Source organism: Arcicella sp. LKC2W (assembly GCF_034931005.1).
Taxonomy (GTDB): Bacteria; Bacteroidota; Bacteroidia; order Cytophagales; family Spirosomataceae; genus Arcicella.
The window spans coordinates 115,343-173,013 of record NZ_JAYGIN010000018.1; the positions used below are offsets into that span (position 1 = coordinate 115,343).

Annotated in this window: 46 protein-coding genes and 1 pseudogene (2 of these 47 running past the window's edge); 29 read left to right on the forward strand and 18 right to left on the reverse strand. The window is 34.9% G+C overall.

Features of this window, described 5'->3' with window-relative positions; translation table 11 throughout:
• From VB796_RS15420 to VB796_RS15430, 3 genes and pseudogenes are all read right to left on the reverse strand, one after another.
• Positions 1–838, reverse strand: partial view of an endo-1,4-beta-xylanase gene (locus VB796_RS15420; RefSeq protein ID WP_323347459.1) — the 5' portion only. It extends 275 nt beyond the left edge of the window; 838 of the gene's 1,113 nt are visible here — the first part of the coding sequence; the start codon lies at positions 836–838; its stop codon lies beyond the left edge, outside the window.
• A 306-nt stretch (positions 839–1,144) separates the two neighbouring features.
• A pseudogene (locus VB796_RS15425) lies at positions 1,145–2,164 on the reverse strand (aldo/keto reductase).
• Between the two features lie 129 nt (positions 2,165–2,293).
• Positions 2,294–3,190: an AraC family transcriptional regulator gene (locus VB796_RS15430; RefSeq protein ID WP_323347460.1), complete on the reverse strand. Its 897-nt coding sequence runs from the start codon at positions 3,188–3,190 to the stop codon at positions 2,294–2,296.
• Positions 3,191–3,411: 221 nt separating this feature from the next.
• Between VB796_RS15430 and VB796_RS15435 the strand changes: the two genes are divergently transcribed.
• From VB796_RS15435 to VB796_RS15490, 12 genes are all read left to right on the forward strand, one after another.
• Positions 3,412–4,230 carry an SDR family NAD(P)-dependent oxidoreductase gene (locus VB796_RS15435; protein ID WP_323347461.1) on the forward strand — a complete coding sequence of 273 codons (819 nt, stop codon included), beginning with the start codon at positions 3,412–3,414 and terminating at the stop codon, positions 4,228–4,230.
• A gap of 129 nt (positions 4,231–4,359) precedes the next feature.
• Entirely contained in the window at positions 4,360–5,250 is an 891-nt protein-coding gene (locus tag VB796_RS15440) for a helix-turn-helix transcriptional regulator (RefSeq protein ID WP_323347462.1), read from the forward strand.
• Positions 5,251–5,417: 167 nt separating this feature from the next.
• Positions 5,418–6,041 (forward strand): TetR/AcrR family transcriptional regulator, encoded by a 624-nt coding sequence (locus tag VB796_RS15445; protein WP_323347463.1) that lies wholly within the window; start codon positions 5,418–5,420, stop codon positions 6,039–6,041.
• A 348-nt stretch (positions 6,042–6,389) separates the two neighbouring features.
• A complete protein-coding gene (locus tag VB796_RS15450) occupies positions 6,390–7,724 on the forward strand; it encodes an inositol-3-phosphate synthase (RefSeq protein WP_323347464.1) in 1,335 nt (444 codons plus the stop codon).
• Between the two features lie 57 nt (positions 7,725–7,781).
• The gene (locus VB796_RS15455) at positions 7,782–8,240 is read left to right on the forward strand and encodes a phosphatidylglycerophosphatase A (RefSeq protein ID WP_323347465.1); all 459 of its coding nucleotides are present in this window, start codon (positions 7,782–7,784) and stop codon (positions 8,238–8,240) included.
• 4 nt (positions 8,241–8,244) lie between these two features.
• Positions 8,245–8,670, forward strand: coding sequence for a GtrA family protein (locus VB796_RS15460; protein WP_323347466.1), 426 nt, complete (start codon positions 8,245–8,247; stop codon positions 8,668–8,670).
• Between the two features lie 25 nt (positions 8,671–8,695).
• Entirely contained in the window at positions 8,696–11,239 is a 2,544-nt protein-coding gene (locus VB796_RS15465) for a DUF5686 and carboxypeptidase-like regulatory domain-containing protein (RefSeq protein WP_323347467.1), read from the forward strand.
• Positions 11,240–11,258: 19 nt separating this feature from the next.
• Complete coding sequence (locus VB796_RS15470) at positions 11,259–11,963, forward strand: CDP-alcohol phosphatidyltransferase family protein (RefSeq protein ID WP_323347468.1); 705 nt, start codon at positions 11,259–11,261, stop codon at positions 11,961–11,963.
• A complete protein-coding gene (locus VB796_RS15475) occupies positions 11,953–12,486 on the forward strand; it encodes a DUF4833 domain-containing protein (protein ID WP_323347469.1) in 534 nt (177 codons plus the stop codon). The genes VB796_RS15470 and VB796_RS15475 overlap by 11 nt, the downstream gene beginning before the upstream one ends.
• Complete coding sequence (locus VB796_RS15480; RefSeq protein WP_323347470.1) at positions 12,458–13,414, forward strand: phosphatase PAP2 family protein; 957 nt, start codon at positions 12,458–12,460, stop codon at positions 13,412–13,414. The genes VB796_RS15475 and VB796_RS15480 overlap by 29 nt, the downstream gene beginning before the upstream one ends.
• Before the next feature lie 181 nt (positions 13,415–13,595).
• On the forward strand, positions 13,596–15,935 hold the full coding sequence (locus VB796_RS15485; protein WP_323347471.1) for a TonB-dependent receptor: 2,340 nt from the start codon (positions 13,596–13,598) through the stop codon (positions 15,933–15,935).
• A 6-nt stretch (positions 15,936–15,941) separates the two neighbouring features.
• On the forward strand, positions 15,942–17,069 hold the full coding sequence (locus VB796_RS15490; protein WP_323347472.1) for a PepSY-associated TM helix domain-containing protein: 1,128 nt from the start codon (positions 15,942–15,944) through the stop codon (positions 17,067–17,069).
• 278 nt (positions 17,070–17,347) lie between these two features.
• Here VB796_RS15490 and nhaA read toward each other — a convergent pair whose 3' ends face one another.
• The gene (nhaA, locus tag VB796_RS15495) at positions 17,348–18,496 is read right to left on the reverse strand and encodes a Na+/H+ antiporter NhaA (RefSeq protein ID WP_323347473.1); all 1,149 of its coding nucleotides are present in this window, start codon (positions 18,494–18,496) and stop codon (positions 17,348–17,350) included.
• A 296-nt stretch (positions 18,497–18,792) separates the two neighbouring features.
• On the opposite strand from nhaA, the gene VB796_RS15500 reads away from it, so the two are divergent.
• A complete protein-coding gene (locus VB796_RS15500) occupies positions 18,793–19,638 on the forward strand; it encodes a DUF1080 domain-containing protein (RefSeq protein ID WP_323347474.1) in 846 nt (281 codons plus the stop codon).
• A gap of 76 nt (positions 19,639–19,714) precedes the next feature.
• Here the strand turns inward: VB796_RS15500 and VB796_RS15505 are convergent, their stop codons facing one another.
• Positions 19,715–20,092, reverse strand: a complete 378-nt coding sequence (locus VB796_RS15505; protein ID WP_323347475.1) for a helix-turn-helix domain-containing protein — start codon at positions 20,090–20,092, stop codon at positions 19,715–19,717.
• Between the two features lie 157 nt (positions 20,093–20,249).
• On the opposite strand from VB796_RS15505, the gene VB796_RS15510 reads away from it, so the two are divergent.
• From VB796_RS15510 to VB796_RS15570, 13 genes are all read left to right on the forward strand, one after another.
• Positions 20,250–21,128 carry an SDR family oxidoreductase gene (locus VB796_RS15510; protein WP_323347476.1) on the forward strand — a complete coding sequence of 293 codons (879 nt, stop codon included), beginning with the start codon at positions 20,250–20,252 and terminating at the stop codon, positions 21,126–21,128.
• A 125-nt stretch (positions 21,129–21,253) separates the two neighbouring features.
• Positions 21,254–21,499, forward strand: a complete 246-nt coding sequence (locus VB796_RS15515; RefSeq protein WP_323347477.1) for a hypothetical protein — start codon at positions 21,254–21,256, stop codon at positions 21,497–21,499.
• A 919-nt stretch (positions 21,500–22,418) separates the two neighbouring features.
• On the forward strand, positions 22,419–23,816 hold the full coding sequence (locus VB796_RS15520) for a replication initiation protein (RefSeq protein ID WP_323347478.1): 1,398 nt from the start codon (positions 22,419–22,421) through the stop codon (positions 23,814–23,816).
• 356 nt (positions 23,817–24,172) lie between these two features.
• Positions 24,173–25,150, forward strand: a complete 978-nt coding sequence (locus VB796_RS15525; RefSeq protein WP_323347479.1) for a ParA family protein — start codon at positions 24,173–24,175, stop codon at positions 25,148–25,150.
• Between the two features lie 4 nt (positions 25,151–25,154).
• On the forward strand, positions 25,155–26,129 hold the full coding sequence (locus VB796_RS15530; RefSeq protein ID WP_323347480.1) for a hypothetical protein: 975 nt from the start codon (positions 25,155–25,157) through the stop codon (positions 26,127–26,129).
• Positions 26,130–26,320: 191 nt separating this feature from the next.
• On the forward strand, positions 26,321–26,752 hold the full coding sequence (locus tag VB796_RS15535) for a MarR family transcriptional regulator (protein WP_323347481.1): 432 nt from the start codon (positions 26,321–26,323) through the stop codon (positions 26,750–26,752).
• 71 nt (positions 26,753–26,823) lie between these two features.
• Positions 26,824–28,155, forward strand: a complete 1,332-nt coding sequence (locus VB796_RS15540) for a TolC family protein (protein ID WP_323347482.1) — start codon at positions 26,824–26,826, stop codon at positions 28,153–28,155.
• Positions 28,156–28,167: 12 nt separating this feature from the next.
• Positions 28,168–29,217: an efflux RND transporter periplasmic adaptor subunit gene (locus VB796_RS15545; RefSeq protein WP_323347483.1), complete on the forward strand. Its 1,050-nt coding sequence runs from the start codon at positions 28,168–28,170 to the stop codon at positions 29,215–29,217.
• 118 nt (positions 29,218–29,335) lie between these two features.
• Complete coding sequence (locus tag VB796_RS15550; RefSeq protein WP_323347484.1) at positions 29,336–32,434, forward strand: efflux RND transporter permease subunit; 3,099 nt, start codon at positions 29,336–29,338, stop codon at positions 32,432–32,434.
• Between the two features lie 194 nt (positions 32,435–32,628).
• Positions 32,629–33,393, forward strand: coding sequence for a hypothetical protein (locus VB796_RS15555; protein ID WP_323347485.1), 765 nt, complete (start codon positions 32,629–32,631; stop codon positions 33,391–33,393).
• Positions 33,394–33,611: 218 nt separating this feature from the next.
• The gene (locus tag VB796_RS15560; RefSeq protein WP_323347486.1) at positions 33,612–34,511 is read left to right on the forward strand and encodes a helix-turn-helix transcriptional regulator; all 900 of its coding nucleotides are present in this window, start codon (positions 33,612–33,614) and stop codon (positions 34,509–34,511) included.
• A gap of 170 nt (positions 34,512–34,681) precedes the next feature.
• On the forward strand, positions 34,682–35,668 hold the full coding sequence (locus VB796_RS15565) for an aldo/keto reductase (RefSeq protein ID WP_323347487.1): 987 nt from the start codon (positions 34,682–34,684) through the stop codon (positions 35,666–35,668).
• A gap of 90 nt (positions 35,669–35,758) precedes the next feature.
• Positions 35,759–36,958 (forward strand): multidrug effflux MFS transporter, encoded by a 1,200-nt coding sequence (locus VB796_RS15570; RefSeq protein WP_323347488.1) that lies wholly within the window; start codon positions 35,759–35,761, stop codon positions 36,956–36,958.
• Positions 36,959–37,563: 605 nt separating this feature from the next.
• Here the strand turns inward: VB796_RS15570 and VB796_RS15575 are convergent.
• From VB796_RS15575 to VB796_RS15585, 3 genes are all read right to left on the reverse strand, one after another.
• Complete coding sequence (locus VB796_RS15575) at positions 37,564–40,131, reverse strand: TonB-dependent receptor (protein WP_323347489.1); 2,568 nt, start codon at positions 40,129–40,131, stop codon at positions 37,564–37,566.
• Positions 40,132–40,459: 328 nt separating this feature from the next.
• Positions 40,460–40,990 (reverse strand): DinB family protein, encoded by a 531-nt coding sequence (locus VB796_RS15580; protein WP_323347490.1) that lies wholly within the window; start codon positions 40,988–40,990, stop codon positions 40,460–40,462.
• A gap of 131 nt (positions 40,991–41,121) precedes the next feature.
• Positions 41,122–41,706 (reverse strand): Crp/Fnr family transcriptional regulator, encoded by a 585-nt coding sequence (locus VB796_RS15585; protein ID WP_323347491.1) that lies wholly within the window; start codon positions 41,704–41,706, stop codon positions 41,122–41,124.
• Positions 41,707–41,846: 140 nt separating this feature from the next.
• On the opposite strand from VB796_RS15585, the gene VB796_RS15590 reads away from it, so the two are divergent.
• Positions 41,847–42,164, forward strand: a complete 318-nt coding sequence (locus VB796_RS15590; protein WP_323347492.1) for a cupin domain-containing protein — start codon at positions 41,847–41,849, stop codon at positions 42,162–42,164.
• 60 nt (positions 42,165–42,224) lie between these two features.
• Here VB796_RS15590 and VB796_RS15595 read toward each other — a convergent pair whose 3' ends face one another.
• On the reverse strand, positions 42,225–42,611 hold the full coding sequence (locus tag VB796_RS15595) for a hypothetical protein (RefSeq protein WP_323347493.1): 387 nt from the start codon (positions 42,609–42,611) through the stop codon (positions 42,225–42,227).
• Between the two features lie 27 nt (positions 42,612–42,638).
• On the reverse strand, positions 42,639–46,436 hold the full coding sequence (locus VB796_RS15600; RefSeq protein ID WP_416233527.1) for a ThuA domain-containing protein: 3,798 nt from the start codon (positions 46,434–46,436) through the stop codon (positions 42,639–42,641).
• A gap of 61 nt (positions 46,437–46,497) precedes the next feature.
• Here VB796_RS15600 and VB796_RS15605 point away from each other — a divergent pair, with 61 nt between their 5' ends.
• Positions 46,498–46,629, forward strand: a complete 132-nt coding sequence (locus VB796_RS15605; protein WP_323347494.1) for a hypothetical protein — start codon at positions 46,498–46,500, stop codon at positions 46,627–46,629.
• Positions 46,630–46,671: 42 nt separating this feature from the next.
• Here the strand turns inward: VB796_RS15605 and VB796_RS15610 are convergent, their stop codons facing one another.
• Positions 46,672–47,877, reverse strand: a complete 1,206-nt coding sequence (locus VB796_RS15610; RefSeq protein WP_323347495.1) for an MFS transporter — start codon at positions 47,875–47,877, stop codon at positions 46,672–46,674.
• Positions 47,878–47,913: 36 nt separating this feature from the next.
• Complete coding sequence (locus tag VB796_RS15615) at positions 47,914–48,684, reverse strand: SDR family oxidoreductase (RefSeq protein ID WP_323347496.1); 771 nt, start codon at positions 48,682–48,684, stop codon at positions 47,914–47,916.
• Between the two features lie 159 nt (positions 48,685–48,843).
• On the opposite strand from VB796_RS15615, the gene VB796_RS15620 reads away from it, so the two are divergent.
• Positions 48,844–49,584 (forward strand): NUDIX hydrolase, encoded by a 741-nt coding sequence (locus VB796_RS15620; protein ID WP_323347497.1) that lies wholly within the window; start codon positions 48,844–48,846, stop codon positions 49,582–49,584.
• Between the two features lie 193 nt (positions 49,585–49,777).
• On the opposite strand, the gene VB796_RS15625 is transcribed toward VB796_RS15620, so the two are convergent.
• From VB796_RS15625 to VB796_RS15650, 6 genes are all read right to left on the reverse strand, one after another.
• Complete coding sequence (locus VB796_RS15625; protein WP_323347498.1) at positions 49,778–52,066, reverse strand: family 20 glycosylhydrolase; 2,289 nt, start codon at positions 52,064–52,066, stop codon at positions 49,778–49,780.
• 90 nt (positions 52,067–52,156) lie between these two features.
• Positions 52,157–53,227 carry a dipeptidase gene (locus VB796_RS15630; protein WP_323347499.1) on the reverse strand — a complete coding sequence of 357 codons (1,071 nt, stop codon included), beginning with the start codon at positions 53,225–53,227 and terminating at the stop codon, positions 52,157–52,159.
• 180 nt (positions 53,228–53,407) lie between these two features.
• Entirely contained in the window at positions 53,408–54,526 is a 1,119-nt protein-coding gene (locus tag VB796_RS15635) for a D-TA family PLP-dependent enzyme (RefSeq protein WP_323347500.1), read from the reverse strand.
• Positions 54,527–54,531: 5 nt separating this feature from the next.
• The gene (locus tag VB796_RS15640; RefSeq protein WP_323347501.1) at positions 54,532–55,017 is read right to left on the reverse strand and encodes a RidA family protein; all 486 of its coding nucleotides are present in this window, start codon (positions 55,015–55,017) and stop codon (positions 54,532–54,534) included.
• 138 nt (positions 55,018–55,155) lie between these two features.
• A complete protein-coding gene (locus VB796_RS15645; protein WP_323347502.1) occupies positions 55,156–56,517 on the reverse strand; it encodes an alpha-L-fucosidase in 1,362 nt (453 codons plus the stop codon).
• Positions 56,518–56,769: 252 nt separating this feature from the next.
• On the reverse strand, positions 56,770–57,671 hold the 3' portion of the coding sequence (locus VB796_RS15650) for a SusD/RagB family nutrient-binding outer membrane lipoprotein (protein ID WP_323347503.1). It continues 640 nt past the right edge of the window; the window shows 902 of its 1,542 coding nt (coding positions 641–1,542); its start codon lies beyond the right edge, outside the window — the gene reads right to left on this strand; it ends in the stop codon at positions 56,770–56,772.

Sequence of the window (57,671 nt, forward strand, 5' to 3'; positions counted from 1 at the left end):
CAAAACGTTGATTTACGTCAGCTCCTTTCAAGTCCCAAGGATTGGGTAAAACTGTATAATCCAATTCGGTAAAAGCGACTTTTATGCCTAATTGAGAAAACTCAACGATGGCATCTTCTATATCTTTTAGGTTTTCACTATTGATACTCCAATGTCCTTGTATGCCCACGCCATTAATTTTAGTGCCACTCGCTTGGAGTTTTTTAATGAGTTCAATGGCTCCTTTTCGTTTCGCAGGTTGTTCAATATTATAATCATTGTAGTACAGTTCGGCTTTGGGGTCGGCTTTAGCGGCTAAATCGAATGCTTCTTTGATGTAACCTTCGCCTAATTTATTAAGAAAAACCGACTTACGAAGCGTTCCGTCCTCTTCAAGTGCCTCATTTACAACATCCCAACTATTAATTTTACCCGCATATCTACCTGCAACCGCTTTGATATGTTCAGTCATAAATAACCGCAATGAATCAGCACTATTGATTTTACTCACAAAAGCAGGTAATTGAGAATGCCAAACCAAGGTATGACCAACGATAAACATCTTATTTTTCTGCCCAAATTCAACAAATTTATCAGAAGCTTCAAAACTGTAATGGTTAAATTCTGGGTGAATAATTTGAGATTTCATGATATTCTCAGGCGTAATGGCGTTGAACTCTCGTTTAATTAATTGATTGGCTTTGGCATCTTTTTCATAAATATGCTCGATTCCTAAGGCAGTACCAATCAGAAAATCTTTTTCGTAAGTGGTTTTAAGAGACGTTTCATCTTTTTGACTGTAAGAAGTGTTAGAAAATAAAAATCCTACACTTAAACAGAGATAGATTGTTTTTTTCAAGTTTTGATTATTCATAGTACGCAACTGTTTTTTCAAAAATTTACGATTGAGTGTTTAAGAAAATATTCATCGAATAGAATCTTCATACCTATAAGTCTAAAAAAAAGACTACAACCGCAAAGGTGGAAGAAAAAATTTATTAAAATATTCAAATTATAAATAAAAATACTTCTATTATGTAATATTTCCCACATCTCAGGCATTGAGAAATTAAAACGATAAAAATAACCCTCCTTCAAATCAAAAAACGCCCAAAAATATTTTTGGGCGTTTTTTGATTTGAAATTATTGGCGTACTCTTCTTTCCTAATTTCTATACACACTTTGTCTTGCTACCATCCAACCTGGATATTGAAGTGGCAACTGACTTACTTCGTCAATTTTCTTTAAGTCTTCGGGCGATAATTCAATTTTTATGGAGGCTAAATTATCATTTAATTGTGTAATCGTTTTTGCTCCAATAATGGTACTGGTAACACCCGATTGATGTCTGACCCATGCCAAAGCCACTTAGGCAACTGTTGCCTGATGAGTTGTTGCTATTTCACTCATAACTTCAACTAAATCATACCCTTTTTCTTTGTTGATTGGCGGAAAATCAAAATTATCTCTTCGTGAACCTGATGCCGATTGTTCACGAGTGTATTTACCACTTAAAAAACCACCTGCAAGTGGACTCCATGGGAAAATTGACAATTTATGATGAGCAGCCATTGGCACAAGTTCATGCTCAATATCACGGCTCACGGCTGAATAATAATATTGCAAACCGATAAATTTATGCCAACCGTTGTATTTTGCGATGTTTTGGGCTTCCACAACCATCCATGCAGGCCAATTACAAATAGCTACATAACGCACTTTTCCAGTATTGACAATATCATTTAATGAACGAACAATTTGCTCAACCGACGTTCTTGGGTCAACACCATGAACATACAAAATATCTACATAATCCATTTGCAGACGCTTTAAACTTGCGTCCACTGAATTGAAAATATGATAACGAGAAAGCCCTGTACTGTTTGGATTTTCATCCATTCTACCCAAAACCTTTGTAGCAATCACGACTTCATCTCTTGGAATTTGTAAATCTTTTAATGATTGTCCAAGTAATTGTTCTGATTGACCGTAAGAATAAACATTGGCAGTATCAATAAAGTTGATTCCTGCATCAACGGCAGCTTTGATAAGTTCGTTTACTTCTTGTTGTTGTAAATTTCCAATATTACTCCACATTCCAGCATCTTGACCGCCAAAAGTCATTGTTCCTAAACAAAGTTCTGAAACTAAAAGTCCTGTTTCACCTACATAATTATATTTCATTGTATGACTATTATTTAAAATGTTGTTTGAATGATGTTTAAAATCTGATGCAAAATTCGACAAATAAATAAAATAATAAGTAGCTCTGAAGAAACAGAAACTATAAAAAATCAAACAATTCAAATTTACTTATCCTCTAAATACTTTTGGGGTCATTTGTACTGAACGTCTAAAAAATGACGTAAAATGAGAAGGGTCTTCAAAACCTAAACTGTATCCAATTTCGGCAATATTCCAATCAGTATGCTTTAGTAAAGTTTTGGCTTCTTGTAAAATACGTTCTGCAATTAATTGACTGGTTGTTTTGCCCGTTACATTTTTCAAAGCTCGGTTCAAATGATTGATATGAATGGAAAGATGCGTGGCAAAATCCATCGGAATTCTGAGTTTCATCTGTTGAAGAGAGGACTCAATCGGAAACTGCCTTTCAAGCAATTCTACAAATAAAGAGGTTATTCTGTTATTGGCAGAATGACTTTTTTCTTGAACCGATTCATTAGGAATTAGCCGCATTGTTTTGTGAACAATTTGTTGAACCAAAGCCCTCAATAAGTCATATTTGTAGGCATAATCAACATTTAACTCATTGAGCATTTGATTGAAAATATGCTGAAATTCCAATAAACTATCAGCATCTAATTCATAAATGGGGAATGTCCCAGGTTTAAAAATTAGATACTCTTTAATATTAGGAATTTGATTCAGAAAATCCTCCGTAAATACACAAAAGAAGCCCGCCTGATGTTCTCCAATTCTTTCTAATTTATAAGGAATCATTGGGTTTGCAAATGAAATACCTGCTTGTTTTACTTCAATGGTTTTATCGGCATAATGATAACGATTGGTACCAATAACTAAGGAAATTTTGTAATAATCCTTCCGACTATACGGGATTGGTTTACCTGTTGTACCAATAAAGTCTTCAATTTTAAATACATTGAAATGACCAACATCTTTTTTGATATAATCGGGAACGAACTCTAATTTGTGTCGGTAAAGGTCTTCTAATGTATGTATTTTTTCCATTTCAAAATTATAAAATTCAAACAAAGATATGAATTAAACAAAGGTAATTACTGATAAAAGCGACAAATTGAAAATATGCTCTTTTAAATAAGAGCCTTTATCATTTAGCCAATACTTAAAAGTCCTTTTCGTAAAAATGTATCACAACTTCCGAATTTTGTATAAGACTTGAGTGAATAACTGTCGGTAATTTTGCAACATCAAATTAAACAAAAAATAAGATGTCAAAGACAATTTTAATTACAGGAGCTTCTCGTGGATTCGGGAAAATTTGGGCAAAAGCATTATTACAACGTGGCGATAAAGTAGCTGCAACTGCCCGCAATTTAGCAGATTTAGATGACTTAGTTAGTGAATTCGGCAATCAGGTTTTACCCCTTCAATTAGATGTAACCAATCGTCAGCAATCTTTTGAGGTAGTGGCAAAAGCTCACGCACATTTCGGAAAACTTGATATTCTCATCAATAATGCGGGTTATGGTTTATTTGGAGCAGTTGAAGAAGCAAGCGAAGAAGAAGCACGTAAGCAAATGGAAGTAAATTTCTTTGGTTTATTGTGGGTAACGCAAGCAGTTCTTCCTTTTATGCGTGAACAAAAAAGCGGTCATATCATTCAAGTTTCGAGTGTTTTGGGACATATTACTTTCCCAACCTTAGGGCTTTATAATGCTTCAAAATTTGCGGTGGAAGGCTTAACCGAAACTTTAGCAAGTGAAGTAAAAGAGTTTGGCATCAAGGTTTCATTAATCGAACCAAATGGTTACGAAACAGATTGGGCAGGAGCGTCAGCAGCACAATCGCAATCAATTGGAGCCTATGATAATTTAAAAACGGCATTCAAAAACGCTTATAATCCAGACCATTATGGAATTCCAGATGCAACGACTGAAGCCATTTTAACGTTCATTGACGCTCCAGAACCTCCATTTAGATTACTTTTGGGTAAAATAGGTTATCCAGCCATTAAAGCAACCTATCTACAAAGGTTAGCAACTTGGGAAGCATGGAAAGAAGTGAGTGTAAAAGCACATGGAAAATAAGTGAACAAAGAATTTTAAATTGATGTTCTCAAAAAGCGTTATGAAGATTTTAAAAATCATAACGCTTTACTAAAATTGACAAAAGCTGAACCATTGGGAAATTAGCCATCCAATTTTAAATACAATGCCATGAATCATTATAAAACCATCACTGCATTACATCAAGCCAGCGGATATGCTTTACCAGAACATCCAATGCTTAGTTTATTGACGTGTCATGAATTAACCACTTGTTCTTGGGGAGGGCAAAAATTCACGACGGATTTCTACATGATTTCGCTAAAAAAGGTAAAATCAGGGACATTTATGTATGGTAAAACACGGTACGACCACGATAATGGTTCTATGTCTTTTATAAAACCTCGACAAGTTATCGAAATAAGTAATGTAGAATTAGCCGAAAAAGCTTTTGTCATTTATATTCATGAAGATTACCTTTTAGGGCATCCGCAACACGAGGAAATTAAAAAATATGGTTATTTTGAATATGAAACCAATGAAGCCCTGCACTTATCGCCTGCCGAAGAACAAATTATTTGGGAATTATATGACAAAATTGGACTTGAATATCGACAAAATCAAGACGAATTTACCAAAGATATTATTCTGACTCATATAGATTCTATACTAAAATATGCTCAAAGATTCTACAAACGCCAATTTTTGAACAGAAATACACTTTCGGGAACAACCGTTTCAAAATTTCATAAAACAATCTCTGATTATTTTGAAACAGGCAAAATAAAACATCATGGCTTACCAAGTGTCAATGCGATTGCTGGAGAATTGAACTTGTCTGCTCGATATTTAAGTGATTTATTAAAGCAAGAAACTGGCAAAACGGCATTAGAACATATCCATATTTATTTGATTGACGAAGCCAAAAATCTATTACTCAGCAGTGATAACACCATTGCCGAAACAGCCTATCAATTAGGTTTTGAAAATCCACCATATTTCAGCCGTTTATTCAAAAAAGAAGTAGGAATTACCCCAAACGAATATAGATTGGGTAATTAAGCATGAGGTAAATAGATTTTATAAGGTTATTGATTCCTTGAAATAAGCATAAGTGGGGATATAGCCATGAATATTCCATCCTACAATTTTAAACAAATGATTAAAATACTTGTTTAAAATTTGTTTTGTAATTTTGTATTCCTAATTTTGTGAAACCATTAATGAATATGAATTGCTCAAATAAATCTGCTGAAGAAAAAATTAAAATAGCCGCAATCAAAGTTTTTTTAGAAAAAGGCTTTGATGGAACGACTATTCGTGATATTGCCAAAGAAGCAGATTTAAACTGTGCTTTAATGAATTACTATTTCAGGAGTAAAGAAAAATTGTTTCGTAGCGTGTTTGAGGATATGATTCAACTATTTTTTAAAGGAATTTTAGAAATTTTTAATCAACCGATTTCTTTACGCAATAAACTGAATAAACTGATTGACCATGATTTTGAAATGTTTAAGAACAATCCAAAATTGGCAAATTTTGTTTTGAATGAACTAACTCGAAACCCTGAACGTTTCTTAGAAACACTATCAATCAAAAAAGTTTTGAATCAAAGTTTTTTTGAAAAGCAGGTTTTGGATGCCATCAAGTCTGGAGAAATTAGAGATATTAGTGCCGTACATATCATGCTGTTACTAAAGTCTAATATTCAATTTATTTTTCAAAGTAGAATTATGACTACTCAAATTTGGGGAATGACTGATGAAGATTTCGATATTTTTGCGGCAAACCACAAAGAAATTATCAAAGAAATGATTGGAAACTATCTTTTTGGACCTGCCGATACCGAGTAAATATTTTTTTGACCCATATTTAATCAATTGATTAAATCAGATGATTATAAGTTTTCACACTCATTCCAAGTGTGTTTTTTTAATTACACAATTTAATCACTTGTTTAAATCATTCGTTTTATATTTTTGTTTAGACATCATCAACAAGACATTTTAGTAGTCCAATTTATAACCAATTTCAAATGAAAATTATTTACAAACAAAATGAATCCAGAAAATAATTGAGTGTTCTGTAAATAATTTTCTACTGAATATTTTATTTTATCACAATCTACAGAGGTAAAATTTTAGAGACATTTAGGCCAATATGATTTTTAAGATTATCGCTGTAATTAACTCAAACTTAGAATGAAGGAGATTTTTGTTCAACCAGCAAAAGGTAAATTAGGTATTTTAATGCCAGGAATGGGAGCTGTGGCGACAACATTTGTTGCAGGAGTTTTGGCAAGTCGCAAGGGACTTTCTCAGCCAACGGGTTCACTAACACAAACTGCCAATATTCGTATTGGGAAACGTACTGAAAATAGAAATCCCAAAATTAAAGATTTTGTGCCATTAGCTAATTTAAACGATTTAGTTTTTGGAGGTTGGGACGTGTACGGAGATAATATGTACTTTGCCGCAATGAATGCAGGGGTTTTGGAAAAGGGATTAATCGACCAAGTTCGTGATGAACTTGAACAAATTAAACCAATGAAAGCCGTTTTTGACAAAAGATATGTAAGAAACTTAGACGGTGACCACGTGAAAACGGGTGCAACAAAACAAGATTTGGTAAATGCTTTGTTGGAAGATATTGATAATTTCAAAATTGAAAACGACTGCGACCGTTTAGTAATGATTTGGTGTGGTTCTACCGAAATTTACCACGAAGCCAAAGAAGTTCATGCTTCTTTAGCCAATTTTGAGGCAGGTTTATTGAATAACGACCCAGACATTGCTCCGTCAATGATGTATGCTTATGCTGCCTTGAAAGCAAATGTTCCGTTTGCGATGGGTGCACCAAATTTATGTTTAGATATTCCTGCTTTGGAAGAATTAGCAAAATTGACAGGTACACCAATGGCAGGAAAGGATTTCAAAACTGGACAAACCTTGATGAAAACGATTGTTGCTCCAGGACTCAGAGCCAGAGCATTAGGTGTAAGAGGCTGGTTTTCAACAAATATCTTAGGAAATAGAGATGGTTTAGTGTTAGATGCTCCTGAGAATTTCAAAACGAAAGAGGTTTCAAAAGGGAATGTTTTAGATGGGATTTTAGATGCAGAAATCAATCCAGAATTATATGGTGATATTCACCACAAAGTAAGAATTGAATATTATCCACCACTTGGCGACAACAAAGAAGGTTGGGATAACATTGATATTTTTGGATGGATGGGTTATCAAATGCAGATTAAGATAAACTTCCTGTGTCGTGATTCTATTTTGGCAGCTCCTATCGTTTTAGATTTAGCATTATTCCTTGACCTTGCCAAAAGAGCAAACATGACAGGTATCCAAGAATGGCTATCATTCTATTGGAAAGCTCCACAAACATTACCAGAATTAGAACCTATCCACGATTTATTTAAGCAATTGGAGAAATTGGAAAATACGCTTCGTTATTTGATGGGTGAAGAACTTATCACAAATCTTGGTCTTGATTATTACCAAGATGAAGAAGTGGAAGTAACAATTTAAGCAATTGGTTAGCAAGAAGGCTCTCGACCCAAATTGAAGAGCCTTCTTTTATAAAATATGCTGTATTTACATAAAGCTATCGCTTCCGTTTTGGGAATAGGTTTTATTCCAAAAGGCTCAGGAACATTTGGTGCATTGTTGGCTTGTGGAATCATTGCTATCATCGCAAAATTTACACAAGATGTTCATTATCAATGGGTTTTGGTTTTATTAACCCTAATTTCAACATTTGTTGGCAGGTGGTCGTCGGGCGTTATGGAACATCATTGGGGTGAAGATGCTTCCAAAATTGTTATTGACGAAGTGGCTGGAATGTTTTTGACGGTATGTTTTGTGGCATTTTCTTGGCAAAATTTAGCCATAGGATTTCTTCTTTTTCGAGTATTTGACATCTTTAAACCTTTCAATATCAGATACTTTGAAAAATATCCGAATGGTTGGGGTGTAATGTTGGACGATATAGCCGCTGGAGTTTGGGCAAACGGATGTTTACAAATTATCATCTTTTTCCCTTAAAATCATGTCCGATTTCCTCCGACCTTTTTTGCGATTTGTACCAGTTTCTGGACTGGCAACATTGATTGATTTTGGCACTTCCTATTGGGTATTACAATCATTAGGATTTTCTTATGCTTTGGCAACGGTAACAGGTAATATCATCGGAGGAGTTGCGGGATTTATATTATCCAGAAATTGGGTTTTCAAAGAATCAAAATCTCAAAATCAGTCCTACCAATTCATCAAATATGGGCTTGTTTCGGTGGGAAATTCGCTGATGAATACTTCGGGAGTTTGGATACTGAGTAAAATGATAACGCTGGATTACCTAATTATCAGGACATTGGTGGGAACATTTGTTTTCGTCGTATACAGCTATGGGTTAAACCGATGGTTTGTATTCAATACAAAAAATCATGAAAAAATATCTATACAAAATAATAACTAACTGCTTCCCCAAAAACAATATTTTAATGATAATGCTATTAACTTTTAGTAGCATAGTATCTGTTGTGGGACAAACAAAAATTAAAGGAAAAATCATTGATAGCAAAACCAATGAAGCCATTCCGTTTGTCAATATCGTAGTTTTAGGCACAAAACAAGGTGTGCAAACCGATATTAACGGAAATTACACATTTGAAATTCAAGATAAATCAGCGAGCAAAATACAGTTTTCGTCGGTTGGATACCAAACTGAAATCAAAAATTTCAAAAAAGAATTAAGCCAAACTATTTCCTTCAAAATGATTCCACAATCTAAAAATTTAGGGGAAATTGTGGTGAAAGCTAAAAAAGATAAGTACCGAAATAAAGATAATCCTGCGGTTGTATTGATTAAAAAAGTAATTGCTCATCGAGACGAAAACCGTAAAGAAGGTTTTGATTTTTACCAGTATGAGAAGTACGAAAAAATTCAACTCAATCTGAATAATATTGACGACAACTACAAAAACAAAAAGGCATTCAAAAACTTTCAATTCATTTTTGATAACCTCGATACCTCAAAAACCACAGGCAATGTTTCTTTACCTCTATATCTAAAAGAAACTGTTGCCGACGTTTTTTTTAGAAAAAACCCAAAAGAAGAAAAAGCATATATTAAAGGCGAAAAGAAAATTGGCTTAGACCAATACATTGACAATAATGGTATCTCAACCTATATCAATCGGTTATATGAAGATATTAATATTTATGAAAGCAATATTAGCATCTTGACGAACCAATTTATTAGCCCAATTTCTAATTTATCGCCAACGTTTTACCGTTTTGTCATTTTGGACACACTTCAATTTCAAAATATGAAATGTGTCAATTTAGGATTTTCGCCAAGAAATCCTGCTGACTTTGCATTTGTGGGCAATATGTACATTTCTTTAGATTCAAATTTTTCAGTACGCAAAGTAAAATTGGGCGTTCCGAGAAGTATAAATCTAAATTTTGTCAACGAATTATTAGTTGAACAGGAGTTTACGGTATTGGGAAACAATAAATTAATGCTCTCAAAAGATGAAGTATCCATAGATTTTGGATTTAGTCAAAAGGAAAACAAAAGGGGTATTTTAGGGAAAAGAACCGTTTCGTATCGAAATTACATTATTAATCAACCCATTGACAATAAGACATTTACACCCATTCAGCGAAATGTCTTAATGTCAAATGCTTTAGATAAAGATGAATCTTTTTGGGTTTCTGCCCGACACGAAGGACTAAGTTCTGTCGAAAAAGGCATTTACAAAATGGCGGATAGTATTCAGCAAGTACCTGCTTTCAAAAGATTCATGACCGTAGCGGGATTGGTATTATTTGGGTATAAGGATTTTGGCGATTTTGAAATTGGACCCGCCAATACCTTTTACAGTTTTAACCCCGTTGAAGGATTACGACTACGTTTGGGAGGTCGAACAATGGCAAAACTGAACCCAAAATTGTACGTAGAAACTTACGCTGCTTATGGATTTAAAGATGAAAGATGGAAAGGATATTTAGGAGTAACGTACAATTTGGGCAATAACTCAATTTATGATTTTCCGAATAATTTTTTACGAGTTTCCTACCAAGATGAAGTGAGAATTCCAGGGCAGGAACTACAATTTATCCAAGAAGATAATATTCTTTTATCCTTCAAAAGAGGGGTAAATGATAAAATGACCTACAATAAAATTTTCCGTTTGGATTATCGTCATGAATCACGAAATGGCATTAGCTATGAATTAGGTTACAAAAATTTGATACAGGAAGCGGCTGGTTCGCTCAAATTTGAAAGATATTCTCGTGCCGAAGCAACCGAAGGTTCTTTGTATCAAGAGAAAGATTTAACCACGTCCGAACTTTCGGTCAATTTACGATTTGCTCCAAACGAACAGTTTTATCAAGGAAAAAATTATAGAATACCCATCATTAATAAATATCCGATTTTTCAATTGAGATATACCGTTGGCATCAATAATTTACTGCATGGCGATTATAATTATCATAATTTGACATTTAGAGTAAATAAAAGATTCTTTACTTCGCCAATTGGTTACACCGATGTAACCGCCGAAGCTGGGAAAGTTTTTGGAACAGTTCCTTTTCCATTATTGATGATTCACCGTGCCAATCAGTCGTATTCGTATCAGTTGGAATCATACAACTTAATGAATTTTCTCGAATTTGCTTCCGATAAATACGCTGCCATTTTCATTGACCATTATTTTAATGGATTCATTTTCAACAAGATACCATTAATCAAAAAGTTGAAATTGCGAGAAGTCATCACTTTCAAAGGACTTTGGGGTGGTATTAGTAGCAAGAATTTACCAGAAAATAATTACAGTTTATATCGCTTTCCAGAAGCTCAAGACGGAACACCCCTCACCTATTCATTGGCTGATGGTGCTTACATGGAGGCGAGTGTTGGAATTTCAAATATTTTCAAAATTTTTAGAATAGACTTAGTAAAAAGACTTTCGTATTTAGACAATCCCAATGTATCAGAATACGGAATTCGTGGAAGATTTAAGTTTGATTTTTAACTTTTAAAACCTTAAAATCATGTACGCATTAAAAAATACGGGACAACAATTTATATATCAAATCATTAATCCTTTTATAAAACTTTTAATTACGCTAAAAATTACGCCCAATATGATTACAACGATTGGTTTGGGCTTAAATATCATTGCCGCAGGAATATTTGTTTATGCTGCCGAAGCATCCGTGCGTGGCGATATGACCTATATTGGCTGGGGCGGAGCAATGATTTTATTTGCAGGAGTTTTTGATATGATTGACGGACGTTTAGCTCGATTAAGCAATATGTCCACCAAATTTGGAGCATTTTACGACTCCGTTTTAGACCGTTATAGTGAAATGTTTATGTTCTTGGGAATCTGTTATTACCTAATTGCTCAAGATTATTTATTCAGTTCGTTCTTTGCTTTTTTAGCCTTAATTGGCTCATCTATGGTAAGTTACACCCGTGCCAGAGCCGAAGGTTTAGGCATAAAATGTGATATTGGTTGGATGCAACGCCCCGAAAGAATTGTCATTATTGGTGGTTCAGCCCTTTTATGCGGTTTACTTTCACCCGTTTTGGGAGCAGACTTTAAAATTGAAGGAATTGAGCCAAATATTCCTTGGTTTGAAACCATTTCAATTTTTACGATTCCATTGGCAATTGTTTCGATTCTCTCAAATTACACGGCTCTTCAACGGATTGAACATACTCAAAAAGCATTGAATAATCATGAAAAATAGATTTATAGCATGGATTATTCTATTGCTAACGAGCCTTGAATCATTTGGTTTTTCTCCGACAAACTATCCTAAAGTACCCGATTCTCCGCTCCGATTATTTTATATTCAGCGGAGTGCCAACACCAATACGATAGTTTATGATGCCAATTTGATGGCGAATGGAAGTTTTAATTATGAAAATCCAATCAACGTATATTGGTTGCGTTATCAAGAATCTGGTCAGAAAAAAGAGCTTACTTGGATACAGAATTTATTAGCTTACGGCATCAGTACCAAAGAAACAGCCTATAAAAACGATTTTGAAGCATGGATTGTCTCTTACAAAAAGAAAAAACTTAGAGTCAGTTTAGACAAAAACAAAAAACCTTTTGCTCAGATAGAAATCAATCATAAACTCGCCAAATTAGACCACGTTTTTGTTAAAACCGAAGGCAGTAATATTCGTCCGAAGGTAATTTACGTAGAAGTTTTTGGAAAAGATTTAACCACAGGAGATGATATTTACGAGAAAATCAAGCCCTAATATTTTTTGGGCAATTGCTGAAAAAGATAATTTTGTAAGATTTACAAAATCAAATGGTTCAATGAGTTTAGCATTAACGATACTCTATTTTTCGTGGTTTAATCTTGTCATTCCATTCCGCCCCGAACATTTGATTTTGTATATTTTAGTGCTTATGCTTTATTATTTCAATGGTTACACTCGCAGTTTTTTGAAAGCAATGTTGCCCTTCATTATTTTTTGGATAATCTATGATTCTATGCGGGTCATTCCAAATTATGAAGTAAATAAAGTACACATCAAAGAACCTTATTTATTAGACAAAGCCCTATTTGGTGTTTTTGATAACGGTCAATTACTTACGCTAAACGAGTTTTTGTCTAAATACCATACCACTTTTTTAGATGTTTTGTCAGGCTTATTTTACATCAATTGGGTACCGATTCCGTTATTTTTTGGGGCGTATCTATTTTTCAATGATAAGCACTTAATTTACAGTTTTTCGTACAGTTTTCTATTAGTCAACTTGATTGGCTTTGTGGTATATTATGCTTACCCCGCCGCACCGCCTTGGTATGTAGCCGAATATGGTTTTGTGGAACACTTCGATATTATGGGAAATGTGGGTAATCTAAAGCACTTTGATGAGATAATGGGTACACCGATTTTTAAAGGTTTGTACGAAAAAAATGCTAACGTTTTTGCCGCCATGCCCTCACTACATTCTGCTTATCCATTGATTGTTTTGTATTTTTCAATTAAGAAGAAAATGGGCTACATTACCATATTCTTTACTATTTTTTGTTTGGGAATTTGGGGTTCTGCTATCTATTCAAATCATCATTATGTGATTGATGTTTTGGCAGGAATTCTTTGTGCCATCTTCGGATTAACGTTTTTTGAAGTATTCGTTAAACGTCCAATTATGAAATTCATCGTGCCTTTGTGAGCTATTTTTAATTAAGTGAATTTGTAATACTCTCGCTCGTTTTATTAATTATACAATAAAAAACAGGATTATTTAGAATAAATCTAAATAATCCTGTTTTTTATTTGGAATAAGTCTAAATAAATTTAAACTTTGCAGTCATAAATTTTAAAAGACAATTTTTTCATCTAACAGAAAAATAATGAACAGAGCGATTTTTACAGGAATACTGTTTTTAATGAGTTGGGCAGTGTTTGCTCAAAATGCTACTTTAAAAGGTAAAGTGGTAACATCTGATGGCAAACCTGCTGAATTTGTAAGTGTAATCTTGAAAGGCACAAATAAAGGTACAGTAGCAGATATTGAAGGAAATTATCAACTAACCAACATAAAATCAGGAACATATACAATTCAAGTGAGTTTTGTAGGTTTAAAGTCTGAATCCAAAAAGGTTACTATCAAAGGTGCTGAAAGCCAAAACGTTGATTTTACTTTGGAAGCAAATGCTACACAATTACAAGAAGTTTTGGTTTCGAGTAATCCAAGTAAATACGTAACGGACTATCCTTCTATTTCTCTTCGTTTAAAAACCCCACTTTTAGAAATTCCACAGAATATTCAAGTAGTGACTGCTCAAGCGTTGAAAGACCAACAGATTTTTGATATGTCGGAAGGCGTTACTCGTAATGTAAGTGGTGCTTCACGATCTGAACACTGGGAAACTTATGCGAGAATTGTCATGCGTGGTTCAAGAATTGCGGCTTTCAGAAACGGAATGAACGTAACGGAGGTTTGGGGACCACTCACGGAAGATATGAGTATGGTTGAACGCATTGAAATTGTAAAAGGTCCAGCAGGATTTATGCTTGCCAGTGGCGAACCAAGTGGTTTTTATAACGTTGTTACCAAGAAACCAACTGGAATTACAAAGGCCGAAATCGGAATGACGGTTGGCAGTTTTGGCACATATCGAAGTACCGCAGATTTTGACGGAAAATTAAGTAAAGATGGAAAAATTCTGTATCGCCTCAATGTTATGGGACAAATGAAAGGTACTCATCGTGATTTTGAGTACAATAACCGAGTTTCGGTTGCTCCAGTCGTAAAGTTCCAGATTAATCCTAATACTTCATTAACAGCGGAATATACTTATCAAGGAGTAGAAATGTCTCCAATTGGCTCTGCTTATGCGTTTTCAGCAAAAGGTATCAGCGATTTACCGTATAATTTCACGATGTTGGAAGCTAATCTGAAACCAACAACCATTAAAGACCAATCGTTATTTGTGACGCTTTCACATACCATTAACGCCAACTGGAAATTTACAGGTCAATTAGCTTATTTAAACTATGACCAAGTGGGGCAAAGCCTTTGGGCATCAGGTTTCAGTGGAGATACGTTAAAAAGAACTACTTCGATTTGGGATATTTTAGGACAAACCAAAGTAGGACAATTTTTTGTAAACGGTGATGTAGCAACAGGAAATTTAAAACATCGTATTTTGGTAGGGCTTGACATGGGTAATAAAGACTATTACCATGACTGGAATCAAGGTGGAATTATTGGCGACTTAAATGTTTACAAACCTGTGTATGGACAAGTTTCAGCCAGTAAATATCCAGTTTTTGACCGTAGTTTAGATATTCGTGAGCGTGGAATTCATTATAATAATAGTTATACAGCTCTTTATGCACAGGACGAAATTAGACTTTTAAACGATAAATTACGCTTTACATTGGCAGGACGTTTTACAACTACCAACGATGCTGACCCATATTCAGGGACGGTTAAAGCGGAGAAATTTACGCCAAGAATTGGTTTGAGTTATTCTGTAGATAAAAATACCAGTGTGTATGCCGTGTATGACGAAGCATTTATTCCACAAGCGGGCGGAACTTTTGAAGGGAAGAAATTTGACCCAATTATTGGTGATAACAAAGAAATTGGTATCAAAAGAGAATGGTTGAATGGACGTTGGAATGCTTCAGTTTCGGCATATCAAATCACAAAAAATAATGTTTTAACAGAAGACCCAAATCACCAATATTTTTCAATCCAATTAGGACAAACCCAAACACAAGGGATTGAATTTGACCTTCGTGGACAAATTCTGAATGGCTTAGATTTAACCATGAATTATGCCATTACCGATGCTAAAGTAACCAAAGATACTGACGGTTCGCAGGTAAGCAGACAAGTATCAGGAACGGATAAATACATATTTAATACTTGGTTGAAATACCGTTTCCAATCAGGAAAATTAGAAGGTTTGGGATTATCATTTGGTGTTCAACATAGTGCAGGAAGAAGTAACTGGTACGGTGCTTATGACAAAACTGTTGACGCAACTATGCCAAACTATACTCGTTTCGACGGAGCAGTTTCTTATCAATTTGGTAAGTTTGGCGTTGCATTAAATGTTAATAATCTATTCAATACGTATTTAATCACAGGTGGTTCTTATTACACTTGGAGCAAATATTATTATTCGCAAATCGAGGCTATGCGTAATGCTCGTTTGAGTATTAACTATAAGTTTTAATTGATAATGACTTTCAAAAAAATAACCCATCAATTACACCTCTGGCTCGGACTTTCGTCTGGGCTGGTGGTGTTTATTGTCAGCATCACAGGATGTTTATATGCTTTCAAAACAGAAATTGAAGCCCTGACAGAACCATATTTATTTGCTGAAACACAAGCAAAAACCATATTACCTCCATCAGTTTTTGAAAAGGGTGCTAAGAAAATCTTTCCCAAAAAACATTTACACGCCATTAATTATGCAGGAAAAGGACAAAGTGTAGAAGCGATTTTTTACGGTATAGAGCCAGAATATTATGATATTATCTATTTTAATCCCTACTCGGCTGAGGTATTAAAAGTCAAAGATATGGATACTGATTTTTTCAGAATTATCCTTATGGGACATTATTATTTATGGCTTCCTGCCAACATTGGTCAACCAATTGTAGCATCAGCCACATTGATTTTTGTGATATTATTAATTTCTGGAATTATTCTTTGGTGGCCTAAAAATAAAGCCGCTGCCAAACAACGCTTTCAGTTTAAATGGAAAACAAACACCCAATGGAAACGCAAGAACTATGATTTACATAATGTTTTGGGATTTTATGCTTCGTGGGTGGTATTAATTATCGCCTTAACTGGATTAGTTTGGGGATTTGAATGGTTTGCCAATTCTGTCTATTGGCGTTTAGGTGGCGAAAAATCGACTGTATTTGCCGAAGCACTTTCTGATACTACTTTTAAAAAATCAGAGAGTAGAAATACGCCTAATATTGATATTCTATGGAAAAAAATTAGTTTAGAACAACCTAATATTAATGCAATTGAAGTGCATATTCCAGATTCAGATAGTTCCTCTATTGCCATTAATACCAATACTGAAGTTGGTACAACATGGAAAATTGATTATCGCTATTTTGACCAATATTCACTAAAAGAGTTATCCGTCAATCATCTTTATGGCAGATTGAAGGACGCAAAATTTGCTGATAAAGCCATCAGAATGAATTATGATGTTCACATAGGAGCAATATTTGGATTTGCGGGAAAATTATTAGCTTTTTTTGTCAGTTTAATTTCCGCAAGTTTACCAATTACAGGCGTTTATATTTGGTGGGGAAGGCGAAATAAGCAAAAAATAGGATAGTTTTTCGGCTCAATTTTAAGTGATTATGTATGCGGAAATATTTTCCGCATACATAATCTTTCGGAACTATCTACAATTTGTCGCAGAATAAAATTAGCCCACAGATTGTACTGATTCAACGGATTTACACGGATAAATTTAAAGAAAAATCAGTGTAAATCTGTTTTATCTGTTCTATCAGTGGGCTAATTTTGTCTTGCGACAAATAGTAGATAATTCCGTAATATTTTAAGCTACTATCACTCAAACTTTACATTCCCGATTTATACTCAATCATTTTAAAGTCTTTTTAAAGTAGGTTTTAAAGCGAACGAAAGAACGACAAAACCAACAATTGCTCCCATTACCGAAGCTACCAAAATGACAATTTTCGCATTGTTTTGCAGTTCAAAGCCCTCAAAAGCAAGTAAAGTAATAAAGATTGACATCGTAAATCCAATGCCTCCCAAACACCCCGCTCCTATTATCATCTTCCAATTTAAGTCGTTGGGAAGTTTACAAATTCTCAATTTTACGGCTATAAATACCAAAGCGACAATTCCTAAAGGTTTCCCCAAAACAAGTCCTAACAAAATACCTAAACCATAACTTTCTGTAACAATATCCTGAAAACTTGTACTGACTGCAATAGCGGTGTTTGCCAAAGCAAATAAAGGTAGAATGATAAATGCGACAGGTTTGTGGAGAAAGTGTTGTAAAATATATGAACTTGATTTTTCGTCACCATTTCCAAAGGGAACAGCAAATGCTAACAGAACACCCGTAATGGTGGCATGAACGCCAGAATAAAGCATAAAATACCACATTGTCACTCCACCAATTAGATATGGTATCAAATTTCTAACTTTCAATCTATTCAAAATAATTAGCAATATAAACACCGCTGCTGCTACCAAAAGATTCATCCATACAATTGTTTTTGTATAGAAAATAGCGATTACCAAAATTGCACCCAAATCATCAATGACAGCTAAGGCGGTTAAAAAAACCTTTAATGATGTCGGTACTCTATTCCCTAATAAAGACAGCACACCCAAAGCAAATGCAATATCTGTCGCCATTGGAATGCCAGCTCCCGACTGCGTATTTGTACCATAATTAATGTATAAATAAATCATCGCAGGAATCATCATTCCGCCTATTGCTCCAAAAATCGGCAAAAGGGCATCTTTTATCTTAGAAAGTTCTCCAATATAAATTTCACGTTCTAATTCCAGTCCAATCAGTAAAAAGAAAATGGTCATTAGTCCATCATTTATCCAGTATTCAATACTTTGATTTCCCAAAGACGAATGCCAAAAATGTGCGTATTCGTTACCATAAAATGTATTGGCAATAATCATTGAAACTACCGTACAAGCAATAAGTGTTAATCCTCCTGCTTTCTCACTCTCCGAAAAATCTTTAAATAATTTTGTTACTTTCATTACACATCATTGTTAAATTTCCATATTCTCACCTATTTTATAATTTAAAGCAGCTATCAATTAGCTGGCAAAGATACTTATTATACCTTTAAGAAACTTTTACGGAAGTCTAACAATCATCTTCCCTCCTATTCTAAACGATTAAATTACAAGCAAATTAGGACAACAAAACTGCAAAAATTTACTATCATTGTAGTGCAACGAAAAGCTGTATTTTCGTCTATTTCTTATATATTTTTACCATCAAAACGTTCACAACGTTTGAATGCTTTACAATTTTCATAACGCAATTAATCATGAAAAAAATCTTATTTTTCTTTTTTATTACCCTCAATATCAACGCCCAGGGCAAATTATCCAACAAAGATTGGAAACCTTTATTTAATGGAAAAAACCTCGATGGTTGGGATATTAAAATACGTGGATATGACTTAAATGATAATTTTGGGAAAACTTTTAGCGTAAAAGACCAGAAAATCGTCGTGAATTATGATGCCTACGACAATTTTAATTTCAGATACGGACATTTATTCTACAAAAATTCATACTCATATTACAGAATTGCCCTCGATTATCGTTTTGTGGGAGAACAAGCAAAAGGTGGCGAAGATTGGGCTTGGAGAAATAGTGGCATCATGATTCATGGGCAACCTGCCAAAACAATGGGGAAAGACCAAGATTTTCCTATTTCAATAGAGGTGCAATTGTTGGGCGGGAAAAATGACCAAAAACCTCGCACAACTTGTAATTTATGTACACCTGGTACGAATGTGACTTATGAAAATAAATTTGACACCAGACATTGTATTAACTCAAACTCAAAAACTTACGATGGTGACCAGTGGGTTCATGCGGAAATAGAGGTTTTGGGTGATTCATTGATTCGTCATTACATCAATGGAGAATTAGTAATAACTTATACAAAACCTGTCATTGGTGGTGGAGTTGTCAATGGCTTTGACCCAGCTATGAAACCCGATGGACAAGCGTTAACTTCTGGTACTATTTCTTTACAAAGCGAAAGTCATCCTGTGGAATTTAAAGGCGTTAAACTTTTAAATTTGAAAGGTTGTATGAATAAAAAAGCAAAAAACTACAAAAATTACTTCGTGAAAGAGGACAATAGCACTTGTAAATTTTAAAAACAAAAAAGCCATTTCACAAAACGAAATGGCTTTTTTTGTAGTCTTCCCTCCTACCCAAACTAAGTATATAGTTTTAAGCACCCACCAAAAACTTCTCTCTCGATGCTTGAATCTCCTTGATATTTACGTTTGCCCAAGCTGCCAAACTATTAATATAAGGAACTAAACTTCTTCCCAAATCTGTAATTTCATATTCAACTCTTGGCGGTACTTCTGGATAAACGGTGCGTTTCACTAAACCGTCTGCTTCTAAACTTCGAAGTGTGACGGTTAACATTTTTTGAGAAATATCTTGAATTTCTTTATTCAACTCATTGAATCTCATTCGTTCTCTTTCTCCCAAAATCATGATGACAAGGATTGACCATTTGTCTCCAAATCTATCTAAAACATTTCGAACAGGGCAATTTTTTGCATTCCAATCATTTTTTTTAAAAATATTTTCTTTCATAACAACTTGATTTTTAACATTAGTTACCCAAAAGTAAGTTTAACACTTTCAAGTGCCTTCTTGATTATTGATTTAAACTTTTAGAATATTTGCATACTAAAAGTAAGTAACTAACTTTTAGTATGCAACAAAATTCAACAATTTAAATTTTATAAAGATGAATAAGATATTAGTAACAGGTGTAACAGGACAATTAGGAAAAGCCGTAATCGACCTTTTAATCAATAAAGTAAGTGTATCTGACATTGCCGTTTTGGTTAGAGATGCCTCAAAAGTTGAAAACCTTAAAGCTCAGGGCGTAGAAATTCGTGTCGGAGATTTTAATGATGAAACTTCATTAGTTTCGGGATTTAAAGGAATTGATAAATTATATTTTGTGTCGAGCAATGATATTTCTAATCGTCTTCAACAACATCAAAATGTAGTGAATGCTGCAAAAACCGCAGGGGTAAAACACGTAATTTATACCAGTTTTCAACGGAAAAATGAATCAGCCGATTCTCCAATTGCTGCCATTGCTGAATCTCATTTAAAAACGGAACAATGGTTAAAAGAATCTGGTATTGCTTATACGTTTCTACAAAATAGCATTTACACCGATATAGTTCCAATGTTTTTGGGAGAACAAGTTTTAGAAAATGGAACGATATTTTTCCCTGCTGGCGATGGAAAAGTTTCTTTTGCTCTTCGTCAGGACATGGCTGAGGCTTCTGTGGCTATTCTCACAACTGAAGGGCATGAGAATAAAATTTATGATTTCAACAGTGACCAAATTATCACTTTTCAAGAAATTGCAGATATTTTAGGAGAAATTGCTGGAAAAACGATTGCTTACGTCTCTCCTACTCAGGAAATTTATATAGAAACACTTTCTTCGGCTGGCGTTCCAATGGAATATGTGGGGATGTTTGCAGGATTTGCAGAGGCTTTCAAACAAAATGAGTTTGATAAAACCAGTAATACGCTCGAAACTTTGACTGGAAAAAAACCTGTTGCTGTTGCCGACTTTTTAAAACAAGTTTACGCTGCTAAATAATTCAATTTTTAGACTTAAACAATTCACTCTACAAAAATTGTAGAGTGAATTTTACTTTTGCACAGGTTCAATATTTTGAGTTATGAAGGTTTAATTGTAAATTTAATTCGATAAATAATTAAGTATTGTCCAAAATATTTCCAAATATAAGCCTACAAACTTACTACGATAACCGTCGTAAAAAGATTCGTGTCCGTCCTACTGAAGGTCAAGCGGTTCCTCAGTTGTGTGTAAGTTGTTCTAAAGCTCAGCGTCAGCAAATGACACTTGGAACAGTTTTCAGAATTGATGTCAGACTTATTGAATCTGATAAACGGAAACCTTATCTAAAAGCTCAAACTAAAATATTAGGTCAATTGAGTTTATTCTAAACTTCCTTGTTTTATTTTCCAGCAATTTTATCGAACGTGTATTATACCAAATTTACCGCCTTTTTTTTGGTAAAAATGTTATAGTTCTCTCCTACCCGTTCATAATTTTCCAGTTTTCAGACACATATATTAGAAATAAACCATTTCAAGTTCTAATAATTATATTCGTTTTCTAAAACACTCAAACTTTACTCTTCAATAATTGTGGTACAATCTTATTTTTACCTATTTAATGGCTTTTTGAGCATCCTAACTATTAATTTTTAGGTTTTTCCTGCTTGGAAAAATAAAATTCAAGCCTCTATCCATAAGTATTAAGGATGATGTTATATTCCAAAAGCTCACAATGATACTTTGATAAGTATTAAAGATTCAAAATTGTATCAAACACACTTGCTCATTAAAATATTTTTGTTAAATTTGATACAAATAAGAATCATTACTCGATAAATCTATTTAAACTTTGTTAATTATAACAAAATTACCAAAAACTATTCTTTCAAGTTTTTGAACTATAACAAAAATACACAGACTAAATTTTGGTAAATATGTTATACTTCAACGGGATTTGCTTTTACAGGTAATCATTCTTTTTTCAAAAGAGTATCCTGAGAATCTTTTATCCTTTTTCAAAAAAGAAAAATAATAAAATAACATCATCTCAAGACCTATTTTAAATTTTGTGTTTGTTGTTTTCTTTTTAATTTTTGTTTAATGTATTTTCGGACGTTGTAACGCTTTAATAATCAGTTACTTACAAGCCTAAATATAACAGATTTACCTGTTAATATAACAAAATTACCACGAGATATAACAAAATTACCGAAGTATTATAACAGAATTACCAAAATATGACCTATTTTAACCTGAATTATAACAAAAATCCCAAGTTCCATTTCTTGTTATCCTATGCAACAATATGAAAAAACTTAAAAAAGATAAATTAGATAATAATCAACCTATAAAAAAAGACACTGATGTAGTTAAACTTATCAGAAAAGCCAATCGTTTGGTCGAAGGTAAATATCGTTTTGATATTTGGGAAATGCGAGTATTTACAAAAATGCTCATGAAAATTCATCGAGATGATGAAGATTTTAAAGTATATCGAATTTACCTACATGAAGTAATTCAAGATTTTGAATTGCAAGAAGACGGACATTCATACAAGTTTTTGAAACAAGGTGCTGAGCGATTAGGCAGACGTGAAATTCGGGTTTTGATGGATACTCCCGATGGTAAAATGGAGCTTTTTACGCACATAGCCACTGGTGTAAAAAGTTTTGTGGAAGAAAAAACGGCGAAGTATTTAGATATTTCTTTTCATCCAGACATGAAGCCCTACTTACTTCAACTTCAAAGCCAGTTTTTGATGTACGATGTACGTAATATTCTGAAACTTCAAAGTTCGTTTTCAATACGGATTTATGAACTTTTGAAGCAATATGAAACCATCGGCAAACGAACGCTGAAAGTTCAAGAGTTAAAAGAAATGTTAGATGTGGTTGATAAATATCCACTTTACGGAAATTTCAAGCAAAGAGTTATCGTAAAAGCTCAAGAAGATTTAGAAAAATATACGGATATAAAATTTACGTTTGATGAAGTAAAATCTGGAAGAGCCGTGACAGGTTTGGTATTTTGGATAATTCCTAATCGTGAAAAGCAAGATTCTGGAAATTTGTTATACTTACCAGAAGTAGCCACATCAATTGTAGAAGATACTGACCCTGAGATTTCCCAACTTCTTACTTTATCCCAAAGATGGGAAGGTGTTTCAAAAAGTGTATTGGAACAATGGCGAAATACTTATGGATTTGAAAAAGTATTAGCACAAATTACTAAAACTAATAAGCAGATTAGTGATGGAAAAAAGATTCATAACCCAATCGGATTTGTGGTTTGGTCTTTGCAAAACCCAGAAATTACGGGTATTGTAGCTGAGCCTGCTATAAAAACTGAACCAGCTATTAAGAGTGAACCCAAATTTTCGTCAAAACAAATCAACTTTTATTGGAATGGCGAATTTGCAAATTGGTTTGTGAACTATCTCCAAAACTTAGCCATTAATTGCGATAAAGTGATTTACCACCAAAAAGTTGATGAATTAAGAGCAACTTATTCTGAAAAGTTGTTTAATAATTTGTTCATGTTTACTGATGGTTCCGTCAATGAAGAGTCATTGAATAGTTCGGTAGGCATCAAACTTTTGGAAACTGAACAGAAAGCGAAAGAATCAATTTTTCAAGAATGGTTTTGGAATAAATTTCAAATTCGGATTATGCAACAACGAAGTGGCGATTGGATAACTATCTAAACTTCCAAAAGTTCAATGTGATACTTTGGAAAACGCAAAATCCAAAAGCTCATTGTGATACTTTGGAAATCCAAAATCCAAAAGCTCATTGTGATACTTTGGGAAATCCAAAAACCAAAAGCTCATTGTGATACTTTGGGAAATCCAAAAACCAAAAGCTCATTGTGATACTTTGGAAAACGCAAAATTCAAAAGCTCATTGTGATACTTTGGGAAATCCAAAATCCAAAAGCTCATTGTGATACTTTGGAAAATCCAAAATCCAAAAGCTCATTGTGATACTTTGGAAATAGGCGAAGAAGTAAGCATAACAACACAAAATATAAATTTTAACATCTGTATTTACCTGAAAATTAATGAAGACTAATCTTACATTAGAAAAAATTACCAATTTTTTACGTCACAATCCTTCTTTGAACGTGAATGGAGTAAATGATGAAGCTGGACTTCCGAAGCGGAAATTAGACTTAGTTTTCAATTCAAATGGTTCTCGAAAATTGAGCGAAGAAGATTTATTGAAACTCGAACCGATTTTAAAAAAATATGGTTACAATGAGTTTTTGTATCAACACGCCCGTGTTATTTCAGTGGTAAATCATAAAGGAGGCGTTGGGAAAACAACCACTACCGCTTGTTTGGGAGAAACTTTAGTGTCAAAAGGCTTTAAAGTTCTCTTGATTGATTTTGACCCGCAAGGCAATTTATCCCAAATTTTAGGAGTTGAAAGTCCAGAAGTTCAAGTAGCAGATTGTTTGTTTTCAGATTTAGAATTACCCGTTATTGAAATTCTTCACAATCTTTGGTTAGCTCCGTCTGATATTTCTTTGGCAGAAACAGAAGTTGATTTATTGTCAAAAGTTGGTGGGGATGTTCGTTTGAAACATAAAATTGAGCCACTTTTAGAAGCTTATGACTATATTTTGATTGACTGTCCACCGAGTTTGAGCAAATTGACGGTTTCAGCCTTGAATGCTTCAAATTCAACGCTCATTACCATGCTTCCAGAATCGTCGTCATTGAAAGGGCTAAATTCATTATTGAATAGAATCAGTGAAGTGAAAAGACACACCAATCGTGATTTGATGTTAGATGGAATTGTGTTTACGATGGTCAAGAAAAATACCGTTCACGATGGTTTTAAAGATGCCGTAAGAAGTAGCATCGGGAATGACTTTAGAGTATTTGATACCGAAATTAGACATTTAATTGACTTCCAAAAGTCACAAGCATTACAAGCAACTTTAGGAACTTTAAGTAGTAATTCAGAAGCGTACAAATGTTACAAAGATTTTTGTGATGAATACATAGAATATTTACAAGTGGTTAATAAATAGGAAAATGAAAGGGATAGATTTCAAGAAACAATTAGCCGTAAATACTGCTAATACGCTAAAAAATAACAAATTAATTAGTTCTGAAAATGTAAAAAACAACCTTACGATATTACCAGAACTCAAAAGTTTTATTCCACCATTGAATGATGACGAATATCGCTCATTGGAAGAAAGTATTATTTTGAGTGGTTGTCGCACGCCGATTTTAGTATGGGATACAACTAAAGGAATAGTTTACAAAGATGTTGAGAATCCAACTGAACCAGTTTTCGTACTTTTTGATGGACACCACCGTTATGAAATTTGCAAACGAAATAACGTTGATTTTCAGATTGATTTAATGACTTTTCAATCAATAGAAGAAGTAAAAACATTCATGATTGATTTTCAGATTGGTCGTAGAAATATGACTTCTGAGCAAATATCCTATTTCAGAGGATTGAAATATCAAAGACTAAAAACAGGGCAGGGTGGTTTGAGAACAGGAAAAACTATCGAAGAAAGTGGATTAGAAAATACTGCTCAAAAATTAGCCGAAGAATTTAACGTCAGTCCAGCCACGATAAAGCGAGATGCCGTTTTTGCGGAAGGATTAGAAAAAATGTCTCCTGTACTAAAAGCTCAGGTATTGACAGGAAAAGCTAAAATTGATAAAAAAGCGATTCAAAAATTAGCAAAAAGTACACCCGAAAGCCCAATTACAAGTATTGAAGAATTGTATTTATTGACAGACGGAATTGCGGAAACAAAAAAGAACGAACAGAGTGATTATGCCAAAAGAATCAGAGAAAGCATCAAAAATGCCGATGATTCAGAATTAACGATAAGCGTAAAAGGCAGTTTTTTGGTAAAAAATGGTCTGGGGTCAATTTGGAAAACACTCAGAAACTTACCAGAAGCAACGGTTATTGACCTTAATTATTCGGATACTATTTCAATTTCTGAAGCCGCAACTTTTGGAATAATAGGAGGGGAGTAAATCGAAAATATCTCAGAAACTATATTATTAGTTTTCAGAAATTCAAAAAGTGTAATATGTTTCAGTTGAAAAATTCTGAAAATATATTACACTTTTTTTGTATTTAATAAAATTAGTTGTAATTTTGAATCGTTGATTATGTTAACTATATTTTATATCAACAATTTTAATAGTCAACGATTGATATTGACATGGAAATAAAAACAAATTCATTACAATTCTTATTTGGAAGTACCATTAGAGCATTGTTTAAGCAATCAGGGAAAGAGTTTGAAAGTCAAGGATTAAACCTGTCGCCTGAGCAACATTATTTACTCAAAATTTTAACTTCTCAAGAAGAATCCATACAATCAGATTTAGCAGAAATAATGCAAAAAGATAAATCTGCCATTATGCGTCATGTGGACCAATTAGAGAAATCAGGTTATGTCGTTCGAGTAAATGATGCCGTTGACCGTCGTAAAAAACATATCGTTATTACAGAAGTTGGAACTGAAGTCCTTAAAAAGTGTGAAACAGTGATTACCAATTTAATGGTTAAAAATTTACAAGGAATTTCAGACGATGAACTGGCAACTTTTAAAAAAGTATTAAGTAAAATGAAAGAAAACGCTGAAGGGTAGTTTTTTTTGAATTAATAGTTGATTCAATCAACTATGGCAATTGTCAATAATATTATAATCAACTATAATTTATGAAAAAGAATAAAATTATCTTTTATCTGATATTATTCGTTTTTGGCTTTGATATTCACGGTCAACAAACCATATCGCTAAAAGAATGTGTAGATTATGCACTCAAAAATCATCTGAGCCATTCTTTGTACGATAATGAAATTGCTTCAGCCAAACAAAAATCAACCGAAGCTTTGGCAGGATATTTACCGCAGGTAGCCACCAATATTACGTTTGATGACAACCTAAAAAGACAAGTTTCGGTCATTCCAGCAGGAGCGTTTAGTCCAAATGAAATACGTGTTCAGTTTGGTAATCAGTACAATACCAATGTTGTTGCCCAAGTTGACCAAGTGATTTACGACAAGTCGATGTTGGTAGGAATTAAAGCAGCGGAACCCAATAATCAATTATCCCTCCTGAAAAAAGAGCAAAATCAAGATGTGGTAATTTATAATACCGTAAATGCTTATTTTCAAGTTTTAGTGTATTTGGAACAAGAAAAAATTATCCTTGAAAATGAAAAAAAATACCGTGACTTATTGGGCATTTTGAAATTAAGATTGGAAAAAGGAGTTATCAAAAAAACGGATGTTGACCGCACACAGTCAAGTTTAAATAATATTATTTCTCAAAAATCTATTTTACAAACCAACAAGCAAGTTGCCTTGAATCGTTTGAAAAATGCGATGGGAATGCCTTTAAACGAAGAAATCGTGATTATTCCAATGACCAATTATGAGTCGTTTGTGAACATTCCACAAGAATCAGTTTTTGAAGCTGGTAATATTTTAGACCATAAAATTCAGCGTAATAATATTTTACTACAAGAATTTGACGTAAAACGTAAACAAGCATCTTTTATGCCTACGGTGTCGATGTATGCCCGTTATGGGGTAATGAGTTTTGGTAATGATTTGGGGGCTGCCTTTTCAAATTGGGTTGATTTTTCAACGATAGGTTTAAAAGCAAATATTCCAATCTTTAGTGGTTATCGTAAAAATAGTCAGTTAAAACAATCAGAATTGAGTTTACTAAGTGCCAAAACGAATCTGAAATTAACCGATAATAATTTGAATTTAGCCTTTAGAAACTCGAATGCTCAATTGCAAAAATCACAATCGGATTTAGGGATTAATCGTGAAAATTTAAGTTTTGCCAAAGAGGTTTTCGAGAGTAGCACTTTTGAATATCAAAAAGGCGTTTCAACGCTTTCAGACCTACTTAATGCGGATTATTCCTATAAAGAAGCACAAAGTAATTATATCACCTCTTTGATAAATGTATTGAGTTCAACGCTCGAATTTGAAAAATCAAAAGGGAATTTAAAAAGCTATATCAGTCAATTTTAATCATTTATAACAATGAAAAAGTCATTCATCATATTATTATCAGTTCTTGCAGTGGTCGGTTTTATTGGATTTACCCTTGCAAAAAACAAGAAAAAAATTGAGGCAAATAAAGTAGTGGTTGACCGTTCGATTATTCCAGTGGCGGTATCAACCGTTAAAGCAGAATATCAGCTTTTTGACGGAAAAGTATCATTGCCTGCCAATTTGGAACTGAACAACGAAGCTACAATTGCCATCGGAATTCAAGGTAAAATTGAAAAACTTGGAATTGAAGTTGGCTCAAGGGTTGCTAAAGGTCAAGTTATTGGGCATTTAGATTCAAGATTGAAACTTATTAATCTAAAAGCCAATGAGTTAACGCTATCTAAATTAGAAAAAGATTTACAAAGAAACACCGAATTATTTAAAGGAAATGCAGGTACAGAATTGAGCGTAACTAATTCAAAATACGATGTAGAAAATACTCGAATTCAGATTGAACAAGTAAAACAACAAATTACAGACGGAAATATTATCTCGCCAATTAGTGGAATTGTTACTTCTCGAAAATTGATGGCAGGAGAATTTGCAAGCCCAGGAACTGTCATTGCTACCGTTGTGGACGATGTACATTTAAAAGCGGTAGTTTTTGTAAACGAAAAAAACGTATATCAATTAAAGTTAGGGCAGATGGCTACGATATTTTCGGATGTTTTTCCGAGTAAAAACTTTGTAGGTCATGTAAAATTTATCTCACCAAAAGGTGACGAAAACCACAACTATCGTGTTGAATTACAATTAAATACCAATCAATTAAGAGCAGGAACGTATGTAATGGTTGGCTTTGATTTGGGTAAAAAGACGAGTGTTTTGCAAATTCCTAAATTGGCTTTGGTTGAAGGAACAAAAAATCCTTATGTGTATGTGGTTCAGGATAATGTAGCGACAATTCAAAAATTAACGATTGGGCGTGAAATTGGAGAAAATATCGAAGTAATTTCTGGTTTGCAAGCAGGACAAGAAGTGGTGACGAGCGGACAAATTAACTTGACAAACGGAAGTAAAATTAGTAAAACGAAATAGTTATTAGTTACTGGAAATTGGTTTTACAAGAGTGAAAAAATGTTTTCATTACCCAGTAGATTAATCAGTTAACAGTACAAATCAACCAGTAACTAATCACCAATTAACCAATATCATTATGTCAATTACCGAAATATCTATAAAACGACCATTACTGATTTCAGTAATTTTCGTGACGCTGATTTTATTTGGTTTTGTGAGTTATAAACAATTGAATTATAACCTTTTACCAAAATTTGAAGCCAATGTTATCATCGTTCAAACTACTTATCGTGGTGCGTCTTCCGATGAAATTCAAAATACCATTACCAAACCCATTGAAGAAGCCATTTCTGCGATTGAAGGGATTGATAAAATTTCGTCATCTTCATCAGAAGGACTTTCGTTGGTAACGGTGCAATTAAAATCGGGTATCAATACGCTTGATGCCCAAAGAGATGCCGAAAGAAAAATTAATCAGATAAAATCAACCTTGCCAGATGATGCCAACGATCCTGTTGTGAATCGTTTTAATACTGATGAGATTCCTGTATTGAGAATTAGTGCTTCGGCAAATATGTCTGAACCAGCATTATACGACCTTATTGAGCAGAAAATCAAACCTGTTTTGTCGAACGTAGCAGGTGTTGGTACTGTTCGTTTGATTGGTGGAAATGAGCGAGAAATTCAAGTTGATTTAGACAATGACAAATTGCAGGCTTATAATATTTCGTCGGCACAGGTAAATCAAACGATTGCAAATAGTAATAGTTCGTATCCTGCGGGAAGTGTTTTGAGTAATAATAGTAGAACGTCAATTCGTTTAGATGCGAAATTAGTAAAGGTTGAAGAACTTAGACATTTGATTATTCGTCAAAATGCTGATGGAAGTCGAGTTTTATTAAAAGACCTTGCCATTATTACCGATGGACAAACCGAGACAAAAACGCTTAACCGCAATAATGGAAAAGCAGGAATCGGGATTGAAATTGTAAAACAAGCAGATGCCAATGCAGTGAATGTAAGTAAGTCGGTAAAAGAAAAATTGAAGCAAATTCAAATTGCGTACGCTTCTAAAAACTTCTCTTATGACATTGCCGCCGACCAATCAATTTATACTTTGGCTTCAGCAGATGCCGTAATGCACGATTTATTCTTGGCAATTATCATTGTGGGAGCAGTAATGTTATTTTTCTTACACAGTTTTAGAAGTTCGTTGTTTGTTTTGGTCGCTATTCCATCGGCAATGATTCCCACATTTATATTAATGTATATTTTTGGTTTTTCACTCAATTTGATGACATTGATGGGGCTTTCCTTAGTCGTTGGTATTTTGGTGGATGATAGTATTGTGGTTTTAGAAAATATCTACCGTTACCTTGAAATGGGAAAAAGTAAAGTAGAAGCAGCTATTGAAGGTCGCCAAGAAATTGGATTTACTGCCATTGCCATTACTTTAGTTGACGTGGTGGTATTCTTACCATTGTCAATGAGTGGTGGATTAATTGGAAATATTTTACGGGAGTTTTCATTAGTTGTGGTATTCTCAACTTTAATGAGTTTGTTTGTTTCATTTACTTTGACTCCACTCTTAGCTTCAAGATGGGGGAAAATTGAAATTTTGAGCGAATCAAGCCTTTGGGGAAGAATAAATTTGGCATTTGAAAGATTTTTGAATAAGGTCAAAGAAGAATATGGTAAACTCTTAACATGGTCACTTGGGCATAAAAGATGGGTTTTAATTGCCATAATTGCCATGTTTATTGGGTCGGTTTCTTTGTTGGCAACTGGGTTTGTTGGTTCATCATTTGCAGGTTCGGGCGACCGTGGCGAGTTTGCCATTCAGCTTGAAATGGCACCTCAAACGCCTTTGTCGCAAACTAATTTGATAACCAAACAAGTTGAACAGATTTTATTGCAAAAACCAGAAGTTTCAAAGGTTTTTGCCAATGTAGGAACTCAAACAGGTGCAGCAGGAACAGGAAGTTCGAATTCAAATATCTCAGAAATTTCGGTAACATTGGTGGAAAAAGAACACCGTAAAGTTTCAACAGATGCTTTCAGTACAGCCATAAGAGACGAAATAAATCATATTTCAGGGGTAAAAGTTGTGATTCGACCAGTTTCATTGACGGGTGGGAGTGAAGCTCCAATTCAAATTGCGGTAAAAGGGGTTGATATGTCGGTCATTCAAGAAGTGGCGAATCAAATTAAAGCAATTGTTAGAAAAACACCAGGAACGGATTACGTTGAGTTTAGTACAAAAAGTTTAAAGACCGAAATTGCCATTCAGCTCGACCGTGATAAAATTGGTAATGCAGGTTTGAGTATTCCAGAAGTAGGAGGAGCGATACAGTTGGCGTTTAGAGGAAACGACCAATCGAAATTCAAACAAGCAGGGGAGGAGTATCCTATTAATATTTCGTTGGAAAAATCTGATAAGCGTTCTATTGAAAGCGTTCGTGAATTAACCCTGCGTAATAGTCGTGGAGCAATTATAAAATTGAAAGATGTCGCAAACGTCTCGGAAATTGTTGGTCAAGCAGTTTTGGAACGTTCTGACAGAATGAACTCAATTAAAGTAACGGCTTCGGCGGTTGGTCGCCCAACAGGAACAATCGTAGCTGATATACAGAAAGAAATTGCTAAACTCAAAATTCCAGAAGGAGTAGTCATTGATTATCAAGGAGAAGCACAACGCCAAAAAGATGCTTTCGGAAGTTTAGGATTAGCCATGTTATTAGGTATTTTATTGGTTTATCTCATCATGGTGGCACTTTACGAAAGCGTTGTTTACCCATTTGTGGTACTTTTCTCAATTCCTGTTGCCTTAATTGGGGCGTTGTTAGCATTGGCTTTAACAATGGAATCATTAACGATTTTCGCTATCGTTGGTTTGATTATGTTGTTGGGTTTGGTAGCCAAAAATGGTATTTTAATTGTTGACTTTACCAACCATTTAAAAGAACAAGGTTTGTCTGTAAAAGAAGCATTAATTGAAGCAGGGAAAGAACGTTTACGTCCAATTTTGATGACAACCATCGCCATGATAACAGGTATGTTGCCAATTGCTTTAGCTACGGGTTCGGGTGCGGAAGTAAAAAATGGGATGGCATGGGTTATTATTGGTGGTTTGACAAGTTCAATGTTTTTAACCCTACTTTTGGTGCCATGTATGTATTATATTATTGAGTCTGCTAAAAATCGAGTTGCCAAATTCAGACAAAAAGCCGCTTAATTCTATATTCAGAGCTGTTTTGCTTATTCATTTGAGTAAAAACAGCTCTGAATAATATTTTTTTAAAATTCCTCTCCTTTTTTCTGCTTCAAGTCAATTGTTTGAATTTCGTAAGTTTTCGTTTGAATTATGTTGTTTGATATTCGTATTTATAAAGAATTTTGTATTTTAGTATCAGACTATTAATTAGACAAATGAATTCTTTGAAATCTCAAAAACACTCAAAAAAGACCTTCTTTTTTATCTTCTTCCTTTTTGTTACGTACTTTTCTTTTTCGCAAAATGCAGATAGTTTGCATTCAAAAATTAATGTTCATGGAGGAATAACGGTAACAAACAATGGTATTTCTGTCATTCCAACTTTTACCTTGGGTAAACCAGCCACAATTTTCGACTTAGTGGTGGCTAAAAACCGCTTTAGTTTTGAACCTCAGTTTCGCTTTGCGATTGAGGAAGCAAAACCTTGGTCGTTCATTTTTTGGTTCAGATATAAATTAATCCAATCTGAAAAATTTAAAATGGGCATTGGTGCTCACCCTTCTACGGTTTTCTCAAGTACAGTTGGTACAATTAATGGGGTTACGAAAGACCTCATTACCGTGCGACGTTTTTATGCCAGCGAGTTGACACCAACTTATGTTATTTCTAAAAAAGTGAGCTTGGGAATTTATTATTTGTATGCAAGAGGGCTTGCAGAAGCTACCAAAAATACAAATTTTGTTGCCCTAAGTGGTAATTTGAATAATCTTAAAATCGCAGGGGATTATTACCTGAAAATTGCTCCTCAATTATATTATTTGCAAATGGATGAACAAGATGGTTATTACGTTACTTCTACCTTTACTTTGGCAAAGCAGAATTCTCCTTTTACCATTTCATCAATTATGAATAAGAAAATTGACTCAAACATTCCGAGTGAAGACTTTGTTTGGAACATGAGTTTAATGTATTCATTTTAGTGCTTGAAAAACTTTAAGTTGGCTTGTTTTAGCGGTCTGACTATCGTCTGACCGAGTATTCTATTTCGGTCAATTTGGCTTGTTTTATCGGTCTGACTATCGTCTGACCGCTAAAACAAAAGAGACTACTAAACAAAAGTATCATTTTATGAAATATCCGTCAAATTAAAGTATTTCAAACATTTAGTTAATAGTTTGAATTTCGTAATAACAATAATATGGAAAATATAGAATCATTAGAGGATTTTTATAAAAGAAAATTTGTTTGGATGCCTGAAAATATCCGAAATGAAATTGGGCATTTCAACGTTTTTCCTCACGAAGTGGTGGAAGTAGGGAAACCTAAACCTCTACTTTATAAAAGACGTGATTTTTATAAAATTATGTTTGTGTTAGGAGATATTGAAATGGCTTATGCCGATAGAGTAGTGTCAATTAAAAAACAAGCATTATTCTTCTCCAATCCTCAAATTCCATATAAATGCGACCATCTGGAGCGAATTCAAGAAGGTGTTTATTGTATTTTTAACAGTAATTTCTTTCTAAGGTTTGGAGATTTAAGCCAATATTCGGTCTTTCAACCAACTGGAAATCACGTATTTGAACTGACTGACGAACAAGCTGACCAAATCCGAATTATTTATCAAAAAATGAATGACGAAATTAAGTCTGATTATGTTTACAAATATGATGTTTTACGGAATTTAGTTTTTGAACTTATCCATTTTGCCATGAAGATGCAACCTGCATCTGACCATGAAAAAATGCAAATAAATGCGTCTCAACGTATTTCAGCAATGTTTTTAGAATTATTGGAAAGACAATTTCCCATTGAGGAAAATCACCCTAAAATCAACTTGCGGACAGCTTCTGACTTTGCAAATCAGTTGAATGTTCACGTCAATCATTTGAACAGAGCTATAAAAGAAACAACGCAAAAAACAACCACTCAACTTATCGCTGAAAGATTATTACAAGAAGCCAAAATATTGCTCAGACATAGTAAATGGAATGTTGCAGAAATTGCTTTTGCATTGGGTTTTACAGAGGTTACACACTTTAATAATTTTTTCAAAAAATACGTTTCTCAAAGTCCTACAAAATTTAGAAATGTTTGATTTTTGTAAGTTATTGTTTCATTTTAATTATTCATTTTCGGAACTATAAGGAGTTTTTCGCAAGATTAAATCTGTGGTCTAATCTTCTCTGCGACAAATGGTTGATACTTCCGTTTATTTTTAAGGTTATCAAATAATTTTGATTTAAGATTTTAAACTAAGAAAGTTTTATGCAAACCAGAAAATTAGGTAATAGTGGATTAAAAGTTTCAGCTTTGGGATTAGGGTGTATGGGAATGAGTTTTGGATACACTCCCTTGCCTCCAAGAGAAGATTCAATAGCTCTTATTCGGAAAGCGATAGAAGAAGGAATAACTTTTTTTGACACCGCAGAAGTTTATGGCCCATATACCAACGAAGCGGTGGTTGGAGAGGCCATTGTTCCTTTCAAAGGAAAAGTACAAGTTGCTACCAAATTCGGCTTTAATATTGTAGATGGTAAAATGTTAGGGGTTGATAGCCGTCCAGAAACAATTAGAAGAGTGGTTGAAAGTTCATTAAAAAGATTAGGTGTGGAATGTATAGATTTACTTTACCAACATCGTGTTGACCCAAATGTGCCTATCGAAGATGTTGCAGGAACTGTAAAAGACTTAATATCAGAGGGTAAAGCTAAATATTTTGGACTTTCTGAAGCAGGAGCAGGGACTATTCGGAAAGCCCATGCTGAACAAGCGGTGTCGGCTCTTCAAAGCGAATATTCACTGTGGACTCGTCAGCATGAAACAGAAATTATCCCAACAATTGAAGAATTAGGTATCGGTTTTGTACCTTTTAGTCCACTTGGAAAAGGTTATTTGACGGGAAAAATTGACGAAAAACAAACCTTTGAAGCAGGAGATATTCGTGCCGTTTTACCAAGATATACCGAAGAAGCACGTATTGCCAACAAAGGATTATTAGACATAATTGCCAAATTTGCAGAAATGAAAAGTGCAACTAATGCACAAATTGCTTTGGCATGGGTTTTGGCTCAAAAACCTTGGATTGTACCAATTCCAGGAACAACGAAAACTCATCGTCTTCTTGAAAATAATGGAGCGGTAAATATTGAATTATCGTCAGTTGAATTAGCAGAGCTTACGAAAGCTTCGGAAGAAATCAAAATTATGGGTACTCGTTACACAGAGGCAATGGAGAAATCTACTGGATTATAATTCAAATTGGCGAAGGGTGTCTTGTGACATTCTTCGCTAATTTGATTCACAAGTATTTCGAGGTAAATTTGTACCTCAATTAACTTCTTTATGAACAATCGTACCGTTTTAATTTTAATATTAGGTTTATTATCGGCAATTGGCCCATTTTCTATCGACACTTATTTGTCGGGATTTCCCAGTATCGCTACCGATTTGAACGTAACTGTTGATGATGTTTCTTATTCCCTATCGAGTTTCTTTATTGGGATTTCCGTTGGACAACTAATTTATGGGCCATTGCTTGACCGTTTTGGTCGCAAAACACCACTCCTCATTGGTTTAGTAATTTACTTTTTGGCATCGGTGGGCTGTGCTTTGGCTACTTCTATCGAAATGTTGATTGCCCTACGTTTTTTGCAAGCATTGGGTGGTTGTGTAGGAATGGTTGCTCCCAGAGCTATTGTCAGAGACAGTTTTCCAGTAGAAGAAAGTGCCAAAATATTTTCTACTTTGATTTTAATTTTGGGTGTATCTCCCATTATTGCACCCACCGTTGGTAGCTATATGATTACGGCAATGGGCTGGCATTCAGTATTTTGGTTGCAAGCGGGCATGGGGTTTTTATTGTTTTTTGCCGTAATTTTTAAACTGGCAGAAAGTAAAAACCCTGACCAAAGTATCTCGCTGAAACCTCAGCATATCATTCCAACTTTCTTTAATATTTTCAAGAATCCACAGTTTTTTACGTATGCTTTTGCGGGTTCAATGGTATCTGGCGGGGTGTATGCCTATTTGTCGGGTTCACCTTTCGTATTTATGAAAATTTATAAAGTTACTGAACAGCAATACGGATGGATATTTGGTTTGTTGGCAGGTGGATTGATTTTGAGCAGCCAACTTAATAATTTAGCTCTTAAAAAATACCGTTCAGAACAAATTGTAAGAGTTGTTTTAACCATTCAGACGGTGGTAGGAATATTGTTATGTTTAGGAAGTGTAACGGACGGGCTTAATTTATACTCCACCATTTTATTGATTTTTATATTTTTATGTTGTCAAGGATTTAGTTTTCCCAATTCTTCGGCACTTTCATTAGTTCCATTTTCAAAAGAGGCAGGAAGTGCTTCGGCACTTTTAGGAGCAATTCAAATGGGAATTGGCTCATTAGCGGCTGCTTTGGTAGGTGTTTTGAGTAACGGAACAAGTGTACCCATGACGGCAGTAATGGCTGGTTGTGCTTTGTTGGGACTCACTATTTTTAGAGTTGGACGTTTGATTTTGGAGAGAAATAAAAATGATATTAAATAAAAACAGACTTATTTTCTTTTTGTCGCAAGACAAAATTTAACCACAGATTGAAAAGATTTATACGCTTAACGGACTTATGATTTTCCTTTAATTTTTCTGTATAAATACACTGTTTAATAAGTTATTTGGGGAATTTTAACTCTCTCAAAAAACTACCCGAAAATTATTTCTACTTTCGGGTAATTCCCCTTGAGGATAAAATTTTTCTTAAAACTTATCGGAACTATCTACAATTTGTCGCAGAATAAAATTAGCCCACAGATTGTACTGATTCAATGGATTTACACGGATAAATTTAAAGAAAAATCAGTGTAAATCTGTTTTATCTGTTCTATCCGTGGTCTAATTTTGTCTTGCGACAAATAGTAGATAATTCCGAAACTTATTAAACACGGTAATAAATCTGTTTAATCTTTAGTCTAATCATTCAATCCGTTGTTTAATAAATAGGGACAAAATAAAACAATATGATAAAATAAACCGCTGATAATCACGATTTTATTAATCGTGATTCTTCAATTTGCATAGTGAATCTCAATCGAAATCATTAAGAATGAAAACCTAATTCTACCTCAGTCAAATAAGAAATAGGGTCACTAATTTTCTTAGAAAGTGAATCTAAAGGTTGTGCCATAAGTGGCAGGGTCGCCCAAAACTGCGGCATAATGTCCTGCATTTCCTGCGGCTGGTAATAATTGTTCAAAATAATTTTTATCTAAAATATTTCTTCCCCATAATAAAATGGATACTCCATTGGAAGCTCTAAATCCGATTCTTCCGTTCAATAAAGCATAACCATCAATGTTTAAAAATTGTGAAGGAGAAGCACTTGACGAAAACAATGAACGATAATAAGCATCAAGAGCGACGAAATGATTTCCTTTCAGATTCAATAATTTTCCAGCACGGCTATACTCTCCACCGATTGAACCAGCCCATTTAGAAATTCCAGGCAATATTCCTCCCGAAATATCCTTAAATGCCGATGTTCCACCTGTTTCTTCTAAAGGTACTGGTGCATTTTTGAACGAAATATATTTACCATCGGTGTAAGAAACTGCCGTATTGAACGATAAATGATTGCCCACTCTGATATTTCCGTCCAATTCCACACCTTTTACACTTACCTTTTCAGCATTTGCCAAATATCCTCTATTTACCCCTACCTCAGCAGTCTGTACTTGTGTTTGATAATCCTTAATATCAGTGTTGTAAATGGTAATATTTAGGGTGGATTGTGGTGTTGGTCGGGTTTTAATCCCAATTTCATAGTGCGTCACAAACTCTGGATTGACTTTTGCCAATTCAATTAATGTAATTCCATTTGCCGTTGGAAGCCCACCCAAATTAACGCCAACGGGTTTATAACTATTGGCATAAGTAGCAAATACGTTGAATGTTTTACTGGGTTTATAAGCTAAAGTAACCTGTCCAGAAATATTATTTTCATCGACACTAAAATTAAACGATTGATTGGTATAAACGCCATTTTTTAGTGCTAATAATGCAGGGTCTGTTGTTTGTAAACCCCCATAAATTTCACGTTTGTAGTCAACATCTTTTTTGTCATAGTTAAAACGAAGACCAGGTAATAAATGTAGATTATCGGTAATTGACCAGTCAACCTGACTAAATACAGCTGCTCCCAACGTTTTTAATCTTGAAGTTGTTTTTGTTCCAAAACCATCAAATAACCCTGCTGTTTTCCATAATGTTGAAGTTGAACTTTGGGAGAATCTCCATTGAGCTGAGCCCGATTCTTCGGTTTGTACAGGGTCAGAAGTTAAAAGTTGGTCAATTAAGAAAATTCCGAAAACACCTGTTAACTTTTCCGAAAACTGTCCTGCATATCGGATTTCTTGTGTCCATTGGTCATGTCTTGAATTTCCTTGAGATTTGGTCAAAACAGGTAAACCAATAAAATCTCTGTCGTTCGACGGATCCCAAATCCAATAACGCCACGCTGTCGTAGAAGTAATTGTTCCCTTTCCAATTTTAGCATCAATATTGACTGAAGCTCCTCCAAAATCGTTATTTACACGCCAAGGAGAATCCGCATCAGTAACTCTATCAAATGGATTTGTAGTAGGCAATTTATATCCCAAATCAGCAATGATTGCATAGAATTGACGATACGCAGCTCTTTTGGTAGTAACAACACCTGCCACAACAGTTGCATTTCCATCAGGTCTTTGGCGAGCATTATCTCCAGCAAAAGTTATATTAACGTTGTCTGAAGGTGTATAAAGTAATTGAGTCCTAAAGCCTAAGTTATTTAATGCATTAGTAGGTTTTAAGGTAGTTGTATTGAAAAGAGTGCCGTCTCGTTGAGTCCCTGAAAAAGAAACCCTTGCCGCTAATTTTTTACTCAAAGCTCCTGTTATTGAAGCTTTTGCTTGAATATAATTCAAATTTCCATAACTCGTTTCAAAACTTGCTCCAGTCGTAAAACTTGGAGCTCTTGTGGTAATATTAAAAGCCCCAGCAGTAGTATTTTTCCCAAATAATGTTCCTTGGGGTCCACGCAAAACCTCAATTCTGTCAATATCAACAAAGTCAATAGCTGTTGCGGCAGGTCTTGCATAATAAACTCCATCCACATAAAAGCCAACCCCTGGGTCAATTCCATCATTGGTTAGACCAAAAGAAGAACCCAATCCACGAATATTTAGGGTTGTATTTCTACCATTTGAAGAATATAATTGTACCGACGGAATTAATTCTTTCAAACGATTAGGATTAAAAGCACCTGCATCCTCTGCCGCAAAACCTCTGATTACAGAAATTGGTATAGGAATATCTTGCACTGATTCTTGCCTACGTCTCGACGTAACGATTACGTCCGAAAGTTGATTGGTATTTTCTTCGAGTTGAATTTCAATCTTACCATTATTAATTAAAACCTCTTTTTTCTGATAGCCAATATATGAAATTATCAAGGTAAAAGGCAGTTTTTGACCTGTAATTAGGGAAAATTCACCATTTGCATCGGTAGTTGCTCCGTTGGTTGTCCCTTTAATTGAAACCGTTGCCCCAATCAATATTTCAGTTGTTTTTGCATCAGTAACTCTACCTGAAACCGTGGCATTAATAATAGGGTTATCTTGTGCTGATAAAAAAAATGGTAGCAAAATAGCGGAAATGATGAAAGTAAATGTTTTAAAATGTTTCATTTTCAAGGATTTTATAATTAAAAATATTTATCCGATAGATTTTATAGACTAAATACGTATAAAAAAAATCGACTGTTTCGACTCACTGATAATTTTAATTCTATGTCTATTTATTATTTTGACAAAACTAATAAAACTATTTAATCTATAATACCAATAGACTAAATAGTTTTATATTTTCTTTAAAACATTTAAAAGATTCTTTTAAATGTTTTATTTGTACAAGACATAGCTTTTAAATTGTATCAAAAATTGTTGAGATAAATAATTTTATGCGAGTTCAATCCTTGAGTATTTTAAAATTGCCAATAATTTTTTTCACGTTTCATTAAAACAACATTTCTTGTGGTGGTTTTGCACCTGCCAAACGAATATATACCGTTCCTTGTCCTCTGTGGTGGGTCTGATGTTCAAAACTCTTATTTAGAGCCGCTCCTTTTGTCATTTCAAAACGTCCAAAAAGTTTAACATTTTCATTCAATTGTGCAGGAGTCATTTTTTTTATGCCACTGATGACAAAATCGTAACCTGCCAATACTATTTTTGAAACATTTTCTTTCGAAATGTCCGTTGTTTTCTCTGATTCTCCCATTCCTACTGGACTTTTTTCACCTGTTGCTGCGGCAGCAAAACCATAATTAGCATCTGTTAAATGTAACATTTGTTGAGCAAAAGAACGCATTTCGGGCGTTGGTTTCAAGGCATAACCTGCTTCTGGCATCGCATCTAAATATTCTTTTGTGTAGGTTTTTGCTCTTTCCCATTCTTTTACCATTTCGTCTATTGAGGCTTGTGCATTTGCTGATTGGGAAGTTGCTAATGCAAAAATCATGGCAAGTAATAAAGTAATTTTTTTCATGTTTTTGAGTTTTATACTGATTAAAATATTATGAATCAACAAGTTAAAGATTTATTCTTCAAGTCGTAATATGAATGTGTTGATTGGTTACAAAATTGGGGCGAGAAATTTATAAATACCCTTAAACTATCTTAAGAAATGGACTTTAGGGAAAGGTCTTTTCTGATTTTGCTCAAAAATTCGGGTGTAATTCCCAAATATGATGCAATTTGTGTATTGGGTATTCTTTGAGCCAAATGAGGATATTGTTCCAAAAAAATTAGATACCGCTGTTGGGCTGTGGAGCTGATATTTTGCAAAACACGATTTTGTAATTCAACGAATTTGTTCTCGATAATTACTTTAAAAATTATGTTAAGTTTAGTAATGTTTTGATAAAGGAAATATAAATCTTGTTGCTCTATTTGCAAGATAACGGATGGCTCAATGGCTTCGATGAATAATTTGCTTGGTTTTTGGGAGTGAAAGCTACCAATATCAGCTATCCAATCGTTTTCAGCAGCAAATTGTAGATTGTGTTGATTCCCCTTTTCATCAATAGCGTACATTTTAAAGCAACCTTCTACCACAAAAAAGTAGTGTTTGCAAACAAATCCTTCTTGCAGTATCATTTGCTTGCGTTTGATATTCAGAAGGGAAAATTTTGATGTTATCAATTCTTTTTCTTCTAAACTCACAGGAAGAAATTTTTGAAAATAGTTAATGATTGCCTGCATTGATTATGCTGATTTTGATTAATTTATGAAGCCCGATTTGCCTAAATTAATATGAAATTATACATGATTGGGCAAAATGGAAGTTTTAATTCCCGTAAATTCACAGATTAAGAACAAATTTTTCCTCAAAGGACACAAAAATGATTGAAATAACAACTTTACCAGAAAAAGAAATAGTGAAAGGTTTTGTAGCCAGATTTATTCATACTGATACTCTTACTTTGGGCTATTGGGATGTGGAAGAAGGAGCCGTTTTACCGATGCACGCCCATTTTCATGAGCAAATTACCACAGTTATTGAAGGAAGATTTGAGCTGACGGTTGGGGATGAAACACGCATTTATGAAAATGGTTTAGTGGCAGTAATTCCGCCTAATGTTGTTCATGGAGGGAAGGCTTTGACACCTTGTAAGTTATTCGATATTTTTAGTCCTGTTCGGGAAGACTATAAATTTTAGCGAATATTAAGCCTTGTAAAAACAAAAGCAGGTGATTTGTGTCACCTGCTTTTAAATTATTTATTTGACTCTTTTTGCTTTGGCATCAAACATATTCATGAGTTGCCCTTTTAAATTATCGTCATCTTCTTTTTTCAATGGTAATGTTAAATCATATCCCGAAGCTGAAAAAGAGATTTCGATTTCTCCTGTTTTTTCTTCAATTGCAGTAATCGGAATGATTGGTTTTGAAGAATCAGTTGCGTCCTTTAATTCTCCAGTCAATTTTCCGTCTTTGCGGACAAGTTCGGTTACCATTTTAATATCACCTTGAGGTGTTCCAAAAATAGAGATTTCCCATTTCCCTGCAAAAAAATCTGTTGCTGGAGCAGGTGCTGGGGTTTGTGAAAAACCTTTGATAGCTATTCCGAAGAATAAAGCGATGAGAAGGATACTTACTTTTTTCATTTTTCGATTGTTTAATTATGGTTTCACTTATTTAATTCGAACTGCTTTTGTTTTAAACATCCCCATTAACGAACCTTGTAAATTATCGTTATCAACCTTCTCAAATGTTGTATTTATATCGAAACCACTCATTTTGAAATGTAGTGTAAGTTTATCCGATGTCTCTTCAATTTTATCAATTTTAACCGCTTTATTGTCAATTTTAGCAGCGATAGTTCCTTCAAGAACTCCGTTATTTCTATTTAATTCTAACAAAAGTTCTGCATCACCTTGTGGAGTTCCGATAAAAGTTGCCGTCCATTTTCCAGCAAAGAAATCTGTATTTGCACCGTTTACTTGTTCAACTTTTGGAGCTTCAACGGCATCGCTTACATTCAACAATTTCACATCAAATCCCATTACCACCATCAACGAGCCTGCATCTGCCTTCGGATTCGAGAATACAATACAAACATCTTGTAGTTTTCCGTTTAAATTATTTGGTAACTGAAGCGGAATAGCAACTGATTTTGGGGTAAAATCCATTTTATCAGATGGTTCTAAAAATGCCGAACGTCCTAATAATGCTCCCGTTGGGCTACCCAAGCGTGCTTCAATTGTTCCACCCGCTGCATTTAATTGTGGTTTTGGAGCAGTTGCACCAACTTGAATTTCAGAAACGCCTGTTAAATCAACTTGTTTCAAAATCATGTAAGCACCCGATTTTGAAGGAATCGCTAAGTTGTTTCCACCAAAAGCCATTTTGTTAATATCAACATATTCGTCGAAACCATGCGGGTCAATTTTCGAGTTTCTCAATACAAAACTTTGTTCCGATTTCAAGGCAGGTAAACCATTTGCACCTTGGTCTTCATAAGCGGCACGCACAATGTACACGCCTTTATTTTTATCAGATGCAGGAGCTTTTGTCGTAAATGAACCCTTTACAGGTAAAGATTTCTCTTTCGGTTTTTCGTTAGTAATGTTCAAAATATATTTTACCATTTCCGACGCTTCTGCCGTTGAAAGTTGTGGATGCCCTGCCATTGCGGTTTCTCCCCAAACGCCACTTCCACCCGAAATAACTTTTTTGGTAAGCGTTTCTAATGCTTTAGCATCACCTTTATATTTTAGAGACACCTCACGGTAAGCTGGCCCGATTGACTTAGAATCTTTTTTATGACAAGCCATGCAATCACTACCATCAATCAGTTTTTTACCTGTGGCATACGCAGCACTTGCATCAGCCGAACGGTGTCCCATCGCAATCATGTTTTTATCAAAACCTTCTGCCAAATAGTCAATATTTACGGCAACATTTTCAGGCGAAATCCCTTTGTTTAACTCTCCATCTTCTTTGTCTTTTACCTTGATTTCATAATCGAAAGACTTATTGGCAACATAAAAACTTTTGTTGGCTTTTGGCATATCAAGGCTCAAAACTGGAGGCTCATTTCCTGCGGTAATTTCCATAGACTGCGTATTGATTCCCCCTTTGCCATCATCAACGGTAAGTGTTGCTTTATAAATACCTGCTTTTGTTAAAGCTACATTAGCATCTTGCGTTGGGAAGATTTTAACAAAACCACTTTTAGAAGTAATTTTCCAAGTGTATTTCAAAATATCTCCATCAGCATCGTTTGTACCTTTTGCACTTAATTTTAGATTAAATGGAATTGCCCCACCCATTTGGTTTGCACTCGCCTGAATTTGTGGTTTACGATTTCCTCCATTGTATTCAATACGAATTAAGCGGGCATCGTCATTAGCTGTAAACCAACCACTACCATATTCAAGCATATATAAATCGCCATTATCAGCAAATTCCATATCCATCGGGTTACTAAATTTATAGCTTGGCATAAAACGCTCCATTGATGAATAATTTCCGTCTTTGTCAAAACTTACTGCCATAATCCAACCACGCATCCATTCATAAGCAAAGAATTTTCCATCATAATATTTCGGAAACGCTCTGTTTGCGGTGGCAAAAGCAGCTTTGTCATAAACTGGGCCAGCCATTGGGTTACAACCTCCTGCACCTAATAATGGAAATTCTGGACTATTGCCGTAATCATACCAAATCATGGCAGCTCTTGCCTGTGGTAATAAACTTAAACCTGTGTTGTTTGGCGAGGTATTCATAGGTTTTAAATAATCCCATTTATCACCCGACTGATTGGTTTCAAAGTTGAATTTGTGATACGCTTTATTGTCTCCCACAAAATGAGGCCAGCCGTAATTTCCTGCCGTTGGAGCTTGTCCAAACTCACAAGTACCTGCTGCACCACGATTTGGGTCTGCTTTTGAAGCATCTGGCCCAACATCTCCCCAGTATAATTTACCATTCTTTTGGTCAACTGAAATTCTGTATGGGTTACGGTGTCCCATCGTGAAGATTTCTGGACGTGTTTGGCGGTCGTTATCATTACCTTTTGGAAATAAGTTTCCTTCTGGAATGGTATAAGTACCATCTGCCTGAGGTTTTATTCTAATGATTTTACCACGTAAATCGTTGGTATTTGCCGAAGATTTTTGAGCATCCCAAGCACTTCTACCTGGACGTTCATCGCTTGGACTATATCCATTTGAAGCGTGTGGGTTGGTATTATCACCTGTTGAAAGGAATAAATTGCCTGCTTTGTCCCAAGCAATAGAACCTCCAGTATGACAACATTCTTCACGTTGCGTTTCTACTTTTAACATTTCTTTTTCAGAATCTAAAAGTATTTCATCCCCTTTCATCGTAAATCTTGAAAGTACGTTGTACGAACCTTTCAAAGAAGAATAATACATATAAATCCAAGAATTTTGAGCAAAATTTGGGTCTTTGTTCAATCCCAAAAGTCCATCTTCTGCTACCGATTCTTTTCCTTCTTTATTTACATATTTTAAACTTACAGGCAGTTTTGTTATCGTTTTAAGCGTTTTCGTTTTTGTATTGTACAATCTTACTTCGCCTTTACGTTGAATAAAAAGCACACGGTCTTTATCAAGTAATGCCAATTCAACAGGTTCATCGAGTTTTTCTTCTAAAATTACTTTTGTAAAACGATTTTCTTCAGGTTTTGATTTTGAGAAATCAAGTGGTTTTGGATTCTCTCCACCAGTCGTATATTTGATTCCAGCCCAAAGATGATTTAAGAAAAGAGGTTCAGCAAAAGTCTCATCCGTATGTCCCATTGCGGTATAAAAAGAACGTCCACCTTCAAATTCTTGATACCAACTGATTGGGTGATTATCGCCATTATTTCCACCAATGTAGCTTTTTTCATCTATTTTTAAGACTACATTAATTTTTGGAGAGATATTTTTGAAACTGTAAAATTCATCACTTCTTTCAAAAGTATCAGGCATTCCAGCCGTAAATTCATTCTTCTGAGTTACAAAAAACTTACCTTTTTGTACATTACTTGGCGTAGAAGGGTGGTCTAAAAACCAAGCACCTGCCAATTGATTATACCAAGTCCATTCGTATTCGGTATCGGTTGCGGCGTGGATACCAACATAGCCACCACCCGCTTGAATGTAACGTTCAAAAACGGCTTGTTGCTCGTTGTTCAAAATGTCACCAGTTGTATTCAAAAAGATTACTGTATTGAATTTTTTTAGGTTTAATTCTGAAAATTGTGAAGCATCTTCTGTAAAAGACACCCCAAAACCTTTCTCTTTTGCCAATTTTTCAAGAGCAATTTTTCCTGCACCAATTGATTGATGTCGGAAAGCGGCAGTCTTGCTAAACACCAAAACATTGATTTTGCTTTGGGCGGAAATGTTGTGAATGATGATTAACATAAAAAATGCTTGTACGAACATTTTTAGGTTAAAGAAAAATTTGTTTTTCATGAAATTGTAAAATTGAAGGTTAAGTTAATTGAGATTATTTTAGTTGTATTATATTAGTACAGTGTTTAATAAGTTTCTTCAACTTCCCGAAACAATATCCATTGCGGGTAAAGAACTTTCGGGAAGTGAACCTCTCGACTACTTCCCGAAAGTTCTTTCTACTTTCGGGAAGTTCTACAAGATTTTGGAATAAAAATTATCCAGATAACTAATTAAACAGTGTAATTAGACTTCTTTATTCTGTATAATTCAAATCTTTATCAAAAGTTTCTTCCAAATTGCTCAAGCCCCAAAAGGCAATTAAAATGGCTAATACACCCACAACCATTGCGGCTTTTGGCTCTCCCAAACTTGGTACTAACAATCCAAAAAGTAGCGTTTGAGGAATAACGGTAGCTCTCAAAATATTCAAGGAAGAAGTCGTAACAGTTGCTCTAATATTTGTTCCATATTGCTCTGCTGCCAACGTGAGCAATACAATTGAATAGCCTACACAAAAACCTAAAAACAATAAAAGTCCGTAATAAAGAGTCAAAGATTGATTGGCAACGGTAAAGAAAACAATCGCTCCCACTGTATAAAGTGACAAGTATAAACGAATGGCTTTTTTACGGCTTTTTAGGTATTGGCTTACAAAACCGCCAGTCAAATCACCGAAGGTAAGACCGATAAAATAGTAAGTAAAAACCGCTGATACTGAAGGGATTGGATTCATGCCCCATGCTTTGCCAATTTCTGGTGTGAAGGTCATCACGACACCATTTACAAACCAAACAGGAAAACCCAACACACAAATACTGATATATTTCTTGATGTAATCTTTATTCTTGAACAATAATCGTAAATCTCCTTTAGAAGTCGTGTTTCCTTTCATATTGTTGAATAAACCCGATTCAAGTACACCAAGCCTTAAAAGTAACAAGACAAAACCTAAGCCACCGCCCAATTGATAGGTAAATTGCCAAGAATATTTTCCTCCAATATACGCCCCGAAAATTGCTCCTAACATTCCACAACCACCAATTAATGCAGGGCCAATTCCTCGATATTTTTGGGGCATTTGTTCTGTCACCAATGTGATGGCAGCTCCTAATTCTCCTGCCAAACCTACACCTGCTAAGAATCTCAAAAATAGGTATATTTCAAAATTGGGTGCATAAGCATTGGCAAATGTGGCACTTGAGTACAATATAATTGAGCCAAATAATACAGAAAGCCGTCCCATTTTATCGCCAATAATTCCCCAAATAAATCCACCAATCAACATTCCAACCATTTGGACGTTTATCAAGGTAACACCTTTGGAAAGTAACTCCGAAGCAGGAACACCGATTTCCAAAAGGCTTTTTGAACGGACAATACTGAGAATAATAATGTCGTATAAATCAACAAAAAAGCCCATTGCTGAGGCGATAATAGCTAACCAAATGTGTCTTTTCATGTTTACTTTAGATTCAATTTAAGATTTTACTCAACATTAATTTCTCAAACTTGGCAAGCCAACGCCAGCGGCATCAAAACCACCGTCGGCGGCAATAATTTGTCCGTTGATATAACTCGCTTGTGGGCTACATAAGAAATAAACCATGTTTGAAATTTCTTCGGTAGTACCGTATCGAGCCAATGGGATGGCATCTGCATAGGAGGTTCTAATGTCAGCACTATGTACCAATTTAGCCATTTCAGTTTCTACTGGGCCAGGTGCAACGGCATTGGCACGCACACCTTTATTGCCATATTCAACGGCTTGCTGTTTGGTTAGGTGCATAATTGCCGCTTTACTTGTACCGTAAGCGATGCGTAAAGTGCTTGCACGCACACCCGAAATACTGGCAATATTAACAATACTTCCCTGTCCTAAAACTAATGCCGATAAACAGGCTTGACTGCAAAGGAATGTTCCGTTTAAATTGACACTCATTACAGCACTCCAATCTTCAAAAGTAACTTCTTCGGCAGGTTTGAAAATAGCAATTCCTGCATTATTGACGAGTGCATGAATGGCTGGAAATTGTTCTGTAATCTCCTCAAAAGTGGTTTTTACAGCTTCTGGATTTGAAACATCACACAAAAAATAAGAATATCCAATTTCTCCGTTCAAGCGACTTTGGCATTCTTGCATGGTAAGTTTATCATTGTCAATGATGATTGCATGATAGCCTTCGGCATGAAATCTTTTGGCAATTTCAAAACCAATTCCACGTGCAGCACCTGTAACAACTGCCACTTTTAAATTTTTAGCATTCATCTTCTTTTCAATTTATTCAACAAATGTAAAACAATTTTAATTTATTGTCTATTTTTGAGACAATATTTTTAATTTTACTATATCTTTGAATAATTATATTTTATGAGCGGTTGAATTTAAGGATATAACTTAACTTTGTAAGTTTAAAAAAACATCTAAATGAAATTATTTGACGAACATAACTTTATTCATCAGCTTTCGATTGATTGTGTGATTTTGGGATATAAGGATGGAGCATTGAAAGTTCTCGTTCCAAAATTGGATTTAAAAGAAAATCTATGGGCTTTGCCAGGTGGTTTTATCTTGCAAGATGAAGGAATTGACCAAGCCGCACTCAGAATTTTGGAAGAAAGAACAGGGATTAGAGATATTTATTTGGAGCAATTTAGAGTTTTTGGTGAACCACAACGTGTTAATAATGAGATATTTGAGGGGATGAGTTTTGTCAAACAAGAGTTGAGAGAAAAGGGTATTTTTGATGATAATAATATTAATTGGCTGACAAAAAGATTTGTTTCGATAGGCTATTATGCTTTAGTGGACATCAACAAAGTTTATCCAAAATGTACTGATTTTGATGAATCAATAGAATGGTATAATATCAAAGAATTGCCAAAATTGATTATGGATCATAACGAAATGGTAGCTTATGCCTTGGAAACGCTCCGACAAAATTTGGATGAAAAACTGATTGGGTTTAATTTATTGCCAGAAACTTTTACGATGCGAGAGGTGCAAGAATTGTACGAAGCCGTTTATGATAAACCTTTTGCCAGAAATAATTTTCAGAAAAAAATGTTGGATTTGAACGTGTTAGACCGTCTTGAAAAGAAGTTTACGGGTGCTGCGAATAAGGCTCCTTATCTGTATAGGTTTAAAAAAGAAAAAGAAGCTGAATAGCTTCTTTTTCTTTCGGAATTATCTACTATTTGTCGCAAGACAAAATTAGACCACGGATAGAATAGATAAAACGGATTTACACTGATTTTTCTTTAAATTTATCCGTGTAAATCCGTTGAATCAGTACAATCTGTGGTCAAATTTTATTCTGCGACAAATTGTAGATAGTTCCGTTTTCTTTTCATGAGATTTATTACTCCACGTAAAATTCATCGACTAATAACCACGCTTTTCCGCCTGCACCATATTCTCCGACAGGAATGATGCCTTTATTTTCGGCTTGAATTTTTACAAAACGAGCTTTTTTTGCTTGAATTTTCGCCCGAATTGCATTAATTCCGTTCGCTGGAAAATGATTAGTTCGATAAACTTCTTGATAATTTTTGCCGTCTTCCGACAATGAAAAAGTTAAGACATTTGGCTCCCACATTCTCTGCCAATGATATTTTAAGATATTTAAACCCAATTTGGAAACGTTTTGTACATTTTCTAAGTCAATGACCGCTTCCAAATTTTCACCACTAAAACCAACCCATTGTGTATTGTTGTAACGGCTATTTCCCGTTAATCCATTGACCAAGACGAAAGGCATATCAGGATTATAACTTGCTTTGGGTTGATGGGTCAAAATTACCTTTTTTGCAATTGCTTTATGGTACTTGAAATCTTGCTCAAATACCTTTCCGTAAGGTTTTTTATTGACAAATATTTGGGCTTTCAGAATGGTGCTTTTTGAGATAATTAGCTGATTTTTAAATGCTTTGTCGTTTGCCGTTGGTACTTTCCCATTTAAAGTATAATGAATATTAGCATTTGGTAAAGTTGATGCTAAATGAATAATACTTTCCCCTGATTTTTCCATTGAAAAATTATATGTAATTTCCTCAAATCGGTCAAAGAAATTCACTTTTTTATCTTTTAAAATGCTTCCATGCTGACGTAATCTGACTAAAAAGTCATCATAATTTCGCAGTTCTTTGGGCGACCAAGCGATTTCTGATAAAGCGATTGCTCTCGGAAAAACCATGTATTCAACCTGCTGAGGCGTGGGCATATATTCTGTCCAAACATTGGCTTGAACTCCTTTGATAAATGGCTCATCTTGAGGTAATAATTCTGCTGAAAAAGGCTCGTAATTATATACTTTTGAGAGTGGCGTAAAATTTGCCGCTGCCGTTGGTTCATCACCTCGAAGTGATTGATAATAATCTAAATACAAATGACTTTCGGGCGACATAATTACATCGTGTTTTTGTTTAGCTGCCGCAATGCCACCTGCTTCCCCTCGCCAACTCATCACGGTTGCTTTTGGGCTTAATCCGCCTTCTAAAATTTCATCCCAACCAATGATTTCACGATTTTTACTGTTTAAATATTTCTCCATTTTTCGGATAAAATAACTTTGTAATTCGTGTTCATCGGCTAAATGTTCCTCTTTCATGCGTTTTTGGCATTTTGGACAAACTTTCCAACGAGTTTTAGGACATTCATCGCCTCCAATATGAATGTATTTGGAAGGAAAAAGGGTAACGACTTCATCTAAAACATCTTGTAAAAAAGTAAAAGTGCTGTCGTTTCCTGCACAAAAAACATCATCAAAAACACCCCAAAAGGTAGCCGTTTTGTATTTATTTCCTACGCAACCCAATGCTGGATAAGCCGTTAATGCCGCCAAAGCGTGTCCCGGCATTTCTATTTCTGGAATGATGGTTACATACTTTTTGGACGCATATTTTACTAAATCTTTAACTTCTTCTTGTGTATAAAATCCACCGTATTTTTTGCCATCAAAACGATGAGGAGAATCTTTTTTATGCCCAATAATTGTTTCTTCTCGGTAAGCTGAAATGCTTTGCAAAAGGGGATATTTTTTGATTTCAATTCGCCAACCTTGGTCGTCAGTGAGGTGCCAATGGAACGTATTGATTTTGTAAAAGGCGAGCAAATCAATATATTTTTTGAGAAATGAAATCGGGAATAAATTTCGACCTACATCTAAATGTAAACCACGATACGAAAATCTTGGGTAATCGTTAATCTGACAACCTACCAATTGAAAATGATTATTTTGAGCCTGATAAACGAGTTGAATTAAGGATTGAAGACCGTAAAAAACGCCAGCTTCGTCATGCCCAACTACTTCAATTGACTTTTTATTAATCGTCAATTGGTAGCCTTCTTTCTGTAAAACCTTCGAAGAATCAACGCTCAGCAAGATAAAATTTTGGGTCACATTGCTTGAAATCGGGAAAGAATATTGGGTTAATGAACCAAGGGCTTCTTGCAATAATTGAGCATTTCCATCTAACGAAACCGAAGTTTTTAAAATGGCAGTAGATGAGTTTAGCGTAAATTTTTCCTGATTTGGAACGATAGAAACAGGTTTTGGAATGATTGCGTTTTTTTGTGCAAACGAAAAATTTGATGTCAAAAAGAACGTCAAGGTAATTATTTTACAAAAGAATATGGTAGATTTTGACATAAGAATGAAATTAAAAAATAGTAGCGGTGAATTGAAATCCACCGCTACAAGATACTCCGAGCCGACGGCTCTTCTTATTAATACATGTATTTACGCCCAATTTTTCCTTAAAAACCGCAACCAGTTGCCGTGCATTACATTTTCAATATCGGTTGGGGTATAACCTCTTTTTTCAAGAATGGTAGGAATGGTTTGTAAATCGGCGATGGTATTTAAATCGTACGGACTTTGTTCACGCCCAAAAGCACCGTCCAAATCTGAACCAATGCCCACATGAAGTGCATTTCCTGCCAATTGACAAATATGGTCGAGGTGGTCAACCATGACCGCCAAATTACAATTCATACCTTCGGGCGTTGATTTGCCTCGAATCCAATTGGGTACCATCATCCAAGCGTCCAACGCCCCGCCAATTACCGCATCTCTACTGATTAACTCCTTAATTTGTTCATCACTAAATTGCCGATTATGATTTACCAAACTTCTGCATAAATTATGGCTCGCCCAAACCGCTCCATTAAAATGATTCATGGCTTCCCAAAAACTATCATCACATAAATGCGTGGCATCTAAAATGATGTTGAGCCGTTCCATTTCTTTCAATAAATCTTGTCCAACTTTCCCCATAAAACCAGTCGCATCTGTTCCCTGAGCGTATCGCCCCGCCCCATAATGGGCAGGACCAATGGCTCTTAAACCATATTGATAGGCTTTTTCTACATCATTTATGGTTACAAGCGAATCCGCACCTTCCAAACTTAAAATATAGCCAATCGGTTTATGTTCATTGGGCGTTCCGTCGTTCCAAAGTTGTAAATGTTTTTCCAACGATTCAAGGTTATTAATTTGAACCATCTCGCCACATTCTTCCATGCTTTTATACCAAGCAACTTGCCCCTGCGTTTGAGCCCACGCCTGTTCGGGCGATGCCCAGCCTGGTAAAGTGCTATCAGGTTTTACGAAACGAGCAATTTGCGTGGCAACGACCAAGCCAATATTTCCCTTTCTCAACTCAGGAAAAGTTACCGTTCCTTTAGCTCGGTCGGGTTTATCGGTCATGCCTTTTTCACGCTCCCGAATTTCCGAAACGGATAATCTTAAATCACGATTCCATTCCATCGCATTCATGCTAAGGTCAAGATGTGCGTCTATTGTAAACATAAAAGGTAGGACGGGTTTCTAACCCGTCAAATAAAGTAGCACAGGTTTTTAACCTGTTAAATAAAGTAGCACAGGTTTTAACCTGTTAAATAAAGTAGCACAGGTTTTTAACCTGTTAAATAAAGTAGCACAGGTTTTAACCTGTCACTTTTCAACAACAGGTTAAAACCTGTGCTACAGTTAAATACTAATTTTTCTATCTCGGGCAATAATTTTCCATTCCTTACCCGTAAGTTCTTCATCTTCAACGATGTAAGCTCGTTCGTGCAAAGCAACTGTTGGGCAAATATGAATCGGTAATCCATAGAAAATATCACCAATTTTGTAGTCATGATTTTCGGGAACGCCCAAGACTAAATGTTCCTCACTTTGTCCGATAAACGTTACGGTTGGGGCATTCAAGAAAAAAACTCTTCTATCTAAAGGATTTTCTGCCGCAATTGATTTATGACCTAAATCCAAACAAATTTTATCTTTATCGGGCAAAGAAATCACCCGACTAATCACTAAAGCTGCCGTTTCAAAATCTTGTTCTTGAAATAAATTTTGATAACCTTTATCCCAAAATACAAAAGTCCCTGGGCTACATTCTATCGTTTTTCTTTGTGCATGAATCGGAAAAGTAGGCGTGCCACCTGCCACAATGTTTAGATTTTCAATTCCGATTGTGATAAGTTTTTCCACTAAATTTTCTACCGAAGGAAAATAATTATCACATTTTTGTTTCCGAATTTCAATGTCCGCATCGTGAATATGCCCATCGTAAATATGCAAACCTTCAATTTTTAAAGCAGGTAATTTTTGCAATAATTGAATCAAATCAAAAGCATTTTCGGGTAAAATTCCCGTGCGATTCATGCCAACATTTAGGTCGATATACAGCGAAAGGACTACATTTTTTTCGGTTGCAATTTTTGACATTTCATTTGCAACTATTAGAGAATCAACCAAACATGAAAAATGTGTTTCGGGAAATTGTTGGATAGTTTCAATCAATCGCAACAACTTTACGCCCACAGGTTGATACGCCCAAAGCACGTCTTTTACGCCACAAGTCGCCAATAATTCCATTTCGGCAATGGTTGCACATTTGAATTTTTGGATTCCTGCTGATTGCAAAAGTTTGGTAACCTCCTTCGTTTTGTGAGTTTTGATGTGCGGTCGCAAACGGCTAACCTCATCAATTGAAGACACCAATTTTTCAATATTTCGCTTGACAGCATTTCGGTCAATTACCAAAGCGGGTGTATCAAGCGTATCAATGTTTTTTATGTTGTACCAAGTAGTTTTATTACTCATTTTATTTAGTCTTGGTGAAGTTCAAACATCGCCTCAATTTCTACAGGAATATTATCAGGAAGTGTTCCCATACCAACGGCACTTCTTACACCAATTCCGTTTTCTGTTCCCCAAACTTGGGCGAAAAGTTCGCTACAACCATTAATTACGTAAGGGTGACGTTCAAATTCAGTTACACAGTTGACCATGCCCAAAATTTTAATTACACGCTTGATTTTATTTAAACTTCCTACGTGCGTTTTGATGGTCGAAAGCATGGTTAAACCCACTTGGCGAGCCGCCAATTTCCCTTCTTCGATGTCCAAATCTTTGCCTATTCTACCAATTATAAGACTTTTATCGTCATTTACTGGGCCGTGTCCAGACAAGTATAAATATTTTCCATCAATCAAATAAGGTTTATAAACACCCAAAGGAAGTGGGGCAGGAGGCAATGATAATCCAAGTGTTTCAAATGCTGCCTCTGGGGTAAGTAGTTCAATTGTAGTCATTTTTTGTATTGCTTTTATTTCAATTTTTTGTTGATAAAGGTAAAAAGATTATTCGTATATTTATATTTTGCAAGATTGATAATAACTAATCAAGAATTATCCGTCATAATCCTGCCCAACAATAAATAAGTTTAGAGATTATTTTGCTCCATCAATTTTACTCTGACTTGACAAAGGCGTATTTAGTTTTCTAAATTTGGCATTTTCAATTTTTAGCACCACCGCATTTTTCCACTGATTATTTGTGTAAAAGCGTTGTCCATTTACTGCACTTACTACCAAGCCAATATTGGTTGGAGCGTTGTAAATTTTGGCATCAAAATCCTTTTTGTATTCCACTAATTCACTTTTATAACCCAGAATACTCACTTTCGTATTTGGATTTCCTTCAATGTGCGTTAGAACAAAATTTTTGCGTGTTCCATACTTCCAATCTTCGTAACCACTTCTTTGTACTATTGCATAAATGTACTTTTCATCGTTCGACTGTGTGTACCAAATATTGTCTTCACGTACCACAGAAAGCGGTTTTACTTGATGAATGGCTTCGGCATTGGCAAAATTCCAGAGGGCAATTTCTTGCAAAAGTGCTTGTTGTTCAATTTGTAATTCTCCGTCTTGTTTGGGTCCAACGTTCAATAAAAAATTGCCACCCTTTGCACGAATTTCAATCAACATATTGATAATTTCAGTACCTGATTTATGCGGGTCGTTGGTTGGTTTATATTGCCAATCCGTTCCCATCGTGTAGCACGCTTCCCACGGACGAGCCATTGGTTCATCGGGCGTATTTTGCTCGGGAGTGGTCATAATATCACGAGTAATTACCAATTCTGGATTCAAACTCCAAGCATATTCACGAAGTCCATCGCCTGGGCCATCAATGAAAAGAATGTCAATTTTGCCGTAATTGGTCAGCAGTTCTTGCAATTGCTTTTTGTCGTAAGCCATCAAACCTTTATTGTTGGCAGGAAAATGCTCGGGCAATTGCAAACGTCCAATTTGGATATTGTTTTTGTGGAAATAGTTGAAATCTTCGGGAGAAAAATAAATCCCGATGGCAATGCCTTCTTTACGAAAAGCGTCAATGATTTCTTTGGTAATATCCTTTCCGTAGGGCGTATTCATCACATTGAAAGGCGTAGTTTGAGTGTTGAACATACAAAAACCTGAATGGTGTTTTGTCGTAAAAACCACGTATTTCATGCCCGCCAATTTGGCGTTTTTCGCCCATTCTGCAGGCTTAAATTTATTAGGGTCGAAGTATTTGGGTAATTCATTGATGTACTTTTCAACATATTCTGTCGAAGCTCCCGCCAATGAGTGACTAATAACTGCCCCCAAAGAAACATCAACATTCCAATGAATAAACATTCCAAAAGCCAAATCTTGAAACCAGTTTACTCTTTCTGGTTTGTTATTTACTTGTACTTTTTGAGCCTGTATTTGTAAAGAAAAACAGGTGAAAATGAATACAATGATTATCTTTTTTGAAAACATAAGATTGAACTAAATAGTTGATTTTGAACAATTTATAAAAACACAAAACATTTATTAAATAACTATTTAACGAAAGTATGAAAAAGTGGAATCGGATAAAGAAGCTTGTAAATTTAAACTTACTCATTTTGACTTGGAGGAACTTCCCGAAAGTTTAAAACTTTCGGGAAGTTGAACGACACAAATTTTTGCAGAAAAAAATCCTTTTAAATCTGTGTTGCGAAGCATCTCAATTCCATTCTTTTCGGCAGATTATTTATCCCACCAAACACGAGTTAATAAATCATCAACACCTTGACGAGTTACAGCTTCGTTGTATGAAGTTCTGTTTAAGGTCTGCTCAGATACAGGATATAAGAATCTACGGAAAATTTTGCCACCCGTTGCATTTCCAGGATAAACGTTTGGTACTAATGCTGGATAACCTGTTCTGCGATAGTTGTTATAAACTTCCTGTGCATCAGGGAAAAGACCTACCCAAAATTCATTGTAGATTTGTTCCGTTTGCGTTGCTACTGAACCCGTAGTTTTCAAAGCATGAGCCGTTACATAACTGTCAATACGTGCTTGAGCGATGATATTTGTTGTTCCACTAATCAAATCCCATTGCTTCATAGCTGCACGAATCCCTGTTTCATACAAAGTGTTTGCTGTTTCAGTTGTGTACCATCCTCTCAAAGCTGCTTCAGCTAATAAAAAATTAGTTTCTGCCACGGTAAATAACAACAAAGGAGCATCCACTTTCAAAACGGTTGATTGTTTTGGTTCTGAATAAGTAATAAAATCAGACGGTTTTGTACCATTAATATTTGAAGCCATTCCTTTTTGAATACTCTCATCAGAACTGGCAGTACCATTTACATAAACCACCGAAAGCACACTTAATCGAGGGTCATTATTAGCCTTTAATGAGTTGATAAATACCTGTTGATATTTGCCACCTTCGGTATTATTTGTACCATCGGCACGAAGATAATTATCACTTAATAATTGCCAAGCTACTGGGTTTTTATTGATATTTTGTCCCGATGTATAAGTCATTTTAGCAATGTCTGCATATTCTCTAATGACTCCACCAGCGATAGCTTTATTCACCCAACTTTGTGCTGAGGCTGCATCAACTTTGGTCAAACGCATTCCAAGACGCAACATTA

What these genes read in the sequence shown, in the direction of transcription:
- VB796_RS15430 (WP_323347460.1), bottom strand. Translation starts at nt 3,190, where the DNA reads ATGGAAAAAATACATACATTAGAAGACCTTTACCGACACAAATTAGAG.
- VB796_RS15435 (WP_323347461.1), top strand. Translation starts at nt 3,412, where the DNA reads ATGTCAAAGACAATTTTAATTACAGGAGCTTCTCGTGGATTCGGGAAA.
- VB796_RS15440 (WP_323347462.1), top strand. Translation starts at nt 4,360, where the DNA reads ATGAATCATTATAAAACCATCACTGCATTACATCAAGCCAGCGGATAT.
- VB796_RS15445 (WP_323347463.1), top strand. Translation starts at nt 5,418, where the DNA reads ATGAATTGCTCAAATAAATCTGCTGAAGAAAAAATTAAAATAGCCGCA.
- VB796_RS15450 (WP_323347464.1), top strand. Translation starts at nt 6,390, where the DNA reads ATGAAGGAGATTTTTGTTCAACCAGCAAAAGGTAAATTAGGTATTTTA.
- VB796_RS15455 (WP_323347465.1), top strand. Translation starts at nt 7,782, where the DNA reads ATGCTGTATTTACATAAAGCTATCGCTTCCGTTTTGGGAATAGGTTTT.
- VB796_RS15460 (WP_323347466.1), top strand. Translation starts at nt 8,245, where the DNA reads ATGTCCGATTTCCTCCGACCTTTTTTGCGATTTGTACCAGTTTCTGGA.
- VB796_RS15465 (WP_323347467.1), top strand. Translation starts at nt 8,696, where the DNA reads ATGATAATGCTATTAACTTTTAGTAGCATAGTATCTGTTGTGGGACAA.
- VB796_RS15470 (WP_323347468.1), top strand. Translation starts at nt 11,259, where the DNA reads ATGTACGCATTAAAAAATACGGGACAACAATTTATATATCAAATCATT.
- VB796_RS15475 (WP_323347469.1), top strand. Translation starts at nt 11,953, where the DNA reads ATGAAAAATAGATTTATAGCATGGATTATTCTATTGCTAACGAGCCTT.
- VB796_RS15480 (WP_323347470.1), top strand. Translation starts at nt 12,458, where the DNA reads ATGATATTTACGAGAAAATCAAGCCCTAATATTTTTTGGGCAATTGCT.
- VB796_RS15485 (WP_323347471.1), top strand. Translation starts at nt 13,596, where the DNA reads ATGAACAGAGCGATTTTTACAGGAATACTGTTTTTAATGAGTTGGGCA.
- VB796_RS15490 (WP_323347472.1), top strand. Translation starts at nt 15,942, where the DNA reads ATGACTTTCAAAAAAATAACCCATCAATTACACCTCTGGCTCGGACTT.
- nhaA (WP_323347473.1), bottom strand. Translation starts at nt 18,496, where the DNA reads ATGAAAGTAACAAAATTATTTAAAGATTTTTCGGAGAGTGAGAAAGCA.
- VB796_RS15500 (WP_323347474.1), top strand. Translation starts at nt 18,793, where the DNA reads ATGAAAAAAATCTTATTTTTCTTTTTTATTACCCTCAATATCAACGCC.
- VB796_RS15505 (WP_323347475.1), bottom strand. Translation starts at nt 20,092, where the DNA reads ATGAAAGAAAATATTTTTAAAAAAAATGATTGGAATGCAAAAAATTGC.
- VB796_RS15510 (WP_323347476.1), top strand. Translation starts at nt 20,250, where the DNA reads ATGAATAAGATATTAGTAACAGGTGTAACAGGACAATTAGGAAAAGCC.
- VB796_RS15520 (WP_323347478.1), top strand. Translation starts at nt 22,419, where the DNA reads ATGAAAAAACTTAAAAAAGATAAATTAGATAATAATCAACCTATAAAA.
- VB796_RS15525 (WP_323347479.1), top strand. Translation starts at nt 24,173, where the DNA reads ATGAAGACTAATCTTACATTAGAAAAAATTACCAATTTTTTACGTCAC.
- VB796_RS15530 (WP_323347480.1), top strand. Translation starts at nt 25,155, where the DNA reads ATGAAAGGGATAGATTTCAAGAAACAATTAGCCGTAAATACTGCTAAT.
- VB796_RS15535 (WP_323347481.1), top strand. Translation starts at nt 26,321, where the DNA reads ATGGAAATAAAAACAAATTCATTACAATTCTTATTTGGAAGTACCATT.
- VB796_RS15540 (WP_323347482.1), top strand. Translation starts at nt 26,824, where the DNA reads ATGAAAAAGAATAAAATTATCTTTTATCTGATATTATTCGTTTTTGGC.
- VB796_RS15545 (WP_323347483.1), top strand. Translation starts at nt 28,168, where the DNA reads ATGAAAAAGTCATTCATCATATTATTATCAGTTCTTGCAGTGGTCGGT.
- VB796_RS15550 (WP_323347484.1), top strand. Translation starts at nt 29,336, where the DNA reads ATGTCAATTACCGAAATATCTATAAAACGACCATTACTGATTTCAGTA.
- VB796_RS15555 (WP_323347485.1), top strand. Translation starts at nt 32,629, where the DNA reads ATGAATTCTTTGAAATCTCAAAAACACTCAAAAAAGACCTTCTTTTTT.
- VB796_RS15560 (WP_323347486.1), top strand. Translation starts at nt 33,612, where the DNA reads ATGGAAAATATAGAATCATTAGAGGATTTTTATAAAAGAAAATTTGTT.
- VB796_RS15565 (WP_323347487.1), top strand. Translation starts at nt 34,682, where the DNA reads ATGCAAACCAGAAAATTAGGTAATAGTGGATTAAAAGTTTCAGCTTTG.
- VB796_RS15570 (WP_323347488.1), top strand. Translation starts at nt 35,759, where the DNA reads ATGAACAATCGTACCGTTTTAATTTTAATATTAGGTTTATTATCGGCA.
- VB796_RS15575 (WP_323347489.1), bottom strand. Translation starts at nt 40,131, where the DNA reads ATGAAACATTTTAAAACATTTACTTTCATCATTTCCGCTATTTTGCTA.
- VB796_RS15580 (WP_323347490.1), bottom strand. Translation starts at nt 40,990, where the DNA reads ATGAAAAAAATTACTTTATTACTTGCCATGATTTTTGCATTAGCAACT.
- VB796_RS15585 (WP_323347491.1), bottom strand. Translation starts at nt 41,706, where the DNA reads ATGCAGGCAATCATTAACTATTTTCAAAAATTTCTTCCTGTGAGTTTA.
- VB796_RS15590 (WP_323347492.1), top strand. Translation starts at nt 41,847, where the DNA reads ATGATTGAAATAACAACTTTACCAGAAAAAGAAATAGTGAAAGGTTTT.
- VB796_RS15595 (WP_323347493.1), bottom strand. Translation starts at nt 42,611, where the DNA reads ATGAAAAAAGTAAGTATCCTTCTCATCGCTTTATTCTTCGGAATAGCT.
- VB796_RS15600 (WP_416233527.1), bottom strand. Translation starts at nt 46,436, where the DNA reads ATGAAAAACAAATTTTTCTTTAACCTAAAAATGTTCGTACAAGCATTT.
- VB796_RS15610 (WP_323347495.1), bottom strand. Translation starts at nt 47,877, where the DNA reads ATGAAAAGACACATTTGGTTAGCTATTATCGCCTCAGCAATGGGCTTT.
- VB796_RS15615 (WP_323347496.1), bottom strand. Translation starts at nt 48,684, where the DNA reads ATGAATGCTAAAAATTTAAAAGTGGCAGTTGTTACAGGTGCTGCACGT.
- VB796_RS15620 (WP_323347497.1), top strand. Translation starts at nt 48,844, where the DNA reads ATGAAATTATTTGACGAACATAACTTTATTCATCAGCTTTCGATTGAT.
- VB796_RS15625 (WP_323347498.1), bottom strand. Translation starts at nt 52,066, where the DNA reads ATGTCAAAATCTACCATATTCTTTTGTAAAATAATTACCTTGACGTTC.
- VB796_RS15630 (WP_323347499.1), bottom strand. Translation starts at nt 53,227, where the DNA reads ATGTTTACAATAGACGCACATCTTGACCTTAGCATGAATGCGATGGAA.
- VB796_RS15635 (WP_323347500.1), bottom strand. Translation starts at nt 54,526, where the DNA reads ATGAGTAATAAAACTACTTGGTACAACATAAAAAACATTGATACGCTT.
- VB796_RS15640 (WP_323347501.1), bottom strand. Translation starts at nt 55,017, where the DNA reads ATGACTACAATTGAACTACTTACCCCAGAGGCAGCATTTGAAACACTT.
- VB796_RS15645 (WP_323347502.1), bottom strand. Translation starts at nt 56,517, where the DNA reads ATGTTTTCAAAAAAGATAATCATTGTATTCATTTTCACCTGTTTTTCT.